Raw genomic sequence first — 57671 nt, 5'->3', positions numbered from 1 at the left:
GAGCCTAGGCGTACCGCACGCGCACTGGCAGGGGAGCAAGACCCGGATTTCGGCTACGCTTCACGTGAGGACCACCCCCGACCATTTGCCCGTGAAGGATGCCATGACCCAGCACAATAGACGCGCCGCAATCATCATCAATCCGGCAAAGCCGGTTGACATTGACGTTCGCGGCCTGATGGCCAAGCACTGCGCGAACAACGGTTGGGATGAGCCCATCTGGATCGAAACCACCAAGGAGGACCCCGGCGTCGGACAGGCCAAGGAAGCACTCCGTCAGGGGGCCGACATTGTCATCGCTGCCGGCGGCGACGGCACGGTGCGGTGTGTGGCTGAAGTCCTTTCCGGCACGGCCACCCCGATGGGGCTGCTGCCGCTGGGCACCGGCAACCTGCTCGCCCGCAACCTCGGTATGGACGTCACGGACGTTGAAGGTGCGATGACCGGAGCCTTGGCGGGCGAGGACCGAAAGATTGACGTTGTGCGTGCCGTCCGGAGCGACCCGGACAAGGCGCAGCACTTCCTGGTGATGGCCGGCATGGGCTACGACGCCAGCATCATGGCGGACACCAACGAGGACCTGAAGGACAAGGTGGGCTGGCTGGCCTACGTGGACGCGGGGATCCGGAACCTGCCGGGGAAGCCGGTGAAGGCGAGCATCGTCATTGACGGAAAGTCAGTGGTCCACCGCCGGGTCCGGAGCGTCATGGTGGGGAACTGCGGAAAGGTCCAGGGCGGCCTGGAAATCTTCCCCGACGCGAAGGTGGATGACGGCGTGCTGGATGTTGTGGTCCTGGCGCCCCGGGGCAAGCTCGGCTGGTTCTCCGTTGTGGCCGGCATGATCGGCAAGGGCCGGGGCAAGGACACGTCAGTGGAGTATTTCCAGGGAAAATCCGTTGAGATCACCTTTGAGCACCCGGACGACTATCAGCTCGACGGCGACCACGAGGGCGACAGCAAACACGTCCTGATGACTATGCTTCCGGGCGCGCTGACTGTCCGGATGAACGCACCGGCCGCGGGAACTCCGGCAACCTGAGAAACAGGCGTTAAAGGTCCGACGGCGGCCCGCTCCCAGTGGGCGGGCCGCCGTCGGTTCTTGCTTGGGCTGCTTGAACTGCAGGCTTGTGACTGCAGATTGCCTGGCGTTTAGCCGGCCAGCAGCCTGCCCCACCTCGGTGCGAGCAAGGGGGACCCGGCAAGTTTGAGGCAGTGCCACAGCGTCACGGCCACGGAGTCCAGCACCGGAACGCCGGTTTCTGCCTCCACTTCCGCTGCGATGTTGGCACCGTACAGGTTGGTGCACAGGTAGATCAGGGCGTCCGGGCGGGCTGCTGCAAGCTCCAGGGACCCGGGCCGCATCTCGTCGTCCGTGACCCGGGCGAACGACTCGTTGTCACTCAACCCCAGGGCACGGTGGCCGATGGTCTTGATGCCGTCGCGCTCGTAGGAGGCCATGATGGCGCGGTTCACGTCCTCCGTGTACGGCGTGAAAAGCCCTATCCGCTCCGTGCCGAAGGACTCGAAAGCCTCCAGGTAGGCCAGCGTGGACGTGGTGGCCGGGATGCCCGTCGCGTCCACGATTTCGCCGACCAGCTCACGGTCGTGGTCCGCGCCGAGCCAGGAGCCGGACGTGCCGTTCCAGGCGATGACGTCCACATCGGCCGTCGCCAGCAGCTCGGCGGCGGCGCGCATGACAGCCGGATCGAACTGCTTGTCCGAGGAGTCATCCAGGGCGATCCGGGTGACGGGGATCCGGGTGAAATGGATGGTGACGTCGTCCCGGTCGCCCAGGATGCGGTAGCTCTGCGGCTCCAGGCAGGTGTTGGAGGACGGCACGATCATGCCGATGCGGGTCTTGCGTGCGGGGGATGGCATGGCTGCTCCTAGTTTGCTGCGGAGAGGGTCGCGGGTGTGGTGGCGGCGGTGGAATCCGCGGCGGACGAGTGGTGTTCGCGGAAGCCGTTGCGGGCCACAAAACGCCCCACGGCGCCGGGATCGTGGAAGCCGCCGCCGTCGAGCACCACCCGCCCTGCGGAGACCACGACGGTGGGCCAGCCGGTGAGCGTGCGGCCGTCGAACGGCGAGAAATCAGTGCCCATGTGCAGCGCACCGCCGTCTACCGTCCGTTCCTCGGCGGGATTGAAGACCACCAGGTCGGCGTCGAAGCCCTCGGCGATGGTCCCCTTGCCGGGGACCGCGTTGATGCGGGCAGGGCCGGCGGAGAAGACCTCCACGAAGGCCTCCACCGAGCTGCCGGCGGAAGCCATGGCCGTGAAGGTGACGGGCATCCGGGTTTCGACCCCGGGCAGGCCGTGTGGCATGGCGCGGACGTCGTCCGTGCGCTCGCGTTTCTGTGACAGGTCGTAGCAGGAGTGGTCCGAGGCGACGGTGTGGATGGCCCCGGCGGCCAGCCGTTCCTTGAGCGCGGCGACGGTTTCGGGGCTGCGCATGGGTGGGCAGCAGGCGTACCACTCGGGGAATGTGGACCCGTACACCGTGTCATCGAGGGTGAGGTAGTGCGGGCACGTCTCGGAATAGGCCTCCTGGCCGCGGGCACGTGCCTCGGTGACCAGGTCGACGGCGCCCGGCGTGGACTGGTGCACGAAGTACACGGGGGCCTTGGTGTACTCGGCCATGGCCAGGGTTTCCTTGACCGAGATTTCCTCGGCAAGCTCCGGGCGGGTCCGGTGCAGGTGCTCGATTCCGATCCTGCCGTCGTCGGCGTGCTGCTGCGTGCAGTCGCTGATGATGGCGTCGTGTTCGGCGTGGATGTAGGTGAGGCCGTCCAGTCGGACCATCTCGCGCATGACCTTCAGGATGGTGTCCCCGTCCGCCATGGTGCTGCCTCGGTTGGTGGTGTACATCTTCACCGAACGCACTCCCTCGGCTGCCAGCTGCTCCAGCTGCCAGGGCACAGTCTCGTCCCAGCTGACGACGGAGCCGTGCAGGGCGACGTCACAGCGGGATTCCAGCGCCAGCTCCTTCTTGTGCAGGACGGCCGCCAGCGGGGTTTCCTGGGCGTCGCGGGGAATGCCGAAATCGATGATGGTGGTGGTGCCGCCCCAGAGCGCTGCCGTGGAGGTGGTGCGGTAGTCGTCCAGGGTGCGGAAGCGTCCGGTCACCTGGGCCACGTGGCAGTGGCCGTCCACGCCGCCGGGAACCACCAGCCGGCCGGCGGCGTCCACGGTGCGCTCGGCCGGGGGGACCGGTTCGGCCGCGTCGATGAGCTGTTCAATGCGGCCGTCGCGGACCACCACGTGGACGTTCCGGCGGCCGAAGCTGTTCACCACGGTGCCGTGGGCGATGACGAGGTCTGGAATGCGGGACATCATTGTCCTCCTAGTTCTTTGAAGCGGCGGGTGCAGACTGGGCGGCGGCCAGGGCGGCGTCGAGGTTTTCGGAGAGGCCCCTGCGGGCCTTCAGCGGCGGCGGCGCGAAGGCACCGGCCCGGTGCGGGCCGGACTGGAGCCCCACCACGGCCTCCGCCATGCGGATGCCGGCGGAGATGCCGTCCACCACCGGAACCGGGATCTGGACCCGGAGTTCGCGGGCCAGCCCGGCGAGGGGCGCCCCGGCGAGGATCACGACGTCGGCTCCGTCCTCCGTGACGGCCTGCCGGCTGAGTGCCAGCAGCGTTTCCTTGAAGTCGTGCTGCACGGAACCGATGCCGTTGAGGCTTTCGTTGATGGAGCGGATGGATGCCAGCCGGCCGCCGAGGCCGAAGCGTTCCACGCAGTCCAGGTACCAGGGCCGGATCCGGTCCGAGATGGCGATGATGGAGAAGCGGTGGCCCTGCAGGGCGGCGGCGCACAGTGCGGCCTCGGTGATGCCGATGACGGGGACGTCCGTGAGTTCCTTCAGGGCAGGCATACCCGGATCCCCGAAGGCCGCGACGACGACGCCGTCGATGCGGTCCGCGCGGGAGGCGCCATCAGCGCCGCCGTCGGCCGTTCCGCCGCCGGCCGTTCCGCCATCAGCGCCGCCGCCGGCCGTTCCGCCGCCGGCCGTTCCGCCGTCGGACGTTTCCGCGGTGAATTCGGCGATGATCTCGGCGACCGCGCCGGCGGCGATCAGGGACTCAAAGCGGGTTTCGATGTATTCGACGCCGTGCCCGGCGGTGCGGACCACCAGTTCGGTGCCCGGCGAGGCCGAGCGCAGGGCTTCCGATTCGATCAGCGCAGTGACGTCGTCGCTGATGTTGGGGTTGATGACAAGGAGTTTCATTTTTTCTTCCGGTGAAGAGCGGGTTCTGTTTTCTGGAAATCGTCGGGGAACTGTTCCCGGTATTTGCCGATGTGCGACGCCGACTGGGCCGCGGCACGGTCGGGATCGCCGCTGGCGATGGCACCGTAGAGGTCCCGGTGTTCCTGGATCAGTTCGGGCAGGTCGCTCACATGGCGGAACAGCCAGTGCATGCGGCCCTGCAGCGGTTCCAGGGCGGACCTGAGGAAGCCGTTGTCCGCGATCCGGGTGATGGCGTCGTGGAATTCGCTGTTGGCGCGGTGGGCCTCCATGACGGCGCCCTTGGCGAGGGAGCGTTCGGCCTCGTCCAGCAGTCCGTCAAGGTAGCCAAGGTCCTCGGGTGTTGCCCGGACCGCGGCAAGGCGGCAGGCCAGCACCTCCAGCGACTGGCGGACGTCGAAGAGATCCTCCACATCCTTGGGGCTGAGTGAGCTGACCTCGGCGCCGCGTGCTCCCCGGTCGCTGAGGAGGCCCTCCTGGCGCAGCATCCGCAGCGCCTCGCGGACCGGCAGCCGGGAGACGTTGAACTCGGCTGCCAGGTCGCGTTCCACCAGCCGGGTGCCGGGAGCGTAATGCCCTTCGAAGATCCTGGTGCGGAGCGTATCCCGGACAGTCTCGCGGAGGGGGCGTTCCTTGTCCTGGGTTTCTTCTGCGGCAAGCATGGTGCTCCATTCGGGTTTCTTGATGGGTAGTGCGCTCCCGGCGCCGGGAGGAGGTGCTGCGATGCCTAGCTTAGGACGGCCGGCTTAGACGGGCAGGCGCCTGTTGTAATCCAGCATCAGGACGGACACGCCCATGATGATGGCGGATCCCACGAAGTAGAGCAGCGCCCAGGTGTAGGAGCCCGTGGCGCCGACGATCAGGCCGACGGCAATAGGTGTGACGAAGCCCGAGATATTGCCGCTGAAGTTCATCGCACCGCCCAGGACACCGGCATTGGTCCGGCCGCCCAGGATGGACGGGATGCTCCAGAAGAGTCCCACCCAGCGGAGGAAGAACATCACCACGGAAAGGAGTACGACGGCGGTGGTCGGGTCCGCCACGACGGTCACCCCGATGAGGCCGCCCACCACCACGACGCTGGAGGTTCCCAGCAGCGTGCGCATGACGCGGTTGGCCGAGGCTCCGGCTGCCCGCCACTTGTCAGCGATGGCGCCGCCCAGGATCTCACCGACGAAGCCGGCACCGAAGATCACGAACGTGGACCACCCGATGGTTTTCAGGTCGAAGCCCTTGGCCTGGGCGAGGTAGAGCGGGCCCCAGGTGAGGAGGCCGTAGAACACGCCGTTGAAGCCCAGCCACCCGAAGCACATGGCCCAGAAGGAGCGGAATTTCAGGTAGGGGAGCAGGGCGCGCCTGCCCTTGCTGCCGTCCAGCTCGGCCTCGGCGTCCTCCGCCGCGTGGGAGGCCTCGATGTATTCGGCCTCGGCGGCGTTGACGCCGCGGTGCTGGCGCGGGTTGTCCCGGACGTACCACCAGACGGCCAGGCCCATGAGCACGGTGGCCGCACCGGCGATGACGAAGGAACTGCGCCAGCTGCCGGTGGCGGCGATCAATCCGGCGATGAGTATGCCGCCCAGTCCTGCGCCGAGGGGAGCTCCGGCGTCCAGGATGGTGGCACCGCGGCCGCGCTCGGACTTGTGCATCCAGATGGCATTCAGCTTGCCGCCGGCGGGCATGACGCCGGCTTCGGTGACGCCGATGCCAAGCCGGGCGATGAACATGCTCAGGAAGCCGCCGGCCATGCCTGAGGCGGCCGTTGCGGCGCCCCAGCCAACGCACGAGGCTGTCATGACCTTGCGCGGGCCGAACTTGTCGATCAGCAGGCCCACCGGGATCTGCATAAGGGCGTAGGTCCAGAAGAAGGCGGAAAGCAGCAGGCCCACCAGCTCCGGGGCCATGTTGAATTCCTTCTGGATGATCGGGAGCGCCACCGAGATGGAGCCCCGGTCGATGTAGTTGACGGCGACCAGGACGAGGAGCAGCAGGAAGAGCTTCCAGCGGACGTTGGTGCGCCGTTGCACGCCGTCCTTGCCGTCCTTGCCGGCCTGGCCTTCTGTGGCCTGAACTGCGGCTGGGTCGGTTTCGGTGCTGGGGGATTGGGTGCTTAGGGACTCGGTACTCGAAGTTTCGGTACTTGGAAGAGACACAGCTTCTCCTTCACGGGGAAGATTGCGGGCAGGGGAAAGACTCTGGTGCCGTGGCCGGCCGCGGCCGGATCGGGCGGCGGCCGTACTGTCCCGGGCCGGAGCTGAGGGTACGCCGGGGTGGCGCAAGCGGTCCGGGAGGTGGTCACTTTTGGGATCCCGTTTTGGGATCCCAAAATTAAAGATAGAAGTGACCCCCGCCACTGTCAAGGGTTTTTCCGGCAATGCCGGCCGGGCCGCTTATTTACCGATTGTGACTGCCGCCTGTTAGCCCGCTACCCAGCGGCCGCCAGTGCAGCCTGACGCCGGTTCGGCAGCCTGACGGCCCGGTTACCGGCTGTCGGTGTGCGCCAGGATCTCGGCGAGTTCGGCCAGCCGGTGCGCGCGCGCCGATTCGGCGGGAGTAAACGGTTCGCCGGGCCGGTAGAAGGTGATGGGGCCGTGCCACGCCGTCGGGATCTTCAATACGGTACCGGCGTCGGCTGAGGCCGGAGATTCCTGGCCGCCCTCCACGGAAACGGGCACGATCCTGGCGGAAAGCAGCTCGGCCACGGCCAGCGGAAGCTCATTCGGATTGCCGGCGATCCGGGCGGCCAGGCTCAGGGCCCTGGTCTGGCCGTCGGCCATCGCCAAGGCAGTGGTGGGCCAGACATGGGCGTGCCGGCCGCCGCCGTCGCGAAGTGCCTCGAGCAGCCCGCGCTCGCGAAGGTGCCCCGGGGCGGACAGGACGAACTCGTCCAAAACACCGCCCGCCACCGGATGGATGTGGATGCTGAGGATGTTGGTGTCCAGCCGTGCCAGCGCCTGCGTAATCTTCTGAAGCGACCCGGGCTCATCGCGCAGCACTGTGCGGGCCCGCCACAGGGCCGGTGCCGTATTCAGCCGTTTGCGGTGCCGCAGGGCCGGAGCATGCAGCCAGCTCCTCAGCATCCGGGCCGCTGACGGTTCGGCCACCCAGATGACCAGCACTGTGGCGGTCAGGGTAAGTGCCAGGACCTTGGCCACATAGGGGAGATGCGTCTCCACCACGGCGGCATGCACCAGGAGCTCAATGGGCAGCATCACCGCGATATTCGCCAGGGTCAGCCGGGCTTTTGGCGGTTCCGGCATCTGACCGCAAACTTCGCAGCTCAAGTCGGCCGATTCGGGGGACTGTGCCTTGCGCTTCATACTCACATCATGTCCGGGCCCTGTTTCAGGGGGATTGCGGCTGCGTCACGAACGCCCACATCCCTGAATTGGCGCGGTTTTTGAACCACCCAGGAACTGGCGGCTCCCAACCCGGGGACGCCTTCGAGAGCCCGCCGCCGGGCCCCGGTTTCGCGTAGGCCCGGGTGTCCCCTCCTGCCGTGGGCCCACGTAATACCCGGCACCCCCACCTAACGGTCCACGACCTGTCCGAGTACCACACGCATAAAGCTCCAAGAGCGTGCATAGAAAGCCGGGTAGGTGCCGCTCGTGACGCGGGGACCGGCCCACGGCTTTCATTGGGGAAGGCATCAACCGGTGCCGCCTACCAATGTTCGGGGGGATAGGCAATGGCGACATGGTCTGCCTGCGCGTGGTGCCCCTCCGCCACCAATGTTTGGGGGCTGCAGTGAGCCAGCTGGGTAAAACAAGCCCGTTCGTGCTGAGGTTCCTGAGTCCCGGAGGGACCTCCGGGACCGCCGCCGCTCCGCCGCTTGGCGCCGTCGTCGGGGGTTTCCCCGGCAGCCCGGAACGGCAGCCGTCCGCGCACAAGCTGTCCGGCCGGGAATGGGCCCGCTTCCTGGCCCGCTGCCTCCGACTGACCGACTCCCTCTTGGTGGTTGTCTCGGTGCTCGCCGGGTACGTGATCCGGTTCGACGGCGGGCACTCCTTTGCGGAAAGCCGCGAAAATGCGCTTGGCGCCCTCCTGGCCGCCGGCCTTGCGGTGGCATGGATCGGTGCGCTCCATTTTTACCGGACCCGGGACCCGAAGGTGCTGGGCATCGGCTCCAGCGAATACAAGCGCGTTGCCGTCTCCACCACCCGGGTCTTTGGCCTTCTGGCGGTTTTCCTGGTGGTGTTCCGCCTGGAACCGGCCTGGGCGTTCTATGTGGCGTCGTTCCCGCTGGGCCTGTTGGCACTGGTGGGTAACCGGTGGTTCGCCCGCCGCTGGTACAACCGGAAACAGGCCGAGGGCCAGTTCCTGGTGAAGGCGATAGTCATTGGCGAGCCGAACGATGTCCGCTACGTCCTCGGGCGGATCGCCAAGAAGACCGGCGCGGCCTACGAAATCCTCGGGGTGTCGCTGCCGGGAGCCCGCCGGGGGATGATGCTCGACGTCGACGGCCGCCGGATTCCGGTGCTGTCCTCCACCGACGACGTTGTCCGGACCGTGGGAAAGCACGGTGCCGAGGCAGTCATCGTGGCGGGGCCGGTGCCGGGAGGCAACCAGTACATCCGGGAGCTGGGATGGCGGCTGGAAGAACATCGCGCCGAACTCGTCCTGGCGTCCACGCTGACGAACGTGGCAGGGCCGCGGATCCACTGGCGGCCGGTGGAGGGACTGCCGCTCATGCATGTGGACGTGCCGCAATACAGCGGCGGCAAGCACGTGCTCAAGCGGCTCCTGGACATCGCGGGCGCCTCCGTGGCCCTCGTCCTGCTGTCGCCGCTGTTCCTGGCCCTCGCGGTCATCGTCAAACGGAACGGTCCGGGGCCGGTGTTCTTCAAGCAGGAGCGCGTCGGCAAAGCCGGCCGTCCGTTCCGGATGATCAAGTTCCGGTCCATGGTCACCGACGCGGAAGCGTCACTCGCTGCACTGATGGCGAGCAACGAGGGTGCAGGCGTGCTGTTCAAAATGCAGAACGATCCGCGGGTGACCAGCTGCGGACGCTGGATGCGCCGCTACTCGCTGGATGAACTGCCGCAGTTCTGGAACGTGCTCACCGGCGAGATGAGCCTGGTGGGTCCACGGCCGCCGCTGCAGCGCGAGGTGGAAGCCTACGAACGGCACACCCACCGCCGGCTGCTCATCAAACCGGGAATCACCGGCCTCTGGCAGGTCAACGGCCGCTCGGACCTGCCCTGGGACGAGGCCGTGCGCCTCGATCTCTACTACGTCGAAAACTGGTCGATCATGGGGGACGTCATCATCATGTGGCGGACCTTCAAAGCAATGTGCATGCCTTCGGGCGCGTATTAAGAAGAGGGGACAGACATGGACGCGTCACAAGAGTCCTACCGCAGGGATCTTGACCTATTGGCTTCCGCCGCGCCTTTACGGGCCGCCGTCATCGGCGCCGGCTACTGGGGGCCCAACCTTGCCCGCAACTTCAAGGCCAGCCCCGACTGGAAACTGTCCGCGATCGTGGACATGGACCGGGACCGCGCCCTCAAGCTCGCCGCAGCGAACGGGGGCGTTCCGGTCTGCGAATCCGTCGACGAACTGCTGGACACCGTCGAGGTCGACGCGGTGGCCATCGCCACCCCGGCCCACACCCACCACGGGATCGCCCTGACGGCCTTGCGGGCAGGCAAACACGTGCTGGTGGAAAAACCCCTGGCCGACAGCAGGGCCAAAGGCGTGGAGATGGTCGAAGAGGCAGAGAGCCGAGGCCTGGTCCTGATGGCGGATCATACGTACTGCTACACGCCCGCTGTCCTGAAAATCCGGGAACTCATCGCGGACGGGTCCCTGGGCGAGATCCTGTTCATCGACTCGGTGCGGATCAACCTGGGGCTAGTCCAGCCGGACGTGGACGTGTTCTGGGACCTCGCACCGCACGACCTGTCCATCATCGACTTCATCCTGCCCGGCGGCCTCCGGCCGGTGGAAGTGGCCGCCCACGGCGCTGATCCCCTGGGCACCGGACGCGACTGCGTGGGGCACCTGACCTTTGCGCTGCCCAACGACGCCATGGCGCACGTGCACGTGAACTGGCTCAGTCCCACCAAGATCCGCCAGATGGTGGTAGGCGGCTCCCAGCGGACCCTGGTCTGGGACGACCTGAATCCACAGCAGCGGCTCAGTATCTACGACCGAGGTGTCAGCCTGGACCGGAAATACCGGTCACCGGCGGAGAAGAAGGCATTCGCCATTTCGTACCGGCTGGGTGATACCTGGTCGCCCGCGCTGCCGGAACATGAGGCCCTCGGCCAGATGGTGGCGGAATTTGCCAGCAGCATCTGGCATCACCGGCCCGCACGGACCAGCGGTGCATCCGGGCTGAGGGTGCTGTCCGTGCTGGAAGCGGTCAGCCGCAGCCTCAGCGACGACGGGCAGTCGGTCGCCGTCACGGGCAACGAAGCCCAGATGGAGGGACGGCGATGAGCATGCTCCAGGGCGCGCAGGTCCTGGTCACCGGCGGCGCCGGCACCATCGGATCCACGATCGTGGACCACCTGATCACCGCCGGCGTCGAGCAGGTGGCCGTCCTGGACAACCTGGTCCGCGGCCGCCGCGCCAATCTCGACGATGCGGTTGCCACCGGCAGGGTGGAACTTGTCGAAGGCGATCTCCGCGACCGGGACCTGGTCCACGACCTCACCCGCGGCAAGGACATCATCTTCCATCAGGCGGCCATCAGGATCACGCAGTGCGCCGAGGAGCCGCGGCTGGCCCTGGAAGTGTTGGTGGACGGCACGTTCAACGTGTTCGAGGCCGCCGCCGACCACGGCGTGGGCAAGCTGGTGGCGGCATCCAGCGCCTCGGTGTACGGCACGGCGGAGGATTTCCCCACCACGGAACGCCACCACCACCACAACAACGACACGTTTTATGGCGCGGCGAAGTCCTTCAACGAGGGCATGGCCCGCAGCTTCCGGGCCATGACCGGACTGGACTACGTCCTGCTGCGCTACTTCAACGTCTACGGACCACGGATGGACGTACACGGTCTCTACACGGAGGTGCTGGTGCGCTGGATGGAGCGCATCGCGGACGGACTGCCGCCGCTGATTTTCGGTGACGGACGTCAGACCATGGATTTCATCCACACCCGGGACGTTGCCCGCGCCAATATCCTGGCCGCCGGCAGCGGTGTCCGCGAAGGCGTCTTTAACGTAGCCAGCGGTGAAGAAACCAGCCTCCTGGAACTTGCCGAGGCCCTGTTGCGGGCCATGGATTCCGACCTGCAGGTGGAGCACGGTCCGGACCGCGCCATCAACGGCGTTGTCCGCCGCCTCGCGGACACCTCGGCCGCCCGGCTGGACCTTGGCTTCGCGGCGGAAACCGGGCTCGAGGACGGCCTTCGGGAACTCGTGGACTGGTGGCGTCCGCTGCGAAGCGAAATCGCGGCCACCCGGGTCGGAGGCGTGCGGTGACCATTAGCCAGGATCGGGCGCTGAGCCGCATCAATGTCATGAAACCGTGGCTCGGGGTCGAAGAAGCGGAGGCCGTCGCCGAGGTGATCGCGTCCGGCTGGGTGGCGCAGGGCCCCCGGGTGGCGCGGTTCGAGGAAGCCTTCGCCGCCGCCCAAAAGGCGATGTACGCCGTCGCGGTTTCCAACTGCACCACCGCACTGCACCTGGCGCTGAAGGTGGCGGGCATCGGGCCGGGCGACGACGTGGTGGTGCCGTCCTTCTCCTTTATCGCCACTGCCAACGCCGCAGGCTACGTCGGGGCACGGACGGTGTTTTGCGACGTTGAAGCGGAAACCGGCAACGTCTCGGCACAGACCGTCGCCGCCGCGCTGACCCCGGCCACCAAGGCTGTGATCGCAGTGGACCAGGGTGGAATGCCGGTGGACCTGGACCCCATCCGGGCCCTGTGCGACCCCCTGGGCATTACGGTGATCGAGGATTCCGCGTGCGGGGCGGGCTCCACGTACCGAGGGCGGCCCGTCGGGGCCGGCGCGGACTTGGCTGCGTGGTCCTTCCACCCGCGCAAGATCCTGACCACCGGCGAGGGCGGCATGCTGACCACGCTGAACCCGGAGTGGGCCGGCCGGGCGCGGAGGCTGCGCGAACACGCCATGAGCGTTTCGGCCAACGACCGCCATGCCGCCCTCCTGGCCCCGGCGGAGGAATACCTCGAAGCCGGGTTCAACTTCCGGATGACGGACATGCAGGCGGCAGTGGGGCTGGTCCAGCTGGGGCGGCTGGGCGAGGCCGTGGCCCGCCGCCGGGAGATCGTGGCCGGCTACCAGTCGGCCCTGAACCGGGTTGGGGGGCTGCGGTTTGTCCGCGATCCCGACTATGGCACGAGCAACTTCCAGTCATTCTGGGTTGAGGTCCTGCCGTCGTTCCCCCTCGGCCGTGAAGAGCTCCTGGAGCGGCTGGCACGCGACGGCATCTCAGCCCGCCGCGGGATCATGGCCGCGCACAGGCAGCCAGCGTACGCCGGCCGGGATACCGGCCCCGCCGACCTGTCCGTCACCGAGCGGCTGACCGACAACACCCTCATCCTGCCCGTGTACCACCAGCTGACCGCCGGCGAGCAGTCCCGGGTGCTGCGGTCCATCCGACTGGCAAGTGGGGAGGGGAACCGTGGCTGACCTCATTCTGATCGCTGCCAGCGGGCTCGCCCGCGAAGTCCTCGCCACAGTGCGCGACAGCGGCCAGTTCGACGTCGTCGGAATCCTCGACGACGATCCGGGCAGGGCGGGCACCACGGTGGACGGCTCGCACGTCCTGGGGCCGGTCAGCCACGCGCTCAACTATCCGGACGCGAAGGTGGTGGTCTGTGTCGGCGCAGGCAGCGGGCGGGCCGTAATAGTGGCCAGGCTTGCCGCGCTCGGGTTCCCGGACCGGCGCTACACCACTGTGGTTGATGCCTCGGTGCGGCTCCCGGAGGGATGCCTGATCGGGCGTGGCAACATCCTGCTCGGCCACGTCACGCTCACAGCCGGCGTGACCATTGGCAACCATGTGGTGGTGATGCCCGGGGTGACCCTTACGCACGACGACACGGTGGAGGACTTTGCCACGTTCGCGGCCGGCGTTTCGCTGGGCGGCGGCGTCCGCGTGGGGCAGGCGGCCTACCTGGGCATGAACTCCAGCGTGCGCGAACGGACCGTCATCGGCGCCGGCGCCACCGTCGGGATGGGGGCCGTAGTGCTGGCCGATGTTCCGGCCGGCGAGACCTGGGCCGGCGTTCCGGCGCGGGCCATCAAGCGTGCCATGCAAACGGCTGCAGTTTCAGGAGGCGGACGATGACTCTTTCACCCACTTTCCCCTTGTCCGTACCCCTCGTTGACCTCGGCGCGCAACAGCAGGAAATCGCCGAGGAAGTGGAGAGCGGCATCAGGCAGGTCTTCGCACGGACCTCCTTCATCGGCGGCCCCGAGGTTGCCGAATTCGAGCAGGCTTACGCCCGTTTCGTGGGGGCCCGGCACTGCGTCGGCGTCGCCAACGGCACCGATGCGCTGGAGCTGGGACTCCGCGCAGCCGGGGTCATGCCCGGCGGGGAGGTCATCCTGCCGGCCAACACGTTCATCGCCACAGCCGAGGCCGTGAGCCGGATCGGGGCGGTCCCGGTGCCTGTCGATGTGGACCCCGACTACCTGCTCATCGATCCCAGGCGGGTCAGTGAGGCAGTGACTGAGGCGACACAGGCGATCGTGGCAGTGCACCTCTTCGGGCAGGCCGCGTTCGTTGAGAAGCTCAAGGCCGCTGCCTATGGCTGCGGCGCCGTCATCGTCGAGGATGCCGCGCAGGCCCAGGGCGCATCCCGGCACGGGCGCTTCGCCGGCACGCTGGGCAGCGTGGCGGGAACCAGTTTCTATCCGGGCAAGAACCTCGGCGCCGCCGGTGACGCCGGAGCAGTCCTGACGGACGACGACGGGATAGCCGCCCGTGTCCGCCTTCTCGGCGCCCACGGCAGCTCCGTCAAGTACGAGCACGACGCGATTGGCATGAACTCCCGCCTGGACACCATCCAGGCAGTGGTGCTGAACTCCAAACTGCGCCGCCTTGCGGCCTGGAACGAACGACGGCGGGAGGCCGCCGCCCGCTATTCGGAGATGCTCCGGGACGTCCCCGGCATTGTGCTGCCACGCACGGCCGAAGGCAACGTCGACGTCTGGCACCTCTACGTCATCCGGATCCTGGAACGGGACCGTGTGCTCGCCGCCCTCAACGGTGCCGGGATCGGCGCCGGCATCCACTACCCCGTTCCGATGCACCTCAGCCGCGCCTACCGGCACCTCGGATTCTGCCGCGGATCCTTCCCGGTGGCAGAAGAAGCCGCCGCAACCATGCTCTCGCTGCCGATCTACCCGCATATCACCGCCCGGCAGCAGGAGTACGTCATCGGCCAACTGCTCGCGGCCATGGAACGGCCATGACACACGGAAACAGCGCCCCCGGCGCCTCGAACGCCTTCGCGTGGAGCCTCCTTAACACCATGGTGTCGAAGGTGGGCACGCTCGGGATTGGCATCGTCCTGGCGAGGATGTTGGGCCCGGACTCCTTCGGAACCTATGCGGTGGCACTGGTGGCCCTGATGGCCGTGCTCAGCTTCAACGAGCTTGGCGTTTCGCTGGCGATCGTCCGGTGGCCCGGCGACCCGGCGAAAATAGTGCCCACCGTCAACAGCATCTCCGTGGCGGGCAGCGGCCTGTTCTGCGCCGGTGCAGTCCTTGCTGCTCCTGCGTTCGCGGCCGCCATGGGCGACCCCGAGGCCACGGACGTGGTTCGGGTCCTCATTCTCAGCGTCTTCATCAACGGCGTGGTGGCATCTCCGGCGGCCCTTCTCCAGCGCGACTTCAAGGAGAAGACCCGGCTGGGGATCGACCAGGTCAACGTCTGGACGGGAGCTGTGCTGTCCATTGTCCTGGCGCTCGCGGGAATGGGCGCCATGGCGCTGGCGGTGGGCAGGGTGGCCGGAAGCCTCGTGTCAGCTGCCATGTTCCTGGCGTCGTCGCCCATGCCGTATCGCTTCGGGCTGGACCGCAACCAGCTCGGACCCCTGCTTCGGTTCGGCCTGCCGCTGGCCGGCACGAGCATCATTTTCTTCGCGGTCGGCTACGCGGACCAGCTGACGGCCGGAGCCCTGCTGGGTCCGGCGGCACTTGCCTTCTACGTCCTCGCGTTCAACCTTGCCAACTGGCCCGTCAGCATCCTGGCCCAGCCCCTCCGCAGGGTAGCGCCTGCCGCGTTTTCGGCACTCCAGCAGGACAAAGCAGCCATGAACTCGGCGCTGGTCTCGGTGGTGGCGGTCCTCGCCGCGGCGACGCTGCCGCCCGTGATGTTCCTGGCCGGAAGCGCAGTGCCGCTCGTGGATCTTGTCTACGGCAAGGAATGGCTGCCGGCGGCTGCCGCGCTCTCCTGGCTGGTGGTGGGCGCAGTCAGCCGGATCTTCTCGGACCTGGCCTATGACTTCATGGTGGTCCTGGGCAGGTCCGGCACGGTGTTCGCCATCCAGGCCGGCAGCCTGGTTGTGCTGGTGCCCGCACTCGCTGCCGGTGCAGCCCTGGGCGGACTGCAGGGACTGGCTTTTGCGCAGGCACTGGTCTGCGGCTGCATCCTGCTGCCGTTGTGTTTATGGCAGCTCGCCAACGCAGGCATCTCCGTGCGGGCCGTCTCGTCAGTGGTGTGGGTCCCCGCGCTGGCTTCCCTTGCCGTCGGTGCCTTGTCGCTTGGCCTGGTCAGCTGGCTGCCGGTGCCCTGGCTGGAACTTCCTGCGGGCGCACTGCTGGCTGCGTCCACGGCCGCGGCGTTGCTGTACTGGCGCCGGGATGACGTGAAGCTGCTGAAGGAAGTGGGCCGCGAGGCCCGCTCGGAAGTTGGAGAGCTGGTCCCATGAGAATCCTTGTCTACCCCCACGACCTCGGCATCGGCGGCAGCCAGATCAACGCGATCGAGCTCGCCGGAGCCGTAGACAGGCTGGGCCACGAGACCATCGTGTTCGGGCGGCCCGGGCCGCTCGTGGACAGTATCCGGCGGCTGGGGCTGGAATTCGTGGCCGCGCCGGAAGCAGGCAGGCGACCGTCGGTGGCGGTTAGCCGGGCGCTGGCCGGGCTGGTCGAACGCCGGCGGATAGACATCCTGCACGGCTATGAGTGGCCGCCCTCGCTGGAATGCTATCTGGCCGCACGGCGGATGCCCCATGCGGCGGCAGTGTCCACTGTTATGTCCATGGCCGTCGCCCCGTTCATCCCCAAACACGTCCCGCTGACGGTCGGCACCCACCAGATCGCGGAGGTGGAGTCCGGCTTCGGCCGCTCAGCTGTTACGGTGCTGGAGCCGCCTGTCGACGTGGACGCGAACCGCCCCGGCCTTGACCTTGCCCAGGGAGACCTCAGGAAGACGTGGGGCGTCCCGGAGGGCGCGTATATTGTGGCCATCGTGTCCCGCCTGGCCAGGGAGCTCAAGCTGGAGGGCATCCTCAGCGCCATGGATGCGGTGGCTTCCCTCCCGGCCACGATGCGGGTTTGCCTGCTCATTGCCGGCGACGGCCCGGCGCGTACGGAAGTTGCCGCGCGTGCGGCGCAGGTCAACATCCGGACCGGCCGGCAGACGGTTGTCCTCACCGGCGAACTTGCCGACCCCCGGGCGGCCTACGATGTGGGCGACGTTTGCCTTGGCATGGGCGGATCCGCGCTGCGGGCACTGGCCTTCGGCAAGCCGCTGGTGGTCCAGGGCGAGGCAGGCTTCTGGGAGCTGCTGACGCCTTCCTCGCTCGATACCTTTCTATGGCAGGGATGGTACGGCGTGGGGAGCGGGCAGGCCGGCGGCGCTTCCGCGCTCCGCCAAGTACTGTTCGAGATCCTGCCGGCCGAGCGGCTCCGCGCCGATCTCGGTGCCTTCGGCAGGCGCGTCGTGGTGCACCGCTACTCGCTGGCACATGCCGCGGAGGCCCAGCTGGACATTTACGGCGCTGCCCTGGAAACGGCGTCCGCCAGCCGCATGGCGTACGCCCGCGAACTCGAGGCTGCCGGCCATTTCCTCCGCTACAAGCGCCGCCGGCTGCAGGCGCGCCTGACCGGGCGGGCAACGGCAGATGACTTCAACGCCCGTCCCGTCGCCGCCGGGCAGCCGCTGCAGGCATTCTCCGCGGGAGGTGCCACATGAGCGCCGGTGGCCCCATTATCTGGATGGCAGGCACCAGATCATTGACGAGATCGCGATGACCGGGCGCCGCAGGGCTTTCCCGGTGCTGCTGATCCTCTATCTGGCGGCCCTGGCCTGCGTTGGCTTCTGGCCCACACCGGTGGAACGCCCCGTGGCCGGGCTCCTTCGCAGCGTCCTGCTGACCCTACAGGACCAGCCCCTGACAGCAGGGATCCGAGCAGGTCACTTGGAAGTGGCCGCCAATGTGGCGCTCTTCGTGCCGCTTGGATTGCTGATCGTCCGGATGGTCCCAGCGCGCCGATGGTGGCTTGCCGCCGTCGCCGGCATGGCCGCCTCCTGCACGATCGAGGCAGTCCAGTTCCTAGCCCTCGACCAGCGGCAGGCCAGCCTGCGGGACATCGCCAGCAACACGCTGGGTGCCCTGCTCGGTGCACTCGCGGTCGTATGGGTGCGCCGGCGGCACAGCCAAATACCAAAACCGCCGGTGTCCGGCGACAGCATCCCCGGGAGGAACGACATGATTACCATCGCAGCCACGGCCGACGTGGCAGAGTCCGCCAGCATCGGAGAAGGATCGCGGATCTGGCATTTGGCGCAGATCAGGGAAGACGCCGCCTTGGGCAGCAACTGCAACATCGGGCGCGGAGCCTACGTTGGGCCGGCCGTCCTGCTGGGCAACAACTGCAAAGTCCAAAACTACGCCCTGGTCTACGAACCGGCCCGGTTGTCCGACGGCGTCTTCATTGGCCCAGCGGCGGTGCTCACCAACGACCTCCATCCGCGGGCCATCACACCTGACGGAACACTCAAGGGTTCCGAAGACTGGGTGGCCGTGGGCGTGACTGTCGGGAAGGGCGCCTCCGTCGGTGCAAGGGCGGTGTGCATCGCGCCCGTCACCATCGGCGAGTGGGCCACGGTGGCGGCCGGCGCCGTCGTGACCCGGGACGTCCCGGCCTATGCCGTGGTGGCGGGCGTGCCGGCGCGGCAAATGGGCTGGGTGGGTGAGGCTGGCCATCCGCTCAAGCAGGACGACGGCGGCAGCTGGCTCTGCCCCGTCACGGGGCGCCGTTACTTCGAAACCAAGGGCCAGCTCGCGCCCGCCGAAAAATACTGAGGACGCGACGTGGAAAACCTGGACGCCGACAAAGTAATTCTGGGTGGCACCCCCGTTGATCTGATGGATCCCGGGCCGGCCCTGGAACTCATCCTGGCCCGGGCCGGACGGACGGGCCTGCCGCCCCTCGGCGTTGCCTCCGTCAACCTGGACCACCTGCACCACTTCGGTGCCGGCGGCCGATGGGAAGGCACCCTGCACGCAGACCCTGCCAGCACGGTTGACTGGCTCTATCTGCTCGACGGTGCGCCGCTGGTTTCGCAATCCCAACGGCTCACCGGGCATCGCTGGCCGCGGCTGGCGGGAAGCGACCTCGCCTCGCCACTGCTGGACCGCGCCGAGCAGTTGGGACTCCGCGTGGGTTTCCTAGGCGGTTCACCGGAGAACCAGCAGATTCTGATCCGGAAAATTGCCGTTGAGCATCCGCGCCTCCAGGTCGCCGGAATGTGGTCACCGGACCGGGAAGAACTGGCCTCCGCCCGCGACTCGGAGCGGATCGCGGCAGACATTGCGGCCGCGGGCACCCAGATCCTCTACGTAGGACTTGGCAAGCCACGGCAGGAGCTCTGGATCGACCACTACGCCGCCCTGACCGGCGCCGCCGTGCTGCTAGCCTTCGGTGCAGCGTTGGACTTCCTGGCCGGTAGGGTGCATCGCGCACCGCAATGGGCCAGCGACCACGGGCTGGAATGGGGCTACCGCCTGGCCCTGGAACCCAAACGGCTCGCCAGCCGCTACCTTATTGACGGCCCGCCAGCGTACCTGAAGCTGCGGACCGCGTCGTGCACCGTGCCTCACCCCCGGCTGGAGTCCGTGCCGTCGGCCGCTCCCGCACCGCGGACTCCGGGCCGCTTCACCGGACCCGACGGCGCCGCGGATGCCGCCGTCGTTGTCGTCACCTACAACAGTGCCCACGGTGTGGGGCCACTGCTGGAGAGCCTGCGGGAGGAGACAGCGGACCTCACCCTGCGCGTGCTGGTGGCGGACAATTCCTCCACTGACGGCACCCTGGCCAAGGTGCGCAGCGCCCACCCGGACGTCATCGCCTTCGCGACCGGGGGCAACCTGGGATACTCCGGCGGCATCAATGCCGCCATGCGGCGGGCCGGCGACACCGCCACCGTGGTGGTGCTCAATCCGGACGTCACGGTGGAACGCGGAAGCCTGAAGACCATGATGCACCGCCTGCATTCCTCCCGTGCCGGGGCAGTCGTTCCTCGGCTCCTAGATGAAAGCGGCACAACGAGTCCGTCCCTGTACCGCGAGCCGAGCCTTGCCAATGCAGTGGGAGACGCGCTGGTGGGACGTCGTTTCCCCAACCGGCCCGGCTGGCTGGCCGGCACCGACTACAACCCGGAGAGCTACGCCCACCCGCACACCGTGCACTGGGCAACCGGCGCGGCGCTGATGGTCCGCCGCAGCCTGGCCGACGCCTTGGCGTGGGACGAGTCCTACTTCCTCTACTCGGAGGAGGTGGATTTCTTCCGCGGCCTGCGGACAATGGGTGAGACCGTCTGGTACGAGCCGGCCGCTGTCATGATTCACGCGGGTGCCGGATCAGGCACCTCACCACAGCTCAACGCCCTGCTGGCCGTGAACCGTGTGCGGTACTTCCGCAAATACCATTCGTCGGCCTACGCCAAGGTCTTCCACGGCGCCGTGGTCCTGTCCGAGGCGCTGCGCTGCTGGAAGCCGGACCGGAGGGGAGTGCTGCGGACGGTCCTGGACGAAGGCAGCTGGACCGCCCTGCCTGTGGCCACCAGGGACCCCGATACCGCCTTCTTCCCGGCCGGTTCGGTGATTGTCCCGGCGCACAACGAGGCCAGTGTGATCGCGCGGACGCTCGCCCCCCTTGCTCCGCTCGCGGCGGCCGGGCAGATCGAAGTGATTGTGGTCTGCAACGGCTGCGCGGACGATACCGCCGCGATCGCCCGGCGCTTTGAAGGAGTGACGGTCCTGGAAATCGGGCGGCCCTCCAAGTCGGCCGCCCTCAACGCCGGCGACGCGGCTGCCACGAAGTGGCCCAGGCTTTATCTGGACGCCGATGTGCAGATCAGCCCGCGGGCGGTGCGGGACGTGTTGACGGCGCTCGGAACCGGCGGACCTCTGGCCGTGCGCCCGGCCGTGCAGTTCGACCTTCAGGACGCCCATCCGCTGATCCACTCCTACTACCGCACACGGCTGCGCCTGCCCTCTGCGCGGAATCGGCTGTGGGCCGGAGGGGTCTACGGCCTGTCGGAGCAGGGGCGCAAGCGGTTCAAGGAGTTCCCGAACCTCACCGCGGATGACCTGTTCGTGGACCGGCTTTTCGAGCCAGCGGAAAAGGGCGTCCTCGACGTCGATCCCGTGGTGATCCGTCCGCCCCGGACGCCCAGGGACCAGCTGGCAGTACTGCACCGCGTGTACCGAGGCAATGCCGAGCAGAACGGCGATGCCGGCCAGCACAGCACCGCCCGTCAGACTTTCGGCGAAGTGCTGCGCTCTGTTCGCGGGCCGCTCTCCGCTGTCCATGCCGCGGTGTATTTGGGATTCGCGGTTGCCGGCCGGCAGGGGGCGGCGGGATCGGGGACGTGGGAACGGGATGACAGCAGCCGTGCGCCGGCCCGGGAAGGAACAGCGGGCTGATGAGCTAAGCCTGAGCGTGGCCCGGCCACGCCATGCCCGCCCCGCCCAGTGCAGGTAATGCAGGGGTGTTCCGCGGCGAGCAATCCGAGTACCGCCGCGGTGGCCGGGCAGGATCACGATTCCCAAGCGGGTATTCCGTGCCTCAACAGCGGTGTCCTGCGGGGAAAATGCGCGTACAAAACTCTCGTGACGGGGTAGAAGGACGGCGCGTTGAATGGAAGGTGCATAACTAATGCCGTTTTGAGGAGCGGGAGGATCCAGTGACCATCAGCGAAGACCATACGGTCAGTCACATTGGCGTCATGAGGCCGTGGCTCGGACCGGAGGAGGCGGATGCCGTTGTTCAGGTGCTCGCTTCCGGCCGGATGGCGCAAGGGCCACGCGTCGGGCAGTTCGAGGAGGCCTTCGGCTCCGCGCAGCAGGCATCCTACGCCGTCGCAGTGGCCAGCGGCACCGCGGCACTCCTTCTGGCGCTGAGGGTCGCCGGGGTCGAACCGCAGGACGACGTCGTCCTGCCCTCGTTCTCCTCCGTGGCGACTGCCAACGCCGTCAGCCACCTGGGGGCCAGGACCGTCTTTGCCGACGTCGAGGCGGGCACCGGCAATGTGTCCGGCAGGACAATCGAGGCTGCCCTGACACCGGCCACCCGGGCTGTGATCGTTGTGGACCAGGGCGGCCTGCCGGTAGACCTGGAGCCGATCCGGGACCTGTGCGATCCGCTCGGCGTCACGGTCATTGAGGACGCCGCCTGCGGTGTGGGATCCACGTATCTGGGCCGTCCGGTGGGAGCCGGGGCAGAGCTGACAGCGTGGTCGTTCGACTCGTGCGAGGTCCTGACCACCGGGGAAGGCGGCATGCTGACCACCGGAAGTGACGCCTGGGCAAGCCGGGCGCGGGAGTTGCGTGATGGCGCCGCGAGCGAGCCGGGATTCGAATACCGCATGACCGAGCTGCAGGCTGCCATCGGCCTGGTTCAGCTAGGCCGGCTGCAGGAAGCCGTTGCCCACCGCAGGGAAATTGTCGCCAGCTACCAGCTGGCGCTCGCCCGGATTGAGGGTCTGCGCCCCGTCAGGGACCCCTCTTACGGCACCAGCAATTTCCAGTCTTTCTGGCTGGAAGTGCTGCCGTCCTTCGCCCTGCCTCGGACTGAGCTGTTGGAACGGCTGGCGCGCGACGGGATCTCGGCGGGCGCCGGGATCCTGGCCGCCCACCGGCAGCCGGAGTATCGGGGCCGGGATTATGGCACGGCGGACCTGTCGGTAACCGAACGGTTGACGGACAGAACAGTGGTCCTGCCGGTCTACCATCAGCTGACTCCGGGCGAACAGTCGCGCGTGTGCCGTTCCGTCAGGCTCGCGGCAGCCGGGATACCGGTGACCGTGCGGCGCGGCAAATGGAACGGCGGGTTCCGGCGGGGGGAGGCGGCCAGCGCCTGACCCGCCGGGCCGTCAGCACCCGCCGGGCCGTCAGCGTGAGCGCTCGGATCCGTTCGCGGCCGTTCCGGCTCCGGTAGCGGTGCCGGCTCCGGCGGCCGTTCCGGTCGAGGCACGGCTGACGCCGGCGGTGGTGAGTTCCTTGTCGCTGTCCGCGAGCTGGGTCAGCAGGTCCCGGATCTCGGCCAGGAGTGCGGTGTCCGCGGGGATGGGCTCTTCCTCCGGTTCCGCCGTTGCCAGCCGGCTCTTCACCAGCGAGTTGATCTTGTTCATGGGCGCCACGAAGATGAAATACACCACTGCCGCGGTAATGAGGAATGTCACGAAGGCGGTGAGGACCCCGCCGATGTTCACGAAGGTCTTGTCATTGCCGGGCCAGATGGGGAACCCGAGACCTTCGGTCTGGACACCGCCGGCCGCGGCGATGATCGGGTTCACGATGTTGGTGGTGAAGGCGCTGACCAGCGCGGTAAACGCGGTGCCGACGACGACGGCGATGGACAGTTCGATCACGTTGCCGCGAAGGATGAAATCCTTGAATCCTTTAAGCATGGGGTCCTCCGGTATTGCGTTTCGGTCTGTGATTTAACCGATAGACAATACCAGTCCGCAGGCCCGCAGTGCGTTCTGCTGAGCGGGCGGCATGCCCCTTTGCCGCCGGTGCCGCCCGGCCGCGGGCGTAGGATTTGGAATGGACGCCAACGCTGCCGCCGTCAGACTGGCACCGTATGGAAAGGCGTGACCCACGTGAAGCTGTTCGCCGAGATGTTCACGATTGCCCCCGGCAACAAGGACCATCACGTCGCGATCCGGTGCGCCGTGGGCGTCTTCATTCCGCTGATCATCCTGGTCCTGATTGACCGGATGGACCTGGCAATCTTTGCTTCCTTCGGAGCCTTCACCGGAATCTACGGGCGCGGGGAGCTGCACCGCAAGCGGCTCTTCATCCAGGTGCGGGCCGGGTCCCTCATGCTGCTGGTGATCCTGCTGGCCACGTTATCGGCCCGGGCGGGGCAGGCGCTTGGCCTGTCGGACGCCGCGGGCACCTGGACGCAGGTGGCCGCCACCACCTTGGTTGCCGGGGCGTGTTCGCTCGTGATCGCCTGGTGGCGGCACCGTCCTGCCGGTTCGTTGTTCCATATCTTCGCCTTCGCGGCCATCGCCTCGATTCCGCACCAGCCGCCGTTGTGGCAGTGCATGCTCGCTTCGGTCGTGACAACGGTGTTCTGCCTGCTGATCGGAATTTCCTCCCGCGTGGTTCGGAGCCGGCGCACGCCGTGGGCCATGCCGGAGCCTGCCCGGCTGACGCCCGATGAAAAGCGGGCAGCGCGGCTCGAAGCCGTGGGCTACCTGGTGGCTGCGGGACTGGCCGGGACGCTGGCCACCGTGGTGGGCCAGCGGCTGGGGTTCGGCCACAATTACTGGGCCATGGTGGCCGCCGTCGTTCCGTTGGTCGGCCGGACCACCCGTCACCGCGTGGCCCGCGGCATCCAGAGAATCATCGGAACCGTCCTGGGCCTGATCGTGCTGGCGGGAGTCCTCCTGCTGAACCCTGCCCCGTGGCAGACGGTTCTCGTGATTGCCGTCTGCCAGTTCGGCGCCGAAATGTTCATCGCGCGGCAATACGTGCTGGCCCAGGTGTTCGTCACGCCGCTGGCGCTGAGTTCCACGCTGTTGGCGGCGCCCGCCGTCCCCGAAGTGCTGCTGCGGGACAGGATCGTCGAGACGGTCATCGGCGCCGCCGTCGGCATCGCCGTCGTGGTCACCCCCGCCATCTGGCGGCGGTTGCGGGCCGGGAGCCGCGCGCAGCGCGTGGCCGCCTGAGAGGTCCCGCGGCGGGCGTCAGGAAGGCCCGACGGCGGTCCGCTTGCCGGCCGCGGCGGTGACGGCCTGCGGAACCAGGACGAGTGCCGCCACCGCGAGGACGGCTGCCGACGCAAAGACGTAGAAGCCCCAGGGGTAGGCGATTCCGGCGGCCACCAGCGTCCCTGTCACCGCCGGGCCCAGGATGGCGCCGAGACGCCCGACGCCGGCGGCGAAGCCCAGTGCGGTGGCGCGCAGCCGGGCCGGGAAAAGCTGGCTCACCCAGGCGTAGACCAGCACCTGGGAGCTGAAGACGAAGACCCCGGTCACGAAGACGGCAGCGTTCAGGAGCAGTTCGTTCTGGATCTTCACGCTGAGCGCGGCGAGGAACACGGCGGAGAGCGCGAACCAGAGAAGCACAATCTTCTTGGTTCCGTGCTTGTCTGCCAGGATGCCGGCCACCACCAGGCCAACGACTGCGCCCACGTTCAGGACAAGCAGGAGGGACAGCCCGGCGGTGAGCGTGTAGCCGGCGGACGACATGAGCTGCGGCAGCCAGGTGTTCAGCCCGTAGACCAGCAGCAGGCCCATAAACGAGGCGATGGCAACACCGGCAGCCACGAGGGGGTAGGGCTTCCTGCCGAGGTCCCGGAAGCTGGCACGCTCTTCCACGGCGGGCGCGGCTTCCTTCGAGGCTTCCTTGCCGGCGGGCTTGGAGACGGCCGGCAAGGTAATGACCGCGGGCAGCGTCTCCGGCAGCTTGAACCAAAGGAATGGAACCAGGACGAAGCCGGCAATGCCGCCAACGACGAACATGATGCGCCAGTCCGGAATGACCATCAGGGCCAGGAACGCGGTGGCCACGGCGCCGGCGTGGTAGCCGGTCATGGTCCGGGTGGTCGACTTGCCGGCTGATCCTGCAGGGGCGTAGTCGTTCATGTAGGCCAACGCGGCGGGCAGGCAGGCGCCAAGTCCAAGTCCGGCCAGCAGCCTGAAGATGCTGAAGACAGCCACGTTGGGCGCAAAGACCACGGCAATGGTGAAAATGGAGAACCAGGTAACGCAGGCAACCAGCAGGTTCCGCCGGCCGAAGCGGTCAGAGAGCGGCGCAATGAACAGGGCCCCAAGTCCCACGCCCACCAGCGAGATCGTTGCAGCGAAGGTGGCACCGACGGCGTCGAAGCCAAGGTCCTGCGTCTTGATGAGGGTGGGAATGACGGTTCCAAGCACCACCAGGTCGAATCCGTCCAGGACCATGGCCAGCCAGCAAAGCCAGACAGGCCAGCGTGATTTGTTTTCCAACGACGTTGTTGACATTGCTACCTCAGCGTTGATTGCTTACCGGTTGATTTCTCCGTGGCACCGGCCGGGACCGAGGGGTCCCTACCCTGAGATTTGTACCACTGGGCGGTGTTATGTGGGACACTTCAAACCATTCAATGGAAGGGGAAGTGTGGCCAACTCGGGCTCCGGCGACTCAGTGGTGGACCGCGTGGTCCGCGTTATTGCCGCGTTTCCGGAGGGCGTCAACGTCCTGCCCCTGTCGGAGCTCGCCGCCCGCGCCGGGCTGCCGCTCACCACTGCCCACCGGCTGGTCCGGCAGCTGGCCGGGCACGGGCTGCTGGATGTCGGCTCCGCCGGTTCGGTGCAGCTGGGGCTTCGCCTGTGGGAGCTGGTCAACCGCAATTCCCCCACCCTGGAACTCCGCCAGGCCGCCATGCCGTTCATGGAGGACATCCAGCAGGTCCTGAACCAGAATGTGAACCTTGCGGTGCTGGACGGCTGGGAGGCGCTCTTTGTGGAGCGGCTGTCCCGGCGCGGATCGGTGGCCAACCGGGCGCAGGTTGCCGGACGCATGCCGGTGCACGTGTCCTCCGCCGGGCTGGTTCTGATGGCCAACCAGGCACACGCCGTCCAGGCGGAATACCTGGACGGTTTCACGGATCCCGCCGGCCGCCTGACGGTTGCTGAACTGCGTGTCCAGCTCGGGGAAGCAGCCCACCAGGGCTATGCCCAGCTGGCCGGCGTGGTGGATCCGGACACCTGGGGCATCGCCGTCCCCGTGATGGACCGCAAGAAGCGGACGGTGGCCGCCCTCGGCGTCGTGGTTCCCCTGCGGGAGGTACGCCTGCAGGCGCTGGTGCCCGCGTTGCAGACCGCCGCCCGGGGGATCGGGCGCCGCCTGGGCGAATCCCAAAACGCTGCCGAGGGGCGGGACTAACCCGCCGATTCCATTCAACGGAATTCCTGTAACGCGGATCACGTACCGGGGCGCACACTGTTAGCCAGACGATCCAACAGGCCCCCGGACCCTACCGCCGGGGTCGCGCAACGAAGCGAGGAACACCATGGCAGCACGCACCGTCATCACCACCCAGGTGGCCATTCTGGGCGCCGGCCCGGCCGGGCTGATGCTCTCGCACCTGCTGGCCAAGGCCGGCATCGAATCCACCGTGATCGAAATCCGCAGCCGCCAGGACATCCAGGAGACCGTCCGTGCCGGCATCCTGGAGCACGGCACCGTGAACATGCTGGTGGACAGCGGCGTCTCGGACCGGGTGCTGCGGGAAGGCGACCGGCACGACGGCATTGAGCTGCGCTTCAACGGCGAAAGCCACCGGATCGACTTCAAGGGCCTGGTGGGGGAGTCCGTCTGGCTGTACCCGCAGACCGACGTGTTCATGGACCTCGCCGCACGCCGCGAGGCCGACGGCGGGGACGTCCGCTACAGCGTCACGGACACCACCATCCACGACATCGAAGGCAAGCCCAAGGTCTGGTTCACGGATGCCGACGGCGTGGAGTACGAACTGCAGGCCGATTTCATCACCGGCGCGGACGGTTCCCGCAGCCACTGCCGCTTCCAGATCCCCGAGGCGGACCGCAAGTGGTACTTCCACGAATACCCCTTCGCCTGGTTCGGCATCCTGGCTGAAGCGCCGCGCAGCTCCGACGAACTGATCTACGCCAACTCGGACAACGGTTTTGCCCTGATCAGCCAGCGGACCGAGACGGTCCAGCGCATGTACTTCCAGTGCGATCCCAACGAGGACGTGAACAACTGGAGCGAAGACCGCATCTGGGACGCCTTCCGCAGCCGCGTCAACGGCAACGGCTTCGAGCTCAAGGAAGGGCCGGTCATCGACAAGGTGGTGCTGAAGTTCCGCAGCTTCGTCCACGCCCCCATGCGCCACGGGAAGCTCTTCCTGGCCGGCGACGCCGCCCACACCGTGCCGCCCACCGGCGCCAAAGGCCTGAACCTGGCAATCCACGACGTGAAGGTCCTGTTCGAGGGGCTGGAAAGCTACTACAGGAGCGGCTCCCCGGCGCTGCTGGACGCCTACAGCGACCGCGCCCTGGAGCGCGTCTGGAAGGCACAGCAGTTCTCCTACTGGATGACGTCCATGCTCCACACGCCGGCGGACGCCGACGACTTTTCCCGCGCACGCCAGCTGGGCGAGCTCAACTCGGTAGTGTCGTCCCGCCACGGCAAGGCCTACCTGGCCGAGGCCTACACCGGCTGGCCTACCGCCTAGGGTCGGGGCCCACACCCAGAGCGTTTGTCCGCGCGGCGGGTACCGGGCCGCACAACCCGGCTGCCGCCGTCGGGCATAACATCGGTCCATGGAAGCCATAACCATCGTTGGCGGCGGCATCGCCGGCCTGGCCCTTGCCGCGACGCTTGATCCGGATCGCTTCGACGTGGCCGTGCACGAGCAGCGGGACACCTTGCCAACGGTGGAAACGTCCCTGGCCATGTGGCCGGAGGCCCAGCGGGCCCTCGGCTCCGTGGGGATCCTGCCGGCAATCCGGGCGGCGGGATCCGGATTCGAAGCCATGGCATTGCGGAACGCATCCGGGAAAGCACTGTTGCGTGCCGAGGTTTCCGGCGTGATCGGTGTTTCACGCGCGGACCTGCTGCGGCACCTGGACGCTGCTGTGCCGGAGTCGGTAGCCCGCGTGTTTGGGGCTGTAACATCGCTCCCCGAAACCGGGCTGCTGGTCGGAGCGGATGGCGTTCACAGCGTGGTCCGCCGGGCACGGTGGGGTCTGCGGTCCATGGAGCGGCTCAGCCCCTACCTCGCCTTGCGGGGCATCATCAGCGAACCTGTCCCGGCGGACGCCGGCGGCGAATACTGGGGCCGCGGCGAATTGTTCGGCATGGCTCCGGCCTCCCGGAATCGGACGTACTGGTATGCCTCGTACCGGTCAGACCTGGGCCCGGGCGGCATCGACGTCGCGGCGGCGCTGGACCTCACCCGCCGGCGCTTTTCGGGGAAAGCCGCCGGAATCGGCCGCGTCCTGGCTGCGGCCACGCCGGAGGGGACCCTCGCCCAGCGCATCTGGACCGTGCCAGCCCTCGGACGCTACGCGCGGGAGGGTTCCGTGCTGGTGGGAGACGCCGCGCACGGCATGACACCCAACCTCGGGCGTGGTGCCTGCGAGGCCCTGATTGACGCCGTTACCCTCGCGGAACTGCTCAACTCCCGTCCGCTTCCGGAAGCCCTGAAGGCGTATAACAAGCGGCGTGTCCTGCGCAGCCAGGCCTTACGCGTGGCGTCTTCCGCGATGACCCGGCTCGTGCTCACGGAATCCGCCCAGCCGCTCCGGGACGGGATTCTCAGCCTCGCCGGACGGCTCAGCCGGTCCGCGCAGGGCTAGGTGAAACAGTGGCGGCCACTGTGCCAGGCGCGGCTAGGGGCTTTCTGCCCTTGGAGCGGCCCCGTCCGCCGGATCTCCCGTACACCAGGTACATCGTCAGCCCGGTGATGACCATTAGCAGCACGGTGTAAACGAACGTGTTGGAAACTCCGTCCACGCCTTCTGCGCCGTCCGTGTTGGCTTTGATGACCAGTCCCAGCGGCTGGACCAGCGGGTGTGCCAGGAAGATGGCGGTGTCGTAGTCGTCCAGCATGCTGTTGAAGTTCAAGGCCGCGATGGCCGCGGCGGCGGGAAGGACCAGCGGCAGCAGAATGCGCCGGAACACGTAAAGCGTCTTGGCCCCCATGATGGCGGCCGCCTCCTCCAGTGATGAGTTCACCGACGCAAACGAAGCCTTGAGCATCCTGAGCGTGAAGGGGATCTTCACCGTGACGAAGGCGATGAGGAGAATGACGGTGGTCCCGGTGAGGACCGCGCCGCCCACCAGGGGGTTCGGGTGGTCGTAGCTGATGATCAGGCCGAGGGCCAGCAAAGCCGACGGCAGGATCCAGGGGATGTGCAGCAGGTACTCAAACATGGCAGTCACCCAGTTCTTGTGCTTCTGCAGGATCCGCGCCACAAACAGCAGGCCACCGACGGCAATGACCGCAGCAACTGCGCTGTACACAACGCTAATGACAAAGGGCCTCAGGCCTGAGGGCTGCGTCAGCACGCGCACGTAGTTATCCATGGTGAGGCTGTCCAGTGAGAGATGCCCCGTCTGGATGGCCGCGCCGTCCGCGAAGGAAAACAACACAATCAGCACCACGGGCAGCGTGTAAACCGCGAACAGCAGGTAAGCGGCCGCGTGGACAGCAACGTTGGCTGCCGGGTTGGCGATTTTCTGCTTCTGCAGCGCAGAGGAAACCTTGGACACCGAAAAGTACGTTCCGCCCTTTTCCAGGCGTGACATCACGGCGAGCATCAGGATGGTAGCCACGCCCAGGATGACGGCGAGCAGGGCGGCCAGATCCCGGGACGTGGGGCTGTTCGTGAACGTGAGGATCATTGGGGTGATGGTTTGGAAGTCGCGTCCGCCGAGGACCTGCGGGGCGCTGAGTGCCCCCAGCCCGGTGAGGAAGGACAGGATGGTCACGGCAAAGAGAGTGGGTTTCAGCATGGGCAGCACAATGCGACGAAGGATGGTCCACGTGGAAGCGCCGAGATTCCTGGCCGCCTCGATTGTCTGGTAGTCGACGCCTTTGAGGGCGTTCGCGACGAAGAGCATGTGGTTGGTGGTGGTGGCGAACGTCATGACCGCCAACACGGCAAAGAATCCCGAAAACCAGCCGGGTTCCATGCCGGGAAAGACATTCAGCAGGAAAGCTGTGACGATCCCTTTTTCGCCGTAGATGAACTTGTAGCCCGCCGCCAGCACGATGCCGCCATAGATGAATGTGGTGGCGTAGCCGAGGAACAGAATCCTGGAACCGCGGATCCGGAAGTAGTGGGTGACCAGGACGATGAAGATTCCCACGACGTTCACCGTGATGGAAAGCGCCACCGCCAGCAGGAAGCTGTTGCCCAGGGATTTCATGGCGCGCTGGGAGGAAAACAGCTTCTCCGCCGCCCGGCCCGAAAAGTTCCCGCCAGGGAAGAACGTCTCGATCAGCACGTTGGCGTTGGGCCAGACGAGGAAGGCAGCGATGAACCACGTCAGGACCGTTCCCACAATGATGACGAACGGGGAGCGGAGCATGCTTTTGGCTGAGGTGCCACTCATCGGATAGCCGCCGCCTGATCCTGCCTGGCCAGGGCGGCTCCGGTATCGGGGTGGTACTGCAGCACGTGGTCCGGCTGGACATACACGGTGGTCCGCGTCCCTGCTTCCGGATGCGCGCCGCCGTCCTCCTTGACCAGCAGCCGGATTTCGGCGCCGTGGCTCCGCACTACGTAGCGGCTGTGGAGGCCGTGGTAGGTGCGTGACACCACCTCTCCGGCAAGCCCGACGGCGGTGCCGCCGTCTGCTGTACCGCCGGCTGCGGGAAGCGTCAGGGACGCCTTTTCCACCCGTAGGTAGGAATTGGCCGCCGTGCCGAGGCCGGCGCCGGAAAGGCGGTTCAGTTCAGTGACGAACTCCGCGGTCAGGGCGGAACTGTCGCCGATGAATTTGCACACGAACTCGGTGGCGGACTGGTCGTAGATAGCCTGCGGGGTGCCCACCTGCTCCACCGCGCCCTTGTTGAAGACGGCCACGCGGTCACTCATGGCCAGCGCCTCGTCCTGGTCGTGGGTCACATAAACAGTGGTGATCCCGAACTCGCTCTGCAGGTCCTTGAGCTGCTGCCTCAGCTGGTGCCGCAGTTTGGCATCGAGATTGGAGAGCGGCTCGTCGAGCAGCAGGATTTTGGGCCGCAGCACCAGGGCGCGGGCAACTGCAACGCGCTGCTGCTGGCCCCCCGAGAGTTCCGCCACGTTCTTGTCGAGCTGCTCGTCGCTGAGCTCCACGCGGCGTGCGATATCGCGCACCAGGCGGTCACTCTCGGCGGACTTCTCCTTTCGGACGCGGAGACCGAAGGCGATGTTTTCCCGGACGCTCATGCTGGGGAACAAGGCGTAATTCTGGAACACCATCCCCACTTGGCGTTTGTCGCTGGGCAGGCGGGTGACGTTCCTGCCGTCGACATGGACGGTCCCGGCGGAGGGCTCGATGAAGCCGGCCAGGGTGCGAAGCGCTGTCGTTTTGCCGCAGCCCGACGGACCCAACAGGGTGAAGAATTCCCCCGGTCGGACGTGGAGGTCCAGGCGCGGGATGGCAATGAAATCACCGAAGGAAACTTCGATGTTGTCCAAGCGGATCATGGGAAACCTGTCTGTGGGCTGTTGAGGGGGAGGACTACGTCATGTACTCGAGCTCGATTTTCTCCACCCAGGCGCCCATGTTCTGCTGGACGAAGTTCCAGTCGATGTCCTGCTGTTTGAGCCCGTCGAAGAACTCCACCACCTCGGGCTTGGCCTTGGCAGCTGCGCCCTTGTTCACAGGCATGGAATTGAACTGCTGCGCCCATTCGCCCTGCACGTCCGCGCTCCCGAACCAGTCGATAAACTTCTGCGCCTGTTCCTTCTTGTCCGTGCCCTTCACGAGGGCTACCTGTTCCACCGCGAGCGGGACTCCGACGGAAGGCAGCACGGTTTCCACGCTCACCTTGAACGACTTTTCGCGTTCCGCCACGATCGAGGATGGCATCTGGCCCATATCCACTTCCCCTGACGCGATGCGGGCGAAGAGGTCGGTCTTCGCCACGGCCGGGCTGCCGTTCTGGAAGTACTGCTCCACCTGCTTCCAGCCTTCATCCGAGATGCCCAGATCGCCGGAATCGTCCCTGTAGCGGGAAAGAATGCCGGCGAAAACAAGCTGCGCCGTGGCCGTACCCAGCCCCGTGACCCGCTCATAGCGCGTCCTGAACTCGTCCTTGGACCACAGGTCCGTCCAGTCCTTCGGCGCCTGCTCCGAGGTGATCCTGTCCGAGTTGTAGCCGAGCATGATTGCCTGCTTCACCAGCGGCCAGTAGGCCTTTTCGTCGTCGCTGTCGGCGAGCGAGGCGTCCACCTCGTCTGCCCAGGCCGGCTTATAGGCCTCGATGGCATCGGCTGCTTTGACCTGCGCGAAGTACATGTTGTTGAGGCCGAAGGCGACGTCGGCAATGGGGTTGTTCTTCTCGGCGATCAGCTTGTTGGTCGCGTCGGCGCCGCCGGCCCCCACGATTTCAATCTTGAAGCCAGCCTCTGCAGCCTTCTTCGTCAGCCACTCCCCGCGGCCCTCGCCGTTGGAGTTGGTGTACACAACCAACGTGTCGCCGGATGCCCCTCCTGCGGAGGAACTACCAGATGTTTCGGGGGCGGCGGAGCCGGCACCGCAGCCGGCCAGAAGGGTGACGGCGACGGCGGCGGTGACCATTGTTTGGAATTTGTGCACGATTGAGACCCATTTCTGAACTGGAACCGGAGCATTGTCCGGCAAGCCTATAGCGGCCCATGCCGATTAGTGCCGTTTATAGCTATCGATTCGATAAACTACTCGGCCTCGGTGTTCGAGTCTTGTGGAACTGCCGCAACATCGTGCATCCGCGGGTTTAACGCACGGTGAACTTCCGGCCCGCCTCGGGGGTTGAATCAGTCCTGTTCCAGGGTCTCCGTCAGGTGGTGCGTGGGGATGCGGTCGCGGTCGTAGGTGATCTCGGTATAGCCGTGGGGTTCGGGCTTGCCGTGCGGGCTGAGGTTCACGAACACGATCTCCTCGATGGTGAGGATGCTTTGCCGGGTGATCATGTTCCGCACTTCGGCGCGCATGGTCAGTGATGTCCGGCCGAAGCGCGTGGCGGTCAGTCCCATTTCGATCAGGTCGCCCTGCACCGCGGAGCTGACGAAGTTGATCTCGGAAATGTACTTGGTGACGGCCCGGCCGTTGCCAAGCTGCAGGATGGCGTAGATGGCCGCTTCCTCGTCGATCCACTTCAGCAGGCTCCCGCCGAACAGGGTGCCGTTGGCGTTGAGGTCTTCGGGGCGCACCCATTTACGTGTGCGGAAAGTGATGTCTGCCGATTCCATAAATGCGAGATTAGCCGACGGCGGCCGGGCGGCGGCAGTGTGACGGCGGCAGCCGCCTGCCGCCGTCGTCAGGCCATGGCCGTGTGGGCGGCGCTGTGTGAATCGATCTTCTTCGCGTAGCAGTAGGAGTGCTCCACTCCGATGTACGGGCCGAAGTTGGGCACTTCGTCGAAGCCGCAGCTCTGGTAGAAGTTCCTGCCGTCCGGCTGGGCCGAGCCCGCCTCGGCGGTGATCGAGGTGACGCCCATTCCGTAGGCGTGCGCCTCCAGTGCGGCGAGAATGGAGCTGGCAACGCCCGAACCCCGCGTGTACGGCAGGACGTAGAGCCGCTTGATCTCCGCCGTGGTGGAGTCCAGCATCCTCAGGCCGCCGCATCCCACCGGCTGTCCCGAGCTCTTCTCATAAGCCACCAGGAATATGGCAGTATCCGCTTCCGACGGCGGCGGCCCGGGTTCGTGGTCCTTCGTACCGAAGCGCGCGTCCAGTTCCGCCTGCTGGGCGGCACGCAGGTCGGCGCCTACGGGGTTTGCCCAGGTGACCTGCCTGATGTTGAGTCGGGGATTGGTCTGCATCACTGCCTCGCTTCGCCGAAGGGTTATGCAAAATAAGCCTAAGAGGGTGCCATTTCCGCGGTGTTTCCTGCGCGTAAGCGTCCGGAGAACTATGGAGTCGGAGCTCCGCGACGGGCCTCGCGACGGCCTGGGCCTAGCGCCGCACCAGCGTCCGCAGCAGCTTGAGGGCCACTGAGATCGAGTGGATGTCAGTCTGTCCGGGCCTGGTGGCTTCCGCGAACGTGTCCTTGATCCGCACCAGCTGTTCCTGGTGGCCGCGTTCCCAGGCCACGATCCGCTCGATTGAATCAGCACTTTCGGCGTCAGCGCCCTTCGTCATCTCCATCACCGAAATCGTCATGTCGGCGACGGCTGAATAGACATCGTCCCGCAGTGCTGCCCGGGCGAGTGCCTCCCACCGGTTCTCCCGGGGAAGAGCCGTGATGCGCAGCAGCAGCCTGAGTGCGCCGATCCGCGCAAACACGGTCCAGTACAGGTCCACGATCCGTTCGATGGGCTCATCGATTTGTTCCGATATCAGGGAGATGTCCAGCAGCCCGAAGCTCTCGAGGAGGGCGCCGGCGCGGCGTACCAGGTCATGGGGCAGCCCCACGCCGTCCCAATGTGCCTGCCGTTCCTCGACGAGGTCGATGCTGTCACCGCGCAGGAAGTCCCGGGTCCTGTTCCGCAGCAGCTCCAGCGTGGGCATGATCCGGGCGAGGGCCTCGGCAACGGGCTGGTCGCGATGGTCGTGGGTGACATACCAGCGGATGGCCCGATCGAGGATCCGGCGCATGTGCAGGGTCAGCTCTGCGGCGTGTTCGCTGGGGAACGCGGGGGGCAGCTCGGCCACCCGGTCCACGAACCGCTGCAGGTCGTAGGCTTCGCGGGTTGCAACGAATGCCCTGGCAACAGCCGCGGCGGTGGCGGTGGTTTCCTCGATGGTCCGGAAGGCGAAGGTGATTCCGCCGAGGTTGATCATGTCGTTGGCCAGGACTGTGCAGATGATCTGCCGGCGCAGCGGGTGGGCATTGAGTTCCGGGCCAAAACGGTCCACGAGCTGATGCGGAAAGTAGCTGCGGAGCACCCGTTCGAACCAGGGATCCTCGGCGACTTCGCTTTCGCTCAGTTCCTTGGCAAGTTCGATCTTCGCGTACGCCGCCAGCACGGACAGTTCGGGTGCCGTGAGGCCTTTGCCGGTCAGCAGCCGCGCATGGAGCTGTTCTGTGCTCGGCAGTCCTTCCAGCCGCCGGTCAAGGTCGGAGGCGTTCTCCAGCCAGTCCATGGTTCGCTCAAACCCGGGGCTCCAATCCAGGACCAGGGCCCGGTCGTTGTGCAGCAGGGTGTTCTGGTCGCGGTTGTTTTTCAGCACAAGCCGTGCCACTTCGTCCGTGAGCGAGTGCAGGAACCCGGTGCGTTCGGACGCTGCCATCCTGCCTGTGGCGATCATGCGGTCGATGAAGATCTTGATGTTAACCTCATGGTCCGAGCAGTCCACCCCGGCCGAATTGTCGATCGCATCGGTGTTGAGCAGGACGCCGCCCAAAGCGGCTTCAATCCGGCCGAGCTGCGTGACGCCGAGATTGCCGCCCTCGGCAATGATCTTGGCCCGGACCTCATTGCCGTTGATCCTGATGGGGTCGTTTGCCTTGTCGCCCACTTCGCCGTGCGTTTCGGAAGACGCCTTGATGTACGTCCCGATGCCGCCGTTGTAGATAAGGTCCACCGGCGCGCGCAGGATGGCCTGCAGCAGCTCCGGCGGAGTCATCATCGACGTCGTGCCCGGGAGCCCGAGCGCCGAAATTACCGGGGCAGTGATGGGGATGGACTTTGCATGGCGCGGAAACACGCCGCCGCCCGGGCTGATCAGCGAGGCGTCGTAGTCCGCCCAGGACGATCGGGGCAGCATGAACAGGCGGCGGCGTTCCGCCAGCGAGCCGGCCGCGTCCGGAGTCGGGTCCAGGAAGATGTGCCGGTGGTCGAAGGCTGCCACGAGCCGGATGTGGTTGGACAGGAGCATTCCGTTGCCGAACACGTCGCCGCTCATGTCGCCGACGCCGGCAACCGTGAAGTCTTCCTGCTGCGAGTCGATGCCGAGTTCGCTGAAGTGGTGCTTGACGGACTCCCAGGCGCCGCTGGCCGTGATGCCCATCTGCTTGTGGTCGTAGCCTGCGGAACCGCCTGAGGCGAAGGCATCGCCCAGCCAGAAGCCGTATTCGAATGCCACGGCGTTAGCCGTGTCGGAGAACGCGGCAGTTCCTTTGTCGGCCGCCACCACGAGGTAGTAATCGTCGTCGTCGTGCTTCACCACATTCTCCGGTGATATGACCCGCCCGGGGGTCCCGCGCGATGGCACCGTCCCGACGTCGGACGGGTCCAGGTTGTCCGTGACGTCCAGCAGCCCGCGGACAAAGTCCTTGTAGCTTTCCTCCCCTTCTGTGAGCCAGGCGGTACGGTCAGAGACCGGACTGGGCAGCCTTTTGGGATAGAAACCGCCCTTTGCGCCGGTGGGGACAATCACCGAATTTTTGACCGTCTGGGCTTTGACGAGGCCAAGGATCTCGGTGCGGAAATCCTCACGCCGGTCCGACCACCTCAGCCCGCCGCGCGCCACGGGGCCGAACCGCAGGTGCACGCCTTCCACACGGGGCGAATAGACCCAGATCTCAAATTTCGGCCGGGGGTAGGGTGCTCCGGGAATGTCGGACGGCCGGAGCTTGAAACTCAGGTAGGGCCGGTGGCGGAAGAAGTTGGTGCGGGTTGTCGCCTCTATCAGGTTCAGGAAGGTCCGCAGCAATCGGTCCGCTTCCAAGGACGGGACGGCGTCGATCGCGTCGGCCACTGCGGCGCGGGCGGCAGCCGTATCCTGGAGCCGCCGGGAGTGGCTGAGCTCGGGATCGAACCGGGCACGGAACAGGCTGAGTAGGGCGTGGGTGGCGGGCACGTTGGCCAGCAGGGTGTCGGCGATGAAGCCGTAGGTGTAGATGGTTCCCAGCTGCCTCAAGTACTTGGCGTAGCTGCGCAGGATGACCACCTTCCGCCACGTGAGCTCCTCCCGGAGCACCAGGGCGTCGAAGCGGTCAGACTCTGCGTCCCCCCGGACGGCGGCGCTGAAGGCTTCCGCCAGCAGCGCGCTGGTCCCGGCCGGGTCAACGCCGGCGGGATACCTGACGCCGAGGTCGTACAGGAACAACTGCCGGTCATTTCCGCGGATCACATCGAAGGGCCGTTGGTTCAGCACCTCCAGTCCGAGGTTGTGGAAGAACGGCAGGATCTGCGTCAGGCTCTGGGCGCTGGTGAGGTAGAGCCGGATCCGGGCGTCTTCGGCCAACGTTGGGGACGCATCGGTGCGGAAGTAGACGGCCAGCTGCGGATCGTTCAGCGGCCGACCGCCCGTGCCGTCCAGATCGAACTGCTCGAACCGCCTGATGTCTTCCACCGCGTCCTCGACTTCGAAGTCGGCCCGGTAGCTGGCGGGGAAGGCCGCGGACCACAGCGCTGACAGCCGGCTGGCCTCGGCGTGCGGCAGCCTGTCACGAAGCGTTTCGTCCAGGCCTTCAGCCCAGGTCCGCGTCGCGCTGACGAGGCTCCGCTCCAGCGCCGCGGGATCGACGTCGGGGATCCCGCCGCCAGGCAACAGTATCCGGAAGAAGACGCGGGCCATGGGCGATTCACTCAGCCGGACTTCGAATTCGAGCGAGGAGGAGCTGAAGGCCTGCTTGAGCTCCTGTTCGATCCGGAGCCTGACAGCAGTGCTGTACCTGTGCCGGGGGAGGAACACCAGGGCGGTCATAAAGCGGCCGTAGCTGTCAGCCCGCAGGAACACCCGCGTCTGGTGGTGGGCCTGCAGGAGCAGGATCTCGCGGGAGAGCCGGGTCAGTTCGTCCAGGCTCAGATGGAACAGCTCATCCAGGGGGAAGGACTCGAGGACGGCCAGCAGCTGCTTGCCGGGATGGGAGATCTCGGTGAAGCCGAAGCGTTCCTGGACTGCGCGCACCTTGTCCCGGATGACCGGGATGCGCCGCACGGACCGGCCTGTGGCCCCCGGGGCGAACAGTCCCACGAACCGAATCTCACCCGTTGGCTGCCCTGCGCTGCCGAAGGTCCGAACGAGGATTTCATCCAGGTACGCCGGGCGGGGGACTGACGATCTCAGGTCCGACGTGGCGAGCGTGAGAACCTGCGAATGCGGAAGCCCGGTGACCGGCTGGCGGGCTTCCGGCCGGCCGTCCCTGAGCAGGCCAAGCCCCGAGCCGGGCCGCAGGTTTACGCTCTCCGGGCCGCCCGCCGTCGGGTATTCATACTCGCTGTACCCCAAAAACATGAAGTTTCCGCGGTCCAGCCAGCCCAGGAGCTCACCGAGCTGCTCCGGAGCCGGAGCCGAGCCGGCAGGCAACCGGTCCAGCGAGCCGATCGCACGCGCGAGGCGGGAGTGGATGGCGGGGGTGTCATCGGCGACCACCTGGACGTCAGCCAGCACCCGCCTCACATTGTTCATGAGCTCCGCGATGGCCCGCGACCCGGGCAAGCGGCCGATCTCTGCCGCCACCCAGGTTTCCGACAGCCACCCCGGAGGGTCCTGGGCGGTTCCGGCTGTGCCGGCCTCACCCGCGGTGACCGCCGCAGCCACGATTCTGCCCGCCGCACCGGATGGCGAGGACCCATGACGCACCTCCAGCAGCCGGTGCGTCTGTGGGTCCCGGCGCACCAGGAAGGTGGGGTGGACCAGCAACCGGATGGCTTCGTTTTGGCGGGTCAGCTCGGCAGTGAGCGAATGGAGCAGGTGCGGCATGGCGTCGGCAACCACCAGCAGGACGCTGGCGTCGCTTTCATTCAGGACATCGACGGCCGCCGTGCCTGCCGGGCGGCCGCCTGCCAGTTCCGCATGCTGTCTGGCCCTCTGCTCCAGGTTTTCGGGACTATATCCCTGGAGGTCCTCCGGCGCTACGTGCTCGTAGTAGGCCGAGAGGAATTGTTCTTCGAAGCCGTGGAGGCTGGCGGGTGCATGCTCCGTGTGTACCGATCTGTGTGACATGCCACTGCGCCTCCACGCGCGGGGAGCAACCGCATGCCGCGGCCGACCATCCTGTCCCCACGCCTGCTTTCATCATGGCCGGGTTCAGGGGAGCAGTCCAGTGCCGGTTAGTGGCGTAGGTTGCCGCCGCTAGGCCGGGCTGCCCGTGGGATCTTCAGCGGTGGGGTCTGCCAGCGCCAGGCCGCCCACGGGGCTGTCGTCCCAGTGGATGAGCTCCCAGCCGTTGTCGGGATCGCCGTCCAGTGCCACGATTCCGGTATTGTCCAGCGCGTGCCTGACCGCAAAGCCGGGTTCGATGTTGCCGGCCCGGAGGCTGGCCCACACGCGGATCGCAGCGCCGTGGCTGACCACGGCTACGGATCCGGAGTTGCCCGCTCCGTTTGCCCGTGCCGCTATTTTGGCGATCGCGGCGTCGTAGCGCCCGAAGAAGTCCCGGCCGCTGGGCCCGGCAGGCATGCGGCGGTCCAGCTCGCCGCCGGCCCAGGAAAAGATAGTGCCCAGGTAGCGCTTGTGCGATTCGTGGTCGGTCAGCTTCTCCAGCGCCCCGGCTTCGATCTCGTGAATGCCCTGGAGCACTTCGGTTTCCAGCCCGTGCACCCGGGCGAGGGGTGCGGCCGTGATCTGCGTCCGGATCAGGGTGGAAGCGTAGAGGGCGTGGATCCGCTCGTTCGCCAGGGCGCGGGACAATGCCTCAGCCTGTCGCTCGCCGAGCTCCGTCAGCCCGGGCCCCGGGTGCGCGGTGTCCAGCTGGCCCAGGACGTTGCCGGGCGTCTGGCCGTGCCGGATGAGCAGGAGCCTCATTTGAGGTGGTCCACCAGCTGGTCCGCTATGCCGGTGTACTTGCCCGGGGTCAGGGCCAGCAGCCGTGCTTCGGCGTCCGCGGAGAGGCCCAGGCCCTGCACGAATTCCTGCATCCGGGCGGCGTCCACGCGCTGCCCGCGGGTCAGGTCCTTGAGCCGTTCGTAAGGGTTTTCCATGCCTTCGACGCCGGCAATCGCCTCGGCCCGCATCACCATCTGGATGGCCTCGCCCAGCACCTCCCAGTTGGTGTCGAGGTCGCCGGCCAGGACGTCCTCGGCCACATCCAGGCGCTCCAGGCCCTTGACGACGTTGGAGATGGCGAGCAGGGAGTGCCCGAACGCCACGCCGATGTTGCGCTGCGAGGACGAGTCGGTGAGGTCGCGCTGCCAGCGTGAGGTGACCAGTGTGGACCCCAGGACGTCCAGCAGCCCGGAGGAGATTTCCAGGTTGGCCTCGGCGTTTTCAAAGCGGATCGGGTTGACCTTGTGCGGCATGGTGGAGGACCCGGTGGCGCCTGCTACCGGGATCTGCGCGAAGTAGCCGATGGAGATGTAGCTCCAGATGTCCGTGCACACGTTGTGCAGGATCCGGTTGAAGCGCGCGACGTCGGCGTACAGCTCGGCCTGCCAGTCGTGGCTTTCGATCTGGGTGGTCAGCGGGTTCCAGGTCAGGCCCAGTCCCTCGACGAACGACTTCGCGACCTGCTGCCAGTCGGCGCCAGGCACGGAGGCCACGTGGGCGGCATAGGTGCCGGTGGCACCGTTGATCTTGCCCAGGTATTCGGTCTTCGCGATCCGGTCCAGCTGCCGGGTCAGGCGGTGCGCGATGACGGCCAGTTCCTTGCCCAGCGTGGTGGGCGTGGCGGGCTGGCCGTGGGTGCGGGACAGCATGGGAACACCGCGGTTGTCGTCGGCCATCTTGCTGATCTGGGCCACCAGCGCCTTGGCGGCGGGCAGCCACACGTCCTCCACAGCGCCCTTGACGCCCAGGGCGTACGAGAGGTTGTTGATGTCTTCCGACGTGCACCCGAAGTGCACCATGGCCGTCAGCCGTTCAATGCCAATCGCCGGCAGCCTGCGGCCGATGTAGTACTCCACGGCCTTGACGTCGTGCACCGTCACGGCCTCGATTTCGGCCAGCTCGGAAACCGACGCGGAGTCGAACTCAGTCACGATGGCGCGAAGCTGATCCTGCTGCTCCGCTGTCAGCGGGCCTGCGCCCGGCAGCACGTTGTTGCTGGTCAGGTGGATGAGCCATTCAACTTCCACGGCCACGCGGTCCCGGTTGAGGGCCGCCTCGGACAGGTAGTCCACCAGGGGCGCGACGGCGGACTTGTACCGTCCGTCCAGCGGGCCAAGGGCAATCTGGTCCGGCGAGGCGGCAAGGGCCAGGCGTCCGGAAGGCGTACGGGTGTCAGCTGTGGTGGCAGTTTCAGGCATGTCCTGATTCTTTCACGAAGTCGCGCCGCCCCTTAAGCGCAGTGTCCGTGTGACTTTCCCTCCCCGGCACTGCCGGTGCGCCGCGGCGTCCGGATTATCCACATGGCCGACGCCGGCAGTTCCAGGCCGCATCAGCGTTCCGTAGCGTCGGGATCACCGAAAATTCCGGAACGGACAGCTAGGCCAACCGAAATGAACAGGAGGAATGGAAATGAGCGGCAGCATCACCGCAGCAGATGCCAATGCGTGTGGCTCACGGAGCTTCGAAGTGCAGCAACTGGCCTGGCGGGTTGCTGACTTCGCGAACAGCCTCGACGCCTCGATGATCAGGTTCCGGCGCGTGCAGATGGCGGAGTGGCAGTCGCCCGCCGGGCAGGCGTACCGCACCGCCGTTTCGTTGCAGGCGGCCGCGCTGGGTCGCGCAAGGGAGCGGCTGATGGCGGCCTCCGAAGCCGTACTCCGCCACTCACAGCAGGTCCCGGTCTCCTCCCAACGGACCCCCGGAGGCGGTTTCTGATGGCCGAGGCCACGCCCTCCGGAAGCGGCGGACCGCTGGCTCCGCTGGAGCCGGCAACGGACGGGGACATGCGGATCCGCGGCGGCGTCGGCGGCATCCGTTTCCAGCTGGAGGAGCTCATCGCAGGTGCGGCTGAACTGGACGGCCTGGCCGACGAGCTCGCCGCGGTTGAGATCGGTGTCCGGCGGATCTGGGAAGAGCTTTGTCCATACCAGTACGAACCGCGGCCCAGCGGCACCGCGGCACTCATCGCTGTCGGTGAGGGCGGCCAGTCGGTCCGCGCCGTCAGGGAAGAGCTGCAGCACCTCAGCAGCCAGGTCCGGGCGAGCCGCCGCGACTACGAAGAAGCGGAGGCGCGTGCGGCAACAGGAGTCCCCCAGCCCGAGGACGGCTGGGCCTTCCTGCCCCTGCTGTTCGTGGATCTGACCCAATCCAACTTCCTGAGCCGGGACGCCGCCGAGGCCTTGGCGCCTCCCTTGTCACTCGGATTGGCGTTGGGCATTGCCCCCAAGGAACTGTCACTTGCCTTGGCGGCCGAAATGGCCGCGGGCCGGGAATTTTCCGCCATCGGCCCGTTGATCCGCCGGCTTGCGGAGGGCTCCTTTCCCATGCTGAAACCCCGGCCGGTCACCGCCGTCGAGGAACTCACGCGCGACGTCGCCGTGGACACCTCGCCCGCCGGCCTCCTCGCCAGGCTCCGTGAGCTGGATGCCGACGGCCACGGAAGGATTGAGGTCGTCCAGGTTGAGAACGGCGGCCGCAGGGCGTTCGTTGTCATCATTCCAGGCACCCAGCCCGGCGAGCCGCCCGGGGGCAGCAACCCGCTGGATGAGGCGGGGATTGCAGAGGCGCTGGGGTACGGCTCGGAACACGTGACTGCGGCCGTGCTGTCGGCGTTGCACCAGGCCGGTGCCGTTAAGGGGGACCAGGTTGTGGCTGTGGGCTACAGCCAGGGCGGCGCGCACGCCATGAACCTCAGCAGCGACAGGGCGTTGCTGGCCGAATTCGACCTCAAGTACGTTCTGACGGCAGGATCACCGGTCGGCGGAATCACGCCGCAGCCAGGAATCACGTCGCTCCACCTGGAACACCGCCAGGACTGGGTCCCCGGCAGCGACGGGACACCCAATCCGGACACCCGGGACAGGGTCACGGTCACGCTGACCGGCAGGGCGGTCACTCCGCCGGGTGAGGACCCCGGGCTCGGACCCGGCCACAAACTTGCCAACTACGAGGCAGGGGCCAAGGCAGCTTCCGCGAGTGAAAATCCCTCCCTGGCAGCAAACACGGCGGTCCTGGCCGGTGTCCTGGGTGCGGGTGGTACAGGCACCGCCACCCGCTTCGCGCTCAACCGTGAACCCCTGGCTACGCCCGCCAGCAAGCCGGGTCCGCCGCCTTCGGGCGCGGCCAAATGGGTTGCACGCTAGCCGGTTTAGCGCCGGACTCCGGTGATCTTGCCTGCCACGAGGGAAACCACAGTGATGATGATGGCTGCCAGCACGGCAGTCCAGAAGAACGAGTCGATGGTGAAGTGGACAGGGGTGTAACTGCTCAGCCAGGACGTCAGGTACAGCATGGCCGCGTTGATAACGATGGTAAAAAGCCCCAGCGTCAGGATGGTGATCGGCAGGGACAGCAGGCTCACGACGGGCCGTACCAGTGCGTTGACCAAGCCGAAGATCAGGCCGATAAAGAGGTAGGCAAGGACCACGCCCAGCGGGTCGGTTCCCTGCGTGACGCCGCCCTGGGCCACTGCTTCCGTCGTCGCGGTGGTGGAGATGTCCAAGCCGGGCAGGATCCAGCTCGCAATCCAGAGAGCCAAGCCGTTAATGAGAACACGCACGATGAAAGAAAACATGGCCCCATGCTTTCATACAGCGGAGGAAACCGGCAGGGACGGAGAAGTAGGCTAGTTGGCATGACTTCACCAGAGAACACCGCGGGGGGAATCAGGCCCCGCCCGGTGGTGGACAGGCTTCCCCGTTACGCCGCCGGCAAGCCTCCCGCCGCCGTGGAGGGCCTCGAGAGCTACAAACTCTCCTCCAACGAGAACCCGCTTCCGCCCATCCCTGCAGTGTTGCAGGCCATCGCGGACCAGACGGACTTCAACCGCTACCCGGATCCCCTCAGCAGCAAGCTCCGCGGCGCGCTTGCGGACTTCCTGAACGTTCCGGCCGAGGACATCGTCACCGGCGCAGGAAGCCTCGGCGCCCTCAACCAGCTGTTGGTGACCTTCGCCGGCCAGAACGACGACGGCAAAGCCGACGAAGTCATCTACGCCTGGCGGTCCTTTGAGGCGTACCCCATCTGCGTCGGGCTTGCCGGGGCAGAGAGCGTCAGGATCCCGCTGACCGCCGACGGCCGCCACGATCTGGATGCCATGGCAGCCGCCGTGACGGCGCGAACCAAAGTCATCCTTCTGTGCACACCCAACAACCCCACCGGTCCCATCCTGGAAAAGGGCGAATCCGAACGGTTCATTCGCCAGGTCCCGTCGGACGTCGTCATTGTCATCGACGAGGCCTACCAGGAGTTCGTGCGGGCCCAGGACGCCGTGGACGGCATCGAGATGTACCGCAAATACCCCAATGTGGTGGTCCTGCGGACCTTCTCCAAGGCGCACGGGCTGGCTGGCCTGCGCGTGGGGTACAGCGTCTCCAACCCGGACCTCACACAGCATCTCCGCGTGTCCGCCACGCCGTTCGCCGTATCCCAGATCGCCGAGCGGGCGGCCATCACATCGCTGCAAAACTTCAGCCAGGTTGTAGAAAGGGTACAAAGCCTGGTGGACGAACGCGACCGTGTCACGGCCGGACTGCGCAGCCTCGGCTGGTTCGTACCGGACGCCCAGGGCAACTTCGTGTGGCTCGATCTGGGTGAAAACAGTGCGGAGTTCGCAGCACTGGCGGGAGAGCAGGCGTTGTCCGTCCGGGCTTTCGGCAACGAGGGCGTGCGGGTGAGCATCGGCGAGGTGGAAGCGAACACCCGCTTCCTCGAACTCTGTGCGAACTATACAAAGCCGCCACGGCGTTCCTAGCGCTTAACATAACGCCCGGGCTCCGCCTACTGCGGATAAAGTAAGGGACAGTAAGCCAAAATATATGCCGGACGGGGAATGTATTCCCGATCCGGCATATATCCCAGCGATATTGCGATGCACTTAGTGCGGCAAGCGAGGAGACGGTATGGGCGCCACACATCTGCCCGCTACCGAGTTCGACGGAACCGGGGTAGACGACCAGCTCGAGGCGGAAGCCGAGGCCGTTCTGGGTGAGCCTGCAGCACCCATGGTCCAGCTCCTGGGGCCCGACGGCACTTTGGGCGAGGACTCGGTGTTTTCCGAATACGCCAACCGCCTCGACGCCGAAAAGCTGCGGGGATTCTACGCGGACATGGCAGCCATCCGGCGCTTCGACCAGGAAGCCACCGCGCTGCAGCGGCAGGGCCAGTTGGCGCTCTGGGTGCCGCTCACCGGCCAGGAAGCCGCCCAGATCGGTTCAGGCCGGGCCAGCCAGCCGCAGGACTACATTTTCCCCACCTACCGTGAACACGGCGTCGCCCTCACCCGCAACGTTGACCTGGCCGAGCTGCTCCGCCAGTTCCGCGGAGTGTCCAACGGGGGCTGGAACCCCAAGGACACGAACTTCCACCTGTACACCCTGGTCCTGGCCGCCCAGACACTCCACGCGGTGGGCTACGCCATGGGCATCCAGCGGGACCAGCAGCTCGCAGCGTCGTCGGATCCCGCGGGCACGGAACCTCCCGCCGCGGTCATCGCGTACTACGGGGACGGTGCCAGCTCCGAGGGTGATGTGCACGAATCCATGGTTTTCGCGTCCTCCTACAAGGCGCCGGTGGTCTTCTTCTGCCAGAACAACCACTGGGCCATCTCGGTGCCCAGCACCGTGCAGACCCGCATTCCGTTGTCGAACCGCGCCAAGGGCTACGGCTTCCCGGGCATCCGCGTGGACGGCAACGACGTCATCGCCGTGCACGCCGTGACGGAGTGGGCGCTGGACCATGCCCGGCAGGGGAACGGTCCGGTGCTCATCGAGGCCTTCACCTACCGTGTGGGTGCCCACACCACGGCAGACGATCCCACGAAATACCGCCAGTCCGCCGAGGAGGATGCCTGGCGGGCCAAGGATCCGCTGGCCAGGCTGGAAAAGTACCTGCGTTCGGCGGGGCTTGCCGACGACGACTACTTTGCCAAGGTCAAGGCCGACGGCGACGAACTTGCCGCCTATGTCAGGCGCACCACGCACGACCTCGAAACGCCGGACATCCGGTCCGCGTTCGCCAACACGTACGTGGAGCCGCACCCGCTCGTGGCGGAGGAACTGGCCTGGTTTGAGCAGTACAGCGCGGGATTTGACGACGGTGCCGGTTCCGACGCGGCAGCAGGAGAGGCGGCCAACTGATGACCACCATGACCATTGCCAAGGCCATCAACGAAGGCCTCCGCGCCGCCTTGACCAACAACCCCAAGTCGCTGCTGATGGGCGAGGACATCGGCCCGCTCGGCGGCGTTTACCGCGTCACCGACGGGCTGATCGCTGAGTTCGGGCCCGACCGCGTTGTGGACACCCCGCTGGCTGAATCCGGCATCATCGGCACGGCGATCGGACTGGCCCTGCGCGGCTACAGCCCCGTCTGCGAAATCCAGTTCGACGGCTTCGTTTTTCCCGGGTTCAACCAGATCACCACGCAGCTGGCCAAGATGCATGCCCGCAGCAACGGCAACCTCACGGTTCCCGTTGTCATCCGCATTCCGTACGGCGGAGGAATCGGTTCGGTGGAGCACCACTCCGAATCCCCCGAGGCGCTGTTCGCGCACACCGCGGGGCTGCGCATCATCACCCCGTCCAACCCGCACGACGCCTACTGGATGATCCAGCAGGCCGTGGAATGCCAGGACCCGATCATCGTCTTCGAACCCAAGCGGCGCTACTGGCTCAAGGGCGACGTGGACGTCGAGGCGCCGGGGCGCGCGGAGGATCCTTTTAGGGCACACGTTCTGCGGGACGGTACAGACGCCACGGTGGTCGCCTACGGTCCGCTTGTTCCGGTGGCGCTGGCAGCTGCCAATGCCGCGGCCGAGGACGGCCACAGCGTGGAGGTCATCGATCTGCGGTCCATCTCGCCGATCGACTTCGACACCGTCACCCAGTCCGTCCAGAAGACCGGCCGCCTGATTGTTGCCCACGAGGCACCCACGTTCGGCGGCATCGGCGGGGAAATCGCGGCCCGGATCAGCGAGCGGGCGTTCCTGTCCCTCGAGGCCCCGGTGATCCGTGTGGGGGGCTTCCACATGCCCTACCCCGTGGCCAAGGTGGAAGAGGACTACCTACCGGACATCGACCGCATCCTGGAGGCGCTCGACCGCGCCCTCGCCTACTGACGACTGCCTACTGATGACGCCTTCCAAACCGAGGACCCCATGACTGTGAACAAGTTCAACCTCCCCGACGTGGGCGAGGGACTCACCGAGGCCGAGATCGTTTCCTGGAACGTCAAGCCCGGTGACACCGTCGCGATCAACGACATCCTGTGCGAGATCGAAACGGCCAAGTCCCTCGTGGAGCTGCCGTCGCCGTTTGCCGGCACGGTCACGGAGCTTCTCGTGCCGGTGGGCGTAACTGTCGACGTCGGCACGCCGATCATCAGCGTGAGCGACGCCGTTTCCGGTGACCCCACGCCGGCGGATGTCCCTGCTCCTGCAGTGCCGGCGGCCCCGGTCGCTGTCGCACCCCCCGCTGACGCACCAATGTACGGAATCCTTCCAGAGGACGACGTCGAGGCGCCAGCAGCTGCCGGCAGTGCCGCCGGCCCCCTGGTGGGATCCGGTCCCAAGGCCGACGCCGTCAAGCGCCGCCCGCGCAAGGCCTCGCCGGCCGCCGTCGTAACACCCGTGTCAGCACCAGCGCCGTCGCCGGTGGCCGCGCCCGTCCCGGTGGCCGAACCGGTCGAGGCCCAGGGCATCTGGATCAACTCCGGTGCGCCATCCGCCGCCGATGCTGCGGCAGCCGCCGAAGAAGGCGCTGCGCGCCCGACCCTCGGCGGCACCATCAGCGGCCTCGTGAACCGGGTCCTCGCGAAGCCTCCTGTGCGCAAAATCGCCCGGGACCTCGGGATCGATCTGGCCGACGTCGTGGCCACCGGCGCACGCGGCGAGGTCACCCGCGAGGACCTGGTGAGCTACCAGTCCCAGCGCGACGCCGAAGTGGACAAGGCGGACACCTTCTGGGGCAAGTCCGGACGGCCGCAGGACCAGCGCATCGAGCGGATTCCCGTCAAGGGCGTCCGCAAAGCCACGGCCAAGGCCATGGTGGAGTCCGCGTTCGCCGCCCCGCACGTCAGCATCTTCGTGGACGTCGACGCCAGCCGCACCATGGAGTTCGTCAAGCGGCTCAAGGTATCGCGTGACTTCGAGGGCATCAAGGTCTCCCCGCTGCTGATCCTGGCCAAAGCCGTGATCTGGGCGGCCGCCCGGAACCCCAGCGTCAACGCCACGTGGGTGGACAACGCCGACGGCACCGATACCGCGGAGATCCATGTCAAGCACTTCATGAACCTGGGCATCGCGGCGGCCACCCCCCGCGGCCTGATGGTTCCGAACATCAAGAACGCCCAGGACCTTTCGCTCAAGGAACTGGCGCTGGCACTCAATGACCTTGCCACGACGGCCCGGGCCGGGAAGACCCAGCCTGCCCAGATGCAGGGCGGCACCCTTACCGTCACCAATATCGGAGCCCTGGGCATCGACACCGGTACTCCGATCATCAACCCCGGCGAAGTGGCCATCGTGGCCTTCGGCACCATCAAGCAGAAGCCCTGGGTCCTGGACGGCGAAGTCATTCCCCGCTGGATCACTACCCTAGGCGGCTCGTTCGACCACCGCGTGGTGGACGGAGACCTCTCGGCACGCTTTATGGCCGACGTCGCCGCCATCCTCGAGGAGCCGGCCCTCCTGCTGGATTAGCGCCACCTGGGCAAGGACCTTCCGGATTGGGACGGCCAAGCAAAAAAGGAACCCAGCCGCTGGAATTCAGCGGCTGGGTTCCTTTTTGCGTTTAGTTGAGGAAGCTAGTCTGCGGGAGCGGCCTAGTAGGCGGGGTACGTCGCGAGCAGCTGTGCCAGTGCAGGGTCAGACGACATGCCGCTGAGGCCCACAGCCGCTGCGATCATCGCACCGGAAAAACCGGTCAGGCAGGCCGTCACCACCGCGAAGAACTTCCAGTCATCGCGCATGACGCTTCGGACGGTCTCCGGCAGGTTCAGGCCGGGCGTGATGAGGTTGGGGGCGCTGTCCGTGGACCCGTCGTCGAGGAACGCGATCACCCGGTCATTGGCGCGGTCCACACGCATGGTGCTGATGTGGTTGCCGTGGCGGGCAAGAAGGATGTCGTGGCCTACGAGCTGGCGCCGCTGAAGCGTAAGCATAATGTTCCCCTGAAGTCGTCGGTACTGGATGTCCGCTTCATCGAGTACCCCTCAATTTTACCGGCGAAAACCGCGCCATTCCGCCGAAAACGGGGTGAGGCTGCCCACCCGGGGGCGTGATGCCGGTCAAGCCGGGGGGCACCAAATGCTTGACATGCCGAACTAGAGTTGCAGCAGCTGCCGCCGTCAATTGCCGCCAGCTGCTGGAGCGGATCAAAGGAGATGTTGCGTGTTTTCGAGCCCCTTCCCGGACGTGGTCATCCCGGACCAAAGCATTTACCAGTACCTTTTTGACGGCCTCAACGAAGCGGACCTGGACCGGACCGCCGTCGTGGACGGGGTCAGCGGGGCGGAGACCACCTACCGCCAGTTGGTTGCGCAGATCGACGCCGTGGCGGGTGCGGTGTCAGCGCTCGGACTGGGGCCGCACGGGGTTGCCGCGATGCTGTGCCCCAACATTCCCGCGTTCGCTGCGGTCTTCCACGGACTGCTCCGGGCCGGCGCCGCCATCACCACCGTCAACTCGCTCTACACCGCCGATGAGCTGACACTTCAGCTCCAGGACGCCGGGGCCACCTGGCTGTTCACCGTCTCGGCACTGCTCCCGGGCGCCGAGGAAGCCGCCGACCGTGCCGGAATCCCGGCAGACCGGCTGGTGGTGCTCGACGGCGCCGCGGGGCACCTGTCGCTCAAGGACCTGCTCACCGCCGGCGTGCCGGCCCCGAGCCTTTCCTTTGACCCGGCAACCCACGTGGCGGTGCTGCCGTACTCGTCCGGGACCACAGGGCGGCCGAAAGGCGTGAAGCTGAGCCACCGGAACCTCGTGGCCAACGTGGAACAGTCCCGCGGGCTGCTGAACGTGCGGCCCCAGGACCGGCTGCTCGCCCTGCTGCCGTTTTTTCACATCTACGGCCTGACCGTCCTGCTGAATATTGCCCTGCGGGAACGGGCCTGCCTGGTCACCATGCCCAGGTTCGAGCTCGCCGAGTTCCTGCGGATGATCCAGGACCACAAGTGCACCTACCTGTTCATCGCCCCGCCGGTGGCCGTGGCATTGACCAAGCACCCGCTCGTTGCCGAGTACGATCTCAGCTCGGTCCACACCACACTGTCCGGCGCTGCGCCTCTGGACGGTGAACTCGGTGCTGCCCTCGCCGAACGGCTGCAATGCCGTGTGCTGCAGGGGTACGGAATGACGGAGATGAGCCCGGTGTCGCACCTGATCCCGGCGGACGCCACGGACGTGCCGGTGAGCTCGGTGGGCTTCACGGTGCCCAACATGGAATGCCGCCTGGTGGACCTTGCCACCGGCGAGGACCTCGAAATTCCGGCGGAGGGCACCAGCGCGCCCGGCCATCTGCTGTGCCGGGGACCGAACGTTATGCTTGGTTACCTCAACCGCCCGGAGGAAACGGCGGACACGCTGGATGCAGAGGGCTTCCTGCACACTGGCGACATTGCGACGGTCCGGGCCGACGGTGTGGTGACGATTGTGGACCGGCTCAAGGAACTCATCAAATACAAGGGTTACCAGATCGCCCCGGCGGAACTCGAAGCATTGCTGCTGACGCACCCCGGCATTGCGGACGCCGCGGTGATCGGAACGCCCGACGCCGACGGCCAGGAAGTGCCTCTGGCCTTCGTTGTGCGGCAGCCGGGAGAGCATGGTCAGGCTCTCGATGAAGCGGCCGTGATAGACTTTGTGGCCGCCAAAGTGGCGCCCTTCAAAAAGGTCCGCCGGGTGGAGTTCATCGAGGCCGTGCCTAAGTCCTCCTCCGGGAAAATCCTGCGCAGGCTTCTATGGAATGGCTAGGGCGTATCTCCCCTAGGCTCTGCGTCAGCCGGGGGTGAGGACGCAGAACTCGTTGCCCTCCGGGTCGGCGAGGCACACCCATGGCACATCGCCCTGGCCGACGTCGGCGTCAGTGGCGCCCAGGGCCCGCAGCCGGGCCACCTCCGCCGCTTGATCATCACCGGGGTACGGCATCAGGTCGAGATGGACACGGTTCCACACGGTCTCCACGCCGGACGTGCGAAGTAATTCTAGATACGGTCCGACACCCTTGCCCGAACGCAGCCTCGCATGATCGTCGTTCACCTCGTGCAAGGTCCAGTCCGTAGCCTCGCTCCAGAACCGGGCCATGGCCCGCGGATCCGCGCAGTTGACCACCACCGTGGCGATCGGCCCGGTATCCCGGTAGATCTCCCGAGGCTCCAGTACACAGAACACATTGCCCTCCGGGTCGGCCAGGACCGTCCACGGCACATCACCCTGGCCCACATCCGCGGGCGTCGCACCGAGCTCCAACAGGCGCGCCACCAGCTCCGCCTGATGGGCCGCAGAACTGGTGGCGAGATCGAGGTGCGTGCGGTACCTCACCGTCTCGGGGTCCGGGACGGTGACGACGTCGACGCACACGGCGGTGGGGTCCGGCCAGGCGAAGCCCAAAGGTTCAACATTGGTCACCCCGGGTCCCTCGCTGGACACACCCCAGCCGAGCGCCTCCGCCCAAAACCGGCCGAGGGCCGAGTCATTCCGAGCCTTGAAATTCACCTGAACAAGTCGCAGCGCCATACCGCCAGACCCTATACCCGGGTTAAACCCGGGTATAGGAGGCACGCCCTAGTCGGCGACGTCCGTCTTGGCGATGTAGACATCGCACGGGGCGTTGTGCGCCACGCTGTTGGCAACGCTGCCCAGGACCCGGCCGAGCCCGCGCATACGGCGGTTGCCCACCACGATCATTTGGGCGTCGAAACGCTCGGCTTCCTTGATGAGGGCTTCCGCCGGCTTGCCCCGGGCCGAGGAATATGTGACCTTTAGGCCTTCCGAACGCAGCCGCGATGCAACGTCCTTGGCCACTTTCTCGGCTTCCCCGGCATCGGAGACAATCCAGCGGTCACTTCCGCTCCCGTAGACCTCTGTGCGGTCACTGTCGAATGCAGTGACCACGTGGAGGGTCGCCCCGAGGGATATGGCCAGGCCCTGCGCTGTTTCCGCGGCCCGCATTGCAGTCTCGCTGCCGTCAACGCCGACAACAATAATTCCGGTCATGCTTCTGCTCCTTAGGGATCGGCCAGCCTTGTAAAAGTTCGCCTTGTGAAACCAGCCTAGTGAAATATGCCCAGCGCCATGCAGCAATGACTCAGGCTACAGGGCGGCAATGGCGTCCCGCAGTACCGGAGCGAGTCGCCGTACTCCCTCGGCGATGGCTTCGGGGGGAACGGCGCTGAAGGCGAGGCGCAGCTTGTTGGACGGTTCGTCCGAATGCGTAAACGCCGCTCCCGGGATGAACACCACGCCCGCGTCGATTGCCTTCCGCAGCAGCGGATACGTGTCCACGCCCTCGGGCAGAGTCACCCAGACGAAGAAACCGCCCTCGGGCCGGGTCCAAGTCAGCCCCTCCGGCATGTACTCCTCCAGGGCGGCGAGCATAGCCTGGCAGCGCCGGGCGTAAAGCCCGCGGTACGTTTCGATCTGCCCTTTCCAGTCGTAGTCCCGCAGGTAGGCCGAAACCAGCATCTGGTTCAGGGTGGACGGGCACAGGGTCACGGCTTCGGAGGCCAGGTAGTAGCGGCGCTGAAGGTGTGCCGGCACCAGGGCCCAGCCGATCCTCAGGCCCGGGGCGAAGATCTTCGAAAAGGAGCCCATGTAGATGACGTCGTCGGGGTTGGCTGCACGCAGCGGAGCCAGTGGTTTGCCGTCAAAGCGCAGCAGCCCGTAGGGGTTGTCCTCCAGGACCAGAATATTCGCCTTCCGGCATATATTGACGATTTCCTGCCGCCGGTCCTCGGCCATGGTGATGCCGGAGGGGTTGTTGAAGTTGGGGATGGTGTACAGGAACTTGATGTTCTTGCCGGCAGTCTGCAGGGCAGCGATCCGGGCTTCCAGGAGGTCGGGAACCAAGCCGTGCTCATCCATGGGAACCGGGGCCACCTCCACCTGGTAGGCCTCGAACGTGTTGAGGGCACCCACATAGGTGGGGTCCTCCACCAGCACCACGTCGCCTGGATCGCAGAACACCTTGGTGGCCACGTCCTGGGCTGACTGGGAACCGGCGGTGATCACAACATTCCGGGGATCCGCATCGAGGATTCCCTCTGCCGCCATCACCTCGCAGATCTGGGTGCGGAGTTCTTCAGTGCCCTGGCCGCTGCCGTACTGGAGTGCCGTCATGCCCTGTTCGGCGATGATCTTCGCGGCCGTCTGGCCAAGCCGTTCCAGGGGCAGGGACTGCAGATAGGGGCTGCCGCCGGCCAGCGAAACGAGGCCCGGGCGCAGCGAGATGTCAAAGACGTCGCGGACTGCGGACTGCTTGATGTTGGCTGCGCGCTCCGAGAAAAGTTCATCGTGGCGGTGGGCGGACGTTGCCGCGCGTTCGATTGCGTCAATTGCTTCGGCCGGCAGGACATCTGCCGCGGCATCAAGTGTTTCGTGGGTCACACTCACAGGATACAGCTACATGTTGTCAATCAGGCAACGTTTGTTCACGGGAATGTAGGGCGCGCCGCACCGGCTCGGATGGCAATTGCTTTACCTTGGGCGGCGGAGGGCATGGAATAGACCCATGACTACGCACAGCCACCTCGGACCCCTGGCCGCGGCCTTCCACGCACTCCACGCGGACGCGGCGCCGCTAGTCCTGGTGAACGTCTGGGATGTGGCGTCGGCCCGGCTCGTTGAGGAGGCGGGGGCGGCCGCGCTGGCGACGTCCAGTTCGGCCCTGTCGTGGAGCCTCGGCTTTCCGGACGGAAATCACCTGCCACGGGAACTCGCCATGGCTGCCCTTAGCCGGATCGCTGCATCCACGCCACTCCCTGTGACGGCGGACATTGAGACCGGTTATGCGAACGTCGACGGCGCGTTTGATGACGGGGAGCTTCGCGAAACCGTCCGCCGGGTCCTGGCCGCCGGCGCGGTCGGCGTGAATTTCGAGGACTCCGGCGAGGAGCCGCTAACGGGTGTCGAAGAACAGGCCCGCCGCATCGCCGTCGTCCGCCGCACGGCGGAGGAAGCTGGTGTTGACCTGTTCATCAACGCGCGCACCGACACCTACCTGTCCGGCGGTTTTCCGGATACCGCTTTTGCGGAAACCGTCCGCCGCGCGGACGCGTACCTGGCCGCGGGGGCTGATGGAATATTCGTCCCCGGGGTGCTGGACCTGCACGTGCTCCACGACCTGTCCCGCCGGATTGCCGCGCCCCTAAATGCGCTGGCCGGACTGGGCGCGCCATCCGTGGGGGAGCTGCACGACGCCGGCGTCCGCCGGGTCAGCATCGGCGGCAACACTGCGAAGGCTGCCTATGCCACAGTGTCCCGGGTGGCCGAAGACGTGCTCGGTGACGGCAACTGGTCCGAACTGGCCGGCGCCCGCAGCCACGCGGCAATGGACGAACTGTTCCGGCGGGACTGAATTGTTAGGGTCGGCCCGCGAGTTGGCCTGCGGGGCAGGCCGCCCCGTCCTACCGCAGGCTCAGGACGTCTGCCAGCCGCCGCCCGTCCACGTAGATCTCTGCCCGCGACGCTCCGACGGCGGAGACGGCCGTGTGCGTGAGCTGGGCTTCCAGGCGGGGGATGTCGCAGATGCCCCCCGGCCGGACCGTGCCGGTCAGGTTCACCACCACGGTGGTGCCGTCGAAGTAGGCGGACACGTACTCCAGGTCTGAGCTGTCCAGGGAGTTGTACAGCCCGGCCGGGGCGACGCTGCCCAGCAGGATCGCGAGGGAGGTCCGGAGGGGTTCGGCCGCCGCAGCGGGGCTGTGGAAGACGGCCACCAGGCTGTCGTTGCAGCCGAACCGCACTCCGGTACTGCCGCCGTCGTCCAGTGCCACGAAGTACACAGGCGTACCGCCGGGCAGCTCGCCGGGCAGTGCCGCGTGACCGCCCGCGGCCGTTGCCTCCGGCGCCGTGAGGGCTCCCGAGCCGGAGCCGCCTGAGGCCGCGCTGCCTGAAGCCGTTGCGCCGGGCAGCAGGTTTCCGCTGGCGGAACCGTCAACGGTCGCAGCGCCCCCGCCGTTGGCGCCGGCCTGGGGCGCGATGCTGCCGCCCGTCCGGGGACTCGGCGCCGGGCTGGAAGCGGCGGACTCCGGGGGCGTGACCTCGACGGCGATGGTGGCGGGAACAGGCGCCGGCAGCGGCTCGGGAGCCGGAGTGCCGGCTGCCCGGACCGCTGAGCTTTCCGATGACGATGCTGACGGTAGTGAGCACGATCCGAGCCACAGCGGAATCATACAAGCGGCCACAGCCGCAGCTGCCCGGGTCCCAGGCGTGAACATCATGAACGCACCGCACTTCCAGCTCTCGCACGTCCCCGTCTCCACGTTACGGCGGTGCGTCTGCATGCGGAATATGTGCAGAGTGACGGTTTTGCGTCAGCTCCATCACGGAACGGTGACGCACAACGCCCCCGGCAGCTGCCGGGGGCGTTTTACGCGGACTGGAGTGGCATCCCCGATGGATGCCGGTCCTTCAATGAGGGGGTTAGCCGGTGAATCAGGCCGCTTCGGCGGCAGTCCTGGCATTGGCCAGGGCGTCGAAGACTCCCTTGATCTGCTCGACAACTTCGGCGTCGTCCTTGGGGTGGACTTCGGCGAAACGGACCATCGAGCCGGGAACCGCCAGCTTGGCGTCCTCAAGGACAACGGCGCCGGCGATGCCTGCGGCCTTGCGGGCTTCGTCCTGCGCCCAGACGCCGCCGTACTGGCCGAAAGCGGTGCCGACCACGGCGGTGGGCTTGCCGCTGAGGGCGCCGGCGCCGAACGGGCGGGACAGCCAGTCGATGGCGTTCTTGAGCGCGGCCGGTACGGTTCCGTTGTGCTCGGGCGTGACCAGAAGCAGGGCGTCCGCGTCATTGGCGGCGGCGCGGAGGGCTGCGGCGGCGGCCGGAACCTGGCCTTCGACGTCGATGTCCTCGTTGTAGAACGGGATATTGCCCAGGCTTTCGTGGATAACAACCTCAACCTGCTCGGGCGCATTCAGCTGAATGGCTTCGGCGAGCTTCTGGTTGGTGGATTCGGCACGCAGGCTGCCGACCAGCGTAAGTACGGTGCTCTTGGACATATGAACTCCTAGTGTCTGGCCGCGGGAGGTCCGCCGGCTGGTTGATTGTGGAGGCTTGGTGGAACCTTCACTCTGCTAAACGGACTACGGTCCGAATAATATTCCCACCCGACCGGAATCTATTTGTGTGACGCTCATCCCAAACCGCCCTTCTTCCGCCGCTGGATTAGACTCAAGGGCGGTCGCTTATGCGGCAGCGGTTCATGATCACTGGGGAAGGGTCTGTGTCCGAAGGGACTGCATCGCGCCGACAAGTTCCCCGCCTAGCCCACGGAGTCCACGTGCCCCACCCCTTGGAGACAGCCGACCGCCATGCAGCTTCTGCGGCTCAAAGCCGGCCAAACCCGATGAGGAACCGCAGGGGCCTTGGCGTCTGCCTCGGGCTGATCATGATGGCAGCGTTCCTGCTGCTGGCGCAGGCGCAGCCCTTCCACGGATGGTGGCTCCTGGCGCTGACGGGTCTGCTGGCGATAGCAGTGCCGACATCCCGCGGATTGTCCCAGCGGATAGTCGTCCTGGGCTGCCTGTTCTTTGGAGCCGTTCCCTTGCTGTGGTGGATTCCCGTCCCCGCGAATTTCCCGGGATGGGGGCAGTTGCTTCTCGGAGGCCTGATATCCGGGCTTGCGATGTGGGTCGCCGGGTCCCAAAACCGCAAAGCCGCGGCGGCCGCCCTCGTCCCGTCGGTCGGCAAGGCAGACTTCCTGATAGTGGTTGCCGCAGCCCTCGGGGCCGCAGCGCTGATGCCATACTTTCTCGTCTTCACGGGTCCCCAGGCGCTGGGGCTCCTGCTGGCCAGCTGGGACAACTCTTCACATTTCAGTATGTTCAACATGCTCCGAAGCCACGGCACCGTCATCCCGATGGCCGGCCTCTCGGACAGCGGCCATCCCTGGAGCTTCATTGAGTATCCGCAAGGATTCCATGCGGCACTCGCAACGATGGCCGACCTTGCCGTCGGGCATGCACCCGGGCACCTGGGTATCGAGCTGGTCAGCTACAGCCGGCTGAGTTCCCTCGCTGCCGTCGGTGCAACAGTGATGGTGACGGCCGGACTCACATCGCTGCCGTGGATCAGGGAACGGCCACTGATGTGCACGCCCTTCGTCGTCCTGGCCATCACGGCGTGGTCATTCGGCACCGCTTCCATCGCCACGCTGCATGCTTTCCAAAACTTCCTCGTTGGTGTTGCGTTGCTGGCGTGCCTGATGATCGCCGTGTCCTTCGCGGAT

48 protein-coding genes and 1 pseudogene (1 of these 49 only partly in view) are annotated in these 57671 nt (G+C 66.6%); 26 read left to right on the top strand and 23 right to left on the bottom strand.

Annotated elements, in window-relative coordinates:
- Positions 1-103: 103 nt before the first annotated feature.
- Entirely contained in the window at positions 104-1039 is a 936-nt protein-coding gene (locus CXQ91_RS17600) for a diacylglycerol kinase family protein (RefSeq protein ID WP_104175191.1), read from the top strand.
- Between the two features lie 110 nt (positions 1040-1149).
- On the opposite strand, the gene CXQ91_RS17595 is transcribed toward CXQ91_RS17600, so the two are convergent.
- The 6 genes from CXQ91_RS17595 to CXQ91_RS17570 all read right to left on the bottom strand — a co-directional run bounded on the left by CXQ91_RS17595 (position 1150) and on the right by CXQ91_RS17570 (position 7562).
- Positions 1150-1878, bottom strand: a complete 729-nt coding sequence (locus CXQ91_RS17595; RefSeq protein ID WP_104175190.1) for an aspartate/glutamate racemase family protein — start codon at positions 1876-1878, stop codon at positions 1150-1152.
- Between the two features lie 8 nt (positions 1879-1886).
- Positions 1887-3332, bottom strand: a complete 1446-nt coding sequence (locus tag CXQ91_RS17590; protein ID WP_104175222.1) for an amidohydrolase family protein — start codon at positions 3330-3332, stop codon at positions 1887-1889.
- 10 nt (positions 3333-3342) lie between these two features.
- A complete protein-coding gene (locus CXQ91_RS17585; protein WP_104175189.1) occupies positions 3343-4227 on the bottom strand; it encodes an aspartate/glutamate racemase family protein in 885 nt (294 codons plus the stop codon).
- Positions 4224-4907 carry a GntR family transcriptional regulator gene (locus CXQ91_RS17580; RefSeq protein ID WP_104175188.1) on the bottom strand — a complete coding sequence of 228 codons (684 nt, stop codon included), beginning with the start codon at positions 4905-4907 and terminating at the stop codon, positions 4224-4226. The genes CXQ91_RS17585 and CXQ91_RS17580 overlap by 4 nt, the downstream gene beginning before the upstream one ends.
- Before the next feature lie 84 nt (positions 4908-4991).
- The gene (locus tag CXQ91_RS17575) at positions 4992-6395 is read right to left on the bottom strand and encodes an MFS transporter (RefSeq protein ID WP_104175187.1); all 1404 of its coding nucleotides are present in this window, start codon (positions 6393-6395) and stop codon (positions 4992-4994) included.
- A gap of 327 nt (positions 6396-6722) precedes the next feature.
- On the bottom strand, positions 6723-7562 hold the full coding sequence (locus CXQ91_RS17570; RefSeq protein ID WP_104175186.1) for an ACT domain-containing protein: 840 nt from the start codon (positions 7560-7562) through the stop codon (positions 6723-6725).
- A gap of 427 nt (positions 7563-7989) precedes the next feature.
- Between CXQ91_RS17570 and CXQ91_RS17565 the strand changes: the two genes are divergently transcribed.
- From CXQ91_RS17565 to CXQ91_RS17515, 12 genes and pseudogenes are all read left to right on the top strand, one after another.
- Positions 7990-9561, top strand: a complete 1572-nt coding sequence (locus CXQ91_RS17565) for a sugar transferase (protein WP_104175221.1) — start codon at positions 7990-7992, stop codon at positions 9559-9561.
- A gap of 15 nt (positions 9562-9576) precedes the next feature.
- Complete coding sequence (locus tag CXQ91_RS17560; protein ID WP_104175185.1) at positions 9577-10689, top strand: Gfo/Idh/MocA family protein; 1113 nt, start codon at positions 9577-9579, stop codon at positions 10687-10689.
- Positions 10686-11681, top strand: coding sequence for an NAD-dependent epimerase/dehydratase family protein (locus tag CXQ91_RS17555; RefSeq protein WP_104175184.1), 996 nt, complete (start codon positions 10686-10688; stop codon positions 11679-11681). Before CXQ91_RS17560 ends, CXQ91_RS17555 begins: the two co-directional genes overlap by 4 nt.
- Positions 11678-12853, top strand: a complete 1176-nt coding sequence (locus tag CXQ91_RS17550; protein ID WP_104175183.1) for a DegT/DnrJ/EryC1/StrS aminotransferase family protein — start codon at positions 11678-11680, stop codon at positions 12851-12853. The genes CXQ91_RS17555 and CXQ91_RS17550 overlap by 4 nt, the downstream gene beginning before the upstream one ends.
- Positions 12846-13514 (top strand): NeuD/PglB/VioB family sugar acetyltransferase, encoded by a 669-nt coding sequence (locus tag CXQ91_RS17545; RefSeq protein WP_104175182.1) that lies wholly within the window; start codon positions 12846-12848, stop codon positions 13512-13514. The genes CXQ91_RS17550 and CXQ91_RS17545 overlap by 8 nt, the downstream gene beginning before the upstream one ends.
- Entirely contained in the window at positions 13511-14644 is a 1134-nt protein-coding gene (locus tag CXQ91_RS17540; RefSeq protein WP_104175181.1) for a DegT/DnrJ/EryC1/StrS aminotransferase family protein, read from the top strand. The genes CXQ91_RS17545 and CXQ91_RS17540 overlap by 4 nt, the downstream gene beginning before the upstream one ends.
- Entirely contained in the window at positions 14641-16104 is a 1464-nt protein-coding gene (locus tag CXQ91_RS17535) for an oligosaccharide flippase family protein (RefSeq protein WP_104175180.1), read from the top strand. The genes CXQ91_RS17540 and CXQ91_RS17535 overlap by 4 nt, the downstream gene beginning before the upstream one ends.
- Positions 16101-17372: a glycosyltransferase gene (locus CXQ91_RS17530; RefSeq protein WP_104175179.1), complete on the top strand. Its 1272-nt coding sequence runs from the start codon at positions 16101-16103 to the stop codon at positions 17370-17372. The genes CXQ91_RS17535 and CXQ91_RS17530 overlap by 4 nt, the downstream gene beginning before the upstream one ends.
- A pseudogene (locus CXQ91_RS25365) lies at positions 17302-17808 on the top strand (VanZ family protein); the annotation flags it as partial. The gene CXQ91_RS17530 and the pseudogene CXQ91_RS25365, both read left to right, overlap by 71 nt.
- 81 nt (positions 17809-17889) lie before the next feature.
- Complete coding sequence (locus tag CXQ91_RS25360) at positions 17890-18486, top strand: acyltransferase (protein ID WP_251042934.1); 597 nt, start codon at positions 17890-17892, stop codon at positions 18484-18486.
- Positions 18487-18495: 9 nt separating this feature from the next.
- On the top strand, positions 18496-21111 hold the full coding sequence (locus CXQ91_RS17520) for a WecB/TagA/CpsF family glycosyltransferase (RefSeq protein ID WP_104175177.1): 2616 nt from the start codon (positions 18496-18498) through the stop codon (positions 21109-21111).
- A 260-nt stretch (positions 21112-21371) separates the two neighbouring features.
- Entirely contained in the window at positions 21372-22547 is a 1176-nt protein-coding gene (locus CXQ91_RS17515; protein WP_104175176.1) for a DegT/DnrJ/EryC1/StrS aminotransferase family protein, read from the top strand.
- Positions 22548-22577: 30 nt separating this feature from the next.
- Here the strand turns inward: CXQ91_RS17515 and mscL are convergent, their stop codons facing one another.
- Complete coding sequence (gene mscL, locus CXQ91_RS17510; protein WP_104175175.1) at positions 22578-23096, bottom strand: large conductance mechanosensitive channel protein MscL; 519 nt, start codon at positions 23094-23096, stop codon at positions 22578-22580.
- 195 nt (positions 23097-23291) lie between these two features.
- Here mscL and CXQ91_RS17505 point away from each other — a divergent pair, with 195 nt between their 5' ends.
- On the top strand, positions 23292-24368 hold the full coding sequence (locus tag CXQ91_RS17505) for an FUSC family protein (RefSeq protein WP_104175220.1): 1077 nt from the start codon (positions 23292-23294) through the stop codon (positions 24366-24368).
- A gap of 18 nt (positions 24369-24386) precedes the next feature.
- On the opposite strand, the gene CXQ91_RS17500 is transcribed toward CXQ91_RS17505, so the two are convergent.
- Positions 24387-25664: an aromatic acid/H+ symport family MFS transporter gene (locus tag CXQ91_RS17500; RefSeq protein WP_104175174.1), complete on the bottom strand. Its 1278-nt coding sequence runs from the start codon at positions 25662-25664 to the stop codon at positions 24387-24389.
- A 136-nt stretch (positions 25665-25800) separates the two neighbouring features.
- On the opposite strand from CXQ91_RS17500, the gene CXQ91_RS17495 reads away from it, so the two are divergent.
- The 3 genes from CXQ91_RS17495 to CXQ91_RS17485 all read left to right on the top strand — a co-directional run bounded on the left by CXQ91_RS17495 (position 25801) and on the right by CXQ91_RS17485 (position 29009).
- The gene (locus tag CXQ91_RS17495; RefSeq protein ID WP_104175173.1) at positions 25801-26568 is read left to right on the top strand and encodes an IclR family transcriptional regulator; all 768 of its coding nucleotides are present in this window, start codon (positions 25801-25803) and stop codon (positions 26566-26568) included.
- 127 nt (positions 26569-26695) lie between these two features.
- Entirely contained in the window at positions 26696-27883 is a 1188-nt protein-coding gene (locus CXQ91_RS17490) for a 4-hydroxybenzoate 3-monooxygenase (protein ID WP_104175172.1), read from the top strand.
- Positions 27884-27971: 88 nt separating this feature from the next.
- The gene (locus tag CXQ91_RS17485) at positions 27972-29009 is read left to right on the top strand and encodes an FAD-dependent monooxygenase (protein WP_104175171.1); all 1038 of its coding nucleotides are present in this window, start codon (positions 27972-27974) and stop codon (positions 29007-29009) included.
- Here CXQ91_RS17485 and CXQ91_RS17480 read toward each other — a convergent pair.
- The 8 genes from CXQ91_RS17480 to purB all read right to left on the bottom strand — a co-directional run bounded on the left by CXQ91_RS17480 (position 28987) and on the right by purB (position 41422).
- Complete coding sequence (locus CXQ91_RS17480) at positions 28987-30771, bottom strand: iron ABC transporter permease (protein ID WP_104175170.1); 1785 nt, start codon at positions 30769-30771, stop codon at positions 28987-28989. The genes CXQ91_RS17485 and CXQ91_RS17480 overlap by 23 nt on opposite strands.
- Positions 30768-31850: an ABC transporter ATP-binding protein gene (locus tag CXQ91_RS17475; RefSeq protein WP_104175169.1), complete on the bottom strand. Its 1083-nt coding sequence runs from the start codon at positions 31848-31850 to the stop codon at positions 30768-30770. The genes CXQ91_RS17480 and CXQ91_RS17475 overlap by 4 nt, the downstream gene beginning before the upstream one ends.
- Positions 31851-31884: 34 nt before the next feature.
- On the bottom strand, positions 31885-32946 hold the full coding sequence (locus CXQ91_RS17470) for an extracellular solute-binding protein (RefSeq protein WP_258074075.1): 1062 nt from the start codon (positions 32944-32946) through the stop codon (positions 31885-31887).
- A 215-nt stretch (positions 32947-33161) separates the two neighbouring features.
- On the bottom strand, positions 33162-33596 hold the full coding sequence (locus tag CXQ91_RS17465) for an acyl-CoA thioesterase (protein ID WP_104175167.1): 435 nt from the start codon (positions 33594-33596) through the stop codon (positions 33162-33164).
- A gap of 68 nt (positions 33597-33664) precedes the next feature.
- Positions 33665-34168, bottom strand: coding sequence for a GNAT family N-acetyltransferase (locus tag CXQ91_RS17460; protein ID WP_104175166.1), 504 nt, complete (start codon positions 34166-34168; stop codon positions 33665-33667).
- Positions 34169-34301: 133 nt separating this feature from the next.
- Positions 34302-39182, bottom strand: a complete 4881-nt coding sequence (locus tag CXQ91_RS17455; RefSeq protein ID WP_104175165.1) for an NAD-glutamate dehydrogenase — start codon at positions 39180-39182, stop codon at positions 34302-34304.
- Between the two features lie 129 nt (positions 39183-39311).
- Complete coding sequence (locus CXQ91_RS17450; RefSeq protein WP_104175164.1) at positions 39312-39983, bottom strand: histidine phosphatase family protein; 672 nt, start codon at positions 39981-39983, stop codon at positions 39312-39314.
- A complete protein-coding gene (purB, locus tag CXQ91_RS17445; RefSeq protein WP_104175163.1) occupies positions 39980-41422 on the bottom strand; it encodes an adenylosuccinate lyase in 1443 nt (480 codons plus the stop codon). The genes CXQ91_RS17450 and purB overlap by 4 nt, the downstream gene beginning before the upstream one ends.
- 211 nt (positions 41423-41633) lie before the next feature.
- Here purB and CXQ91_RS17440 point away from each other — a divergent pair, with 211 nt between their 5' ends.
- Both CXQ91_RS17440 and CXQ91_RS17435 read left to right on the top strand, forming a co-directional pair.
- Positions 41634-41939 (top strand): hypothetical protein, encoded by a 306-nt coding sequence (locus CXQ91_RS17440; protein ID WP_258074073.1) that lies wholly within the window; start codon positions 41634-41636, stop codon positions 41937-41939.
- Positions 41939-43366 carry a hypothetical protein gene (locus tag CXQ91_RS17435; protein ID WP_104175161.1) on the top strand — a complete coding sequence of 476 codons (1428 nt, stop codon included), beginning with the start codon at positions 41939-41941 and terminating at the stop codon, positions 43364-43366. The genes CXQ91_RS17440 and CXQ91_RS17435 overlap by 1 nt, the downstream gene beginning before the upstream one ends.
- A 5-nt stretch (positions 43367-43371) precedes the next feature.
- On the opposite strand, the gene CXQ91_RS17430 is transcribed toward CXQ91_RS17435, so the two are convergent.
- Positions 43372-43797, bottom strand: a complete 426-nt coding sequence (locus CXQ91_RS17430; protein WP_104175160.1) for a phage holin family protein — start codon at positions 43795-43797, stop codon at positions 43372-43374.
- 60 nt (positions 43798-43857) lie between these two features.
- Here CXQ91_RS17430 and CXQ91_RS17425 point away from each other — a divergent pair, with 60 nt between their 5' ends.
- The 4 genes from CXQ91_RS17425 to CXQ91_RS17410 all read left to right on the top strand — a co-directional run bounded on the left by CXQ91_RS17425 (position 43858) and on the right by CXQ91_RS17410 (position 48921).
- Positions 43858-44976, top strand: a complete 1119-nt coding sequence (locus CXQ91_RS17425; RefSeq protein WP_181038933.1) for a histidinol-phosphate transaminase — start codon at positions 43858-43860, stop codon at positions 44974-44976.
- 148 nt (positions 44977-45124) lie between these two features.
- Positions 45125-46360 (top strand): pyruvate dehydrogenase (acetyl-transferring) E1 component subunit alpha, encoded by a 1236-nt coding sequence (gene pdhA, locus CXQ91_RS17420; protein ID WP_104175158.1) that lies wholly within the window; start codon positions 45125-45127, stop codon positions 46358-46360.
- Entirely contained in the window at positions 46360-47340 is a 981-nt protein-coding gene (locus CXQ91_RS17415) for an alpha-ketoacid dehydrogenase subunit beta (RefSeq protein WP_104175157.1), read from the top strand. Before pdhA ends, CXQ91_RS17415 begins: the two co-directional genes overlap by 1 nt.
- A gap of 39 nt (positions 47341-47379) precedes the next feature.
- Entirely contained in the window at positions 47380-48921 is a 1542-nt protein-coding gene (locus CXQ91_RS17410) for a dihydrolipoamide acetyltransferase family protein (RefSeq protein WP_104175156.1), read from the top strand.
- Positions 48922-49043: 122 nt separating this feature from the next.
- Here the strand turns inward: CXQ91_RS17410 and CXQ91_RS17405 are convergent, their stop codons facing one another.
- Entirely contained in the window at positions 49044-49382 is a 339-nt protein-coding gene (locus CXQ91_RS17405) for a hypothetical protein (protein WP_104175155.1), read from the bottom strand.
- 229 nt (positions 49383-49611) lie between these two features.
- Here CXQ91_RS17405 and CXQ91_RS17400 point away from each other — a divergent pair, with 229 nt between their 5' ends.
- Positions 49612-51195, top strand: a complete 1584-nt coding sequence (locus tag CXQ91_RS17400; RefSeq protein ID WP_104175154.1) for an AMP-binding protein — start codon at positions 49612-49614, stop codon at positions 51193-51195.
- Positions 51196-51219: 24 nt separating this feature from the next.
- Here the strand turns inward: CXQ91_RS17400 and CXQ91_RS17395 are convergent, their stop codons facing one another.
- The 3 genes from CXQ91_RS17395 to CXQ91_RS17385 form a co-directional block, all read right to left on the bottom strand.
- Positions 51220-51957, bottom strand: coding sequence for a VOC family protein (locus CXQ91_RS17395; protein WP_104175153.1), 738 nt, complete (start codon positions 51955-51957; stop codon positions 51220-51222).
- Between the two features lie 48 nt (positions 51958-52005).
- Complete coding sequence (locus CXQ91_RS17390) at positions 52006-52437, bottom strand: universal stress protein (RefSeq protein WP_104175152.1); 432 nt, start codon at positions 52435-52437, stop codon at positions 52006-52008.
- 96 nt (positions 52438-52533) lie between these two features.
- On the bottom strand, positions 52534-53826 hold the full coding sequence (locus CXQ91_RS17385) for a PLP-dependent aminotransferase family protein (protein ID WP_104175151.1): 1293 nt from the start codon (positions 53824-53826) through the stop codon (positions 52534-52536).
- A 124-nt stretch (positions 53827-53950) separates the two neighbouring features.
- On the opposite strand from CXQ91_RS17385, the gene CXQ91_RS17380 reads away from it, so the two are divergent.
- On the top strand, positions 53951-54796 hold the full coding sequence (locus CXQ91_RS17380; RefSeq protein ID WP_104175150.1) for an isocitrate lyase/phosphoenolpyruvate mutase family protein: 846 nt from the start codon (positions 53951-53953) through the stop codon (positions 54794-54796).
- A gap of 49 nt (positions 54797-54845) precedes the next feature.
- Here the strand turns inward: CXQ91_RS17380 and CXQ91_RS25355 are convergent, their stop codons facing one another.
- Positions 54846-55724 (bottom strand): GerMN domain-containing protein, encoded by an 879-nt coding sequence (locus tag CXQ91_RS25355; RefSeq protein WP_258074070.1) that lies wholly within the window; start codon positions 55722-55724, stop codon positions 54846-54848.
- 151 nt (positions 55725-55875) lie between these two features.
- Positions 55876-56442 (bottom strand): NAD(P)H-dependent oxidoreductase, encoded by a 567-nt coding sequence (locus tag CXQ91_RS17370; RefSeq protein ID WP_104175149.1) that lies wholly within the window; start codon positions 56440-56442, stop codon positions 55876-55878.
- A 347-nt stretch (positions 56443-56789) separates the two neighbouring features.
- Between CXQ91_RS17370 and CXQ91_RS17365 the strand changes: the two genes are divergently transcribed.
- Positions 56790-57671: the 5' portion of a hypothetical protein gene (locus CXQ91_RS17365; protein ID WP_146072374.1), read on the top strand. The gene runs 1077 nt beyond the window's last position; only the first 882 of its 1959 coding nucleotides appear in the window; the start codon lies at positions 56790-56792; its stop codon lies beyond the right edge, outside the window.

Source organism: Arthrobacter sp. Y81, from assembly GCF_002929335.1.
Lineage (GTDB): Bacteria > Actinomycetota > Actinomycetes > Actinomycetales > Micrococcaceae > Arthrobacter.
This window is presented reverse-complemented; position numbering and strand designations above follow the sequence as displayed.

Excerpts from the sequence above, each read along its gene's own strand:
- CXQ91_RS17440 (WP_258074073.1), top strand. The coding sequence starts at position 41,634 with ATGAGCGGCAGCATCACCGCAGCAGATGCCAATGCGTGTGGCTCACGG.
- CXQ91_RS17570 (WP_104175186.1), bottom strand. The coding sequence starts at position 7,562 with ATGAAGCGCAAGGCACAGTCCCCCGAATCGGCCGACTTGAGCTGCGAA.
- CXQ91_RS17470 (WP_258074075.1), bottom strand. The coding sequence starts at position 32,946 with ATGGTCACCGCCGCCGTCGCCGTCACCCTTCTGGCCGGCTGCGGTGCC.
- CXQ91_RS17395 (WP_104175153.1), bottom strand. The coding sequence starts at position 51,957 with ATGGCGCTGCGACTTGTTCAGGTGAATTTCAAGGCTCGGAATGACTCG.
- CXQ91_RS25360 (WP_251042934.1), top strand. The coding sequence starts at position 17,890 with ATGATTACCATCGCAGCCACGGCCGACGTGGCAGAGTCCGCCAGCATC.
- mscL (WP_104175175.1), bottom strand. The coding sequence starts at position 23,096 with ATGCTTAAAGGATTCAAGGATTTCATCCTTCGCGGCAACGTGATCGAA.
- CXQ91_RS17460 (WP_104175166.1), bottom strand. The coding sequence starts at position 34,168 with ATGCAGACCAATCCCCGACTCAACATCAGGCAGGTCACCTGGGCAAAC.
- CXQ91_RS17455 (WP_104175165.1), bottom strand. The coding sequence starts at position 39,182 with ATGTCACACAGATCGGTACACACGGAGCATGCACCCGCCAGCCTCCAC.
- CXQ91_RS17555 (WP_104175184.1), top strand. The coding sequence starts at position 10,686 with ATGAGCATGCTCCAGGGCGCGCAGGTCCTGGTCACCGGCGGCGCCGGC.
- CXQ91_RS17600 (WP_104175191.1), top strand. The coding sequence starts at position 104 with ATGACCCAGCACAATAGACGCGCCGCAATCATCATCAATCCGGCAAAG.
- CXQ91_RS17595 (WP_104175190.1), bottom strand. The coding sequence starts at position 1,878 with ATGCCATCCCCCGCACGCAAGACCCGCATCGGCATGATCGTGCCGTCC.
- purB (WP_104175163.1), bottom strand. The coding sequence starts at position 41,422 with ATGCCTGAAACTGCCACCACAGCTGACACCCGTACGCCTTCCGGACGC.
- CXQ91_RS17425 (WP_181038933.1), top strand. The coding sequence starts at position 43,858 with ATGACTTCACCAGAGAACACCGCGGGGGGAATCAGGCCCCGCCCGGTG.
- CXQ91_RS17530 (WP_104175179.1), top strand. The coding sequence starts at position 16,101 with ATGAGAATCCTTGTCTACCCCCACGACCTCGGCATCGGCGGCAGCCAG.
- CXQ91_RS17590 (WP_104175222.1), bottom strand. The coding sequence starts at position 3,332 with ATGTCCCGCATTCCAGACCTCGTCATCGCCCACGGCACCGTGGTGAAC.
- CXQ91_RS17580 (WP_104175188.1), bottom strand. The coding sequence starts at position 4,907 with ATGCTTGCCGCAGAAGAAACCCAGGACAAGGAACGCCCCCTCCGCGAG.
- CXQ91_RS17380 (WP_104175150.1), top strand. The coding sequence starts at position 53,951 with ATGACTACGCACAGCCACCTCGGACCCCTGGCCGCGGCCTTCCACGCA.
- CXQ91_RS17430 (WP_104175160.1), bottom strand. The coding sequence starts at position 43,797 with ATGTTTTCTTTCATCGTGCGTGTTCTCATTAACGGCTTGGCTCTCTGG.
- CXQ91_RS17410 (WP_104175156.1), top strand. The coding sequence starts at position 47,380 with ATGACTGTGAACAAGTTCAACCTCCCCGACGTGGGCGAGGGACTCACC.
- CXQ91_RS17390 (WP_104175152.1), bottom strand. The coding sequence starts at position 52,437 with ATGACCGGAATTATTGTTGTCGGCGTTGACGGCAGCGAGACTGCAATG.
- pdhA (WP_104175158.1), top strand. The coding sequence starts at position 45,125 with ATGGGCGCCACACATCTGCCCGCTACCGAGTTCGACGGAACCGGGGTA.
- CXQ91_RS17480 (WP_104175170.1), bottom strand. The coding sequence starts at position 30,771 with ATGAGTGGCACCTCAGCCAAAAGCATGCTCCGCTCCCCGTTCGTCATC.
- CXQ91_RS17465 (WP_104175167.1), bottom strand. The coding sequence starts at position 33,596 with ATGGAATCGGCAGACATCACTTTCCGCACACGTAAATGGGTGCGCCCC.
- CXQ91_RS17435 (WP_104175161.1), top strand. The coding sequence starts at position 41,939 with ATGGCCGAGGCCACGCCCTCCGGAAGCGGCGGACCGCTGGCTCCGCTG.
- CXQ91_RS17585 (WP_104175189.1), bottom strand. The coding sequence starts at position 4,227 with ATGAAACTCCTTGTCATCAACCCCAACATCAGCGACGACGTCACTGCG.
- CXQ91_RS17540 (WP_104175181.1), top strand. The coding sequence starts at position 13,511 with ATGACTCTTTCACCCACTTTCCCCTTGTCCGTACCCCTCGTTGACCTC.
- CXQ91_RS17450 (WP_104175164.1), bottom strand. The coding sequence starts at position 39,983 with ATGAGGCTCCTGCTCATCCGGCACGGCCAGACGCCCGGCAACGTCCTG.
- CXQ91_RS17535 (WP_104175180.1), top strand. The coding sequence starts at position 14,641 with ATGACACACGGAAACAGCGCCCCCGGCGCCTCGAACGCCTTCGCGTGG.
- CXQ91_RS17500 (WP_104175174.1), bottom strand. The coding sequence starts at position 25,664 with ATGTCAACAACGTCGTTGGAAAACAAATCACGCTGGCCTGTCTGGCTT.
- CXQ91_RS17415 (WP_104175157.1), top strand. The coding sequence starts at position 46,360 with ATGACCACCATGACCATTGCCAAGGCCATCAACGAAGGCCTCCGCGCC.
- CXQ91_RS25355 (WP_258074070.1), bottom strand. The coding sequence starts at position 55,724 with ATGCAGACGCACCGCCGTAACGTGGAGACGGGGACGTGCGAGAGCTGG.
- CXQ91_RS17370 (WP_104175149.1), bottom strand. The coding sequence starts at position 56,442 with ATGTCCAAGAGCACCGTACTTACGCTGGTCGGCAGCCTGCGTGCCGAA.
- CXQ91_RS17490 (WP_104175172.1), top strand. The coding sequence starts at position 26,696 with ATGGCAGCACGCACCGTCATCACCACCCAGGTGGCCATTCTGGGCGCC.
- CXQ91_RS17405 (WP_104175155.1), bottom strand. The coding sequence starts at position 49,382 with ATGCTTACGCTTCAGCGGCGCCAGCTCGTAGGCCACGACATCCTTCTT.
- CXQ91_RS17475 (WP_104175169.1), bottom strand. The coding sequence starts at position 31,850 with ATGATCCGCTTGGACAACATCGAAGTTTCCTTCGGTGATTTCATTGCC.
- CXQ91_RS17560 (WP_104175185.1), top strand. The coding sequence starts at position 9,577 with ATGGACGCGTCACAAGAGTCCTACCGCAGGGATCTTGACCTATTGGCT.
- CXQ91_RS17485 (WP_104175171.1), top strand. The coding sequence starts at position 27,972 with ATGGAAGCCATAACCATCGTTGGCGGCGGCATCGCCGGCCTGGCCCTT.